This is a genomic window from Klebsiella sp. 2-CIP_Kleb. (assembly GCF_050378715.1).
Classification (GTDB): domain Bacteria; phylum Pseudomonadota; class Gammaproteobacteria; order Enterobacterales; family Enterobacteriaceae; genus Klebsiella; species Klebsiella quasipneumoniae.
Genome location: NZ_JBNRLG010000003.1, coordinates 111,766 through 169,268, shown reverse-complemented (window position 1 = coordinate 169,268; position 57,503 = coordinate 111,766). Strand labels below are relative to the sequence as shown.

General features: G+C 60.1%; 52 protein-coding genes, 1 pseudogene and 1 riboswitch (1 of these 54 running past the window's edge). Of the genes and pseudogenes, 29 read left to right on the top strand and 24 right to left on the bottom strand.

Translation table 11 applies throughout. From position 1 onward, the window contains the following. From cbiB to pduF, 4 genes are all read right to left on the bottom strand, one after another. Window positions 1–156, bottom strand: the start of a protein-coding gene (gene cbiB / locus ACQUTP_RS13755; protein WP_004205489.1) for an adenosylcobinamide-phosphate synthase CbiB. It extends 804 nt beyond the left edge of the window; the window shows 156 of its 960 coding nt (coding positions 1–156); it begins with the start codon at window positions 154–156; its stop codon lies off the left edge, out of view. Beyond that, window positions 153–1,529: a cobyrinate a,c-diamide synthase gene (locus tag ACQUTP_RS13750; protein ID WP_285756343.1), complete on the bottom strand. Its 1,377-nt coding sequence runs from the start codon at window positions 1,527–1,529 to the stop codon at window positions 153–155. Before ACQUTP_RS13750 ends, cbiB begins: the two co-directional genes overlap by 4 nt. A gap of 93 nt (window positions 1,530–1,622) precedes the next feature. Beyond that, window positions 1,623–1,800: riboswitch (cobalamin riboswitch) on the bottom strand. 279 nt (window positions 1,801–2,079) lie between these two features. Beyond that, window positions 2,080–2,991: a transcriptional regulator PocR gene (pocR, locus tag ACQUTP_RS13745; protein ID WP_004205486.1), complete on the bottom strand. Its 912-nt coding sequence runs from the start codon at window positions 2,989–2,991 to the stop codon at window positions 2,080–2,082. Window positions 2,992–3,179: 188 nt separating this feature from the next. Continuing rightward, window positions 3,180–3,980 carry a propanediol diffusion facilitator PduF gene (gene pduF, locus ACQUTP_RS13740; protein WP_004105118.1) on the bottom strand — a complete coding sequence of 267 codons (801 nt, stop codon included), beginning with the start codon at window positions 3,978–3,980 and terminating at the stop codon, window positions 3,180–3,182. Between the two features lie 525 nt (window positions 3,981–4,505). On the opposite strand from pduF, the gene pduA reads away from it, so the two are divergent. The 21 genes from pduA to ACQUTP_RS13635 all read left to right on the top strand — a co-directional run bounded on the left by pduA (window position 4,506) and on the right by ACQUTP_RS13635 (window position 21,280). Then, window positions 4,506–4,790: a propanediol utilization microcompartment protein PduA gene (gene pduA, locus ACQUTP_RS13735; protein ID WP_001183618.1), complete on the top strand. Its 285-nt coding sequence runs from the start codon at window positions 4,506–4,508 to the stop codon at window positions 4,788–4,790. Continuing rightward, the gene (pduB, locus tag ACQUTP_RS13730; RefSeq protein ID WP_004205485.1) at window positions 4,787–5,599 is read left to right on the top strand and encodes a propanediol utilization microcompartment protein PduB; all 813 of its coding nucleotides are present in this window, start codon (window positions 4,787–4,789) and stop codon (window positions 5,597–5,599) included. Before pduA ends, pduB begins: the two co-directional genes overlap by 4 nt. Window positions 5,600–5,617: 18 nt before the next feature. Continuing rightward, window positions 5,618–7,282 carry a propanediol dehydratase large subunit PduC gene (gene pduC / locus ACQUTP_RS13725; protein WP_004105132.1) on the top strand — a complete coding sequence of 555 codons (1,665 nt, stop codon included), beginning with the start codon at window positions 5,618–5,620 and terminating at the stop codon, window positions 7,280–7,282. A 10-nt stretch (window positions 7,283–7,292) separates the two neighbouring features. Further along, window positions 7,293–7,967, top strand: coding sequence for a propanediol dehydratase medium subunit PduD (pduD, locus tag ACQUTP_RS13720; RefSeq protein ID WP_017899216.1), 675 nt, complete (start codon window positions 7,293–7,295; stop codon window positions 7,965–7,967). A 14-nt stretch (window positions 7,968–7,981) separates the two neighbouring features. After that, window positions 7,982–8,503 (top strand): propanediol dehydratase small subunit PduE, encoded by a 522-nt coding sequence (gene pduE, locus ACQUTP_RS13715; protein ID WP_004205482.1) that lies wholly within the window; start codon window positions 7,982–7,984, stop codon window positions 8,501–8,503. A gap of 15 nt (window positions 8,504–8,518) precedes the next feature. Then, window positions 8,519–10,351: a propanediol dehydratase reactivase alpha subunit PduG gene (pduG, locus tag ACQUTP_RS13710; RefSeq protein WP_285756340.1), complete on the top strand. Its 1,833-nt coding sequence runs from the start codon at window positions 8,519–8,521 to the stop codon at window positions 10,349–10,351. After that, entirely contained in the window at window positions 10,341–10,691 is a 351-nt protein-coding gene (pduH, locus tag ACQUTP_RS13705) for a propanediol dehydratase reactivase beta subunit PduH (protein ID WP_048295506.1), read from the top strand. The genes pduG and pduH overlap by 11 nt, the downstream gene beginning before the upstream one ends. 19 nt (window positions 10,692–10,710) lie before the next feature. Further along, entirely contained in the window at window positions 10,711–10,986 is a 276-nt protein-coding gene (gene pduJ / locus ACQUTP_RS13700) for a propanediol utilization microcompartment protein PduJ (protein ID WP_001057755.1), read from the top strand. Between the two features lie 3 nt (window positions 10,987–10,989). Continuing rightward, entirely contained in the window at window positions 10,990–11,472 is a 483-nt protein-coding gene (locus ACQUTP_RS13695) for a BMC domain-containing protein (RefSeq protein WP_100098422.1), read from the top strand. Further along, window positions 11,472–12,104: a phosphate propanoyltransferase gene (locus ACQUTP_RS13690; protein ID WP_285756337.1), complete on the top strand. Its 633-nt coding sequence runs from the start codon at window positions 11,472–11,474 to the stop codon at window positions 12,102–12,104. Before ACQUTP_RS13695 ends, ACQUTP_RS13690 begins: the two co-directional genes overlap by 1 nt. Then, window positions 12,101–12,592, top strand: coding sequence for a microcompartment protein PduM (pduM, locus tag ACQUTP_RS13685; RefSeq protein ID WP_065878766.1), 492 nt, complete (start codon window positions 12,101–12,103; stop codon window positions 12,590–12,592). Before ACQUTP_RS13690 ends, pduM begins: the two co-directional genes overlap by 4 nt. A 3-nt stretch (window positions 12,593–12,595) precedes the next feature. After that, a complete protein-coding gene (gene pduN, locus ACQUTP_RS13680; protein ID WP_000549823.1) occupies window positions 12,596–12,871 on the top strand; it encodes a propanediol utilization microcompartment protein PduN in 276 nt (91 codons plus the stop codon). A gap of 9 nt (window positions 12,872–12,880) precedes the next feature. Further along, entirely contained in the window at window positions 12,881–13,891 is a 1,011-nt protein-coding gene (gene pduO / locus ACQUTP_RS13675; RefSeq protein WP_285756334.1) for a two-domain cob(I)yrinic acid a,c-diamide adenosyltransferase PduO, read from the top strand. Next, window positions 13,888–15,282, top strand: a complete 1,395-nt coding sequence (pduP, locus tag ACQUTP_RS13670) for a CoA-acylating propionaldehyde dehydrogenase PduP (RefSeq protein WP_285756332.1) — start codon at window positions 13,888–13,890, stop codon at window positions 15,280–15,282. Before pduO ends, pduP begins: the two co-directional genes overlap by 4 nt. A gap of 11 nt (window positions 15,283–15,293) precedes the next feature. Further along, window positions 15,294–16,406 (top strand): 1-propanol dehydrogenase PduQ, encoded by a 1,113-nt coding sequence (pduQ, locus tag ACQUTP_RS13665; protein ID WP_057213082.1) that lies wholly within the window; start codon window positions 15,294–15,296, stop codon window positions 16,404–16,406. Beyond that, window positions 16,403–17,758: a cobalamin reductase PduS gene (pduS, locus tag ACQUTP_RS13660; RefSeq protein WP_285756329.1), complete on the top strand. Its 1,356-nt coding sequence runs from the start codon at window positions 16,403–16,405 to the stop codon at window positions 17,756–17,758. The genes pduQ and pduS overlap by 4 nt, the downstream gene beginning before the upstream one ends. Before the next feature lie 2 nt (window positions 17,759–17,760). Then, window positions 17,761–18,315, top strand: a complete 555-nt coding sequence (pduT, locus tag ACQUTP_RS13655) for a propanediol utilization microcompartment protein PduT (protein WP_017899223.1) — start codon at window positions 17,761–17,763, stop codon at window positions 18,313–18,315. Beyond that, window positions 18,315–18,665: a propanediol utilization microcompartment protein PduU gene (gene pduU / locus ACQUTP_RS13650; protein ID WP_004205469.1), complete on the top strand. Its 351-nt coding sequence runs from the start codon at window positions 18,315–18,317 to the stop codon at window positions 18,663–18,665. Before pduT ends, pduU begins: the two co-directional genes overlap by 1 nt. 4 nt (window positions 18,666–18,669) lie before the next feature. Then, window positions 18,670–19,152 carry a propanediol utilization protein PduV gene (gene pduV / locus ACQUTP_RS13645; RefSeq protein ID WP_064189505.1) on the top strand — a complete coding sequence of 161 codons (483 nt, stop codon included), beginning with the start codon at window positions 18,670–18,672 and terminating at the stop codon, window positions 19,150–19,152. After that, window positions 19,107–20,321: an acetate/propionate family kinase gene (locus ACQUTP_RS13640; RefSeq protein WP_428902397.1), complete on the top strand. Its 1,215-nt coding sequence runs from the start codon at window positions 19,107–19,109 to the stop codon at window positions 20,319–20,321. The genes pduV and ACQUTP_RS13640 overlap by 46 nt, the downstream gene beginning before the upstream one ends. A gap of 92 nt (window positions 20,322–20,413) precedes the next feature. Next, window positions 20,414–21,280: an L-threonine kinase gene (locus ACQUTP_RS13635; protein ID WP_065696839.1), complete on the top strand. Its 867-nt coding sequence runs from the start codon at window positions 20,414–20,416 to the stop codon at window positions 21,278–21,280. Window positions 21,281–21,283: 3 nt separating this feature from the next. On the opposite strand, the gene cobD is transcribed toward ACQUTP_RS13635, so the two are convergent. Next, the gene (gene cobD / locus ACQUTP_RS13630; RefSeq protein WP_004205464.1) at window positions 21,284–22,360 is read right to left on the bottom strand and encodes a threonine-phosphate decarboxylase CobD; all 1,077 of its coding nucleotides are present in this window, start codon (window positions 22,358–22,360) and stop codon (window positions 21,284–21,286) included. A gap of 17 nt (window positions 22,361–22,377) precedes the next feature. Further along, the gene (gene amiC / locus ACQUTP_RS13625; protein WP_017899228.1) at window positions 22,378–23,631 is read right to left on the bottom strand and encodes an N-acetylmuramoyl-L-alanine amidase AmiC; all 1,254 of its coding nucleotides are present in this window, start codon (window positions 23,629–23,631) and stop codon (window positions 22,378–22,380) included. A gap of 227 nt (window positions 23,632–23,858) precedes the next feature. Here amiC and argA point away from each other — a divergent pair, with 227 nt between their 5' ends. Then, window positions 23,859–25,190, top strand: a complete 1,332-nt coding sequence (gene argA, locus ACQUTP_RS13620) for an amino-acid N-acetyltransferase (RefSeq protein WP_004149616.1) — start codon at window positions 23,859–23,861, stop codon at window positions 25,188–25,190. 227 nt (window positions 25,191–25,417) lie between these two features. Then, window positions 25,418–25,738 carry a hypothetical protein gene (locus tag ACQUTP_RS13615; protein WP_080847521.1) on the top strand — a complete coding sequence of 107 codons (321 nt, stop codon included), beginning with the start codon at window positions 25,418–25,420 and terminating at the stop codon, window positions 25,736–25,738. Between the two features lie 57 nt (window positions 25,739–25,795). On the opposite strand, the gene recD is transcribed toward ACQUTP_RS13615, so the two are convergent. From recD to rppH, 12 genes are all read right to left on the bottom strand, one after another. After that, complete coding sequence (recD, locus tag ACQUTP_RS13610) at window positions 25,796–27,640, bottom strand: exodeoxyribonuclease V subunit alpha (protein WP_202678018.1); 1,845 nt, start codon at window positions 27,638–27,640, stop codon at window positions 25,796–25,798. Next, window positions 27,637–31,173 carry an exodeoxyribonuclease V subunit beta gene (gene recB / locus ACQUTP_RS13605; protein ID WP_285756324.1) on the bottom strand — a complete coding sequence of 1,179 codons (3,537 nt, stop codon included), beginning with the start codon at window positions 31,171–31,173 and terminating at the stop codon, window positions 27,637–27,639. Before recB ends, recD begins: the two co-directional genes overlap by 4 nt. After that, a complete protein-coding gene (gene ptrA, locus ACQUTP_RS13600) occupies window positions 31,170–34,055 on the bottom strand; it encodes a pitrilysin (protein WP_048295526.1) in 2,886 nt (961 codons plus the stop codon). Before ptrA ends, recB begins: the two co-directional genes overlap by 4 nt. Window positions 34,056–34,175: 120 nt before the next feature. Next, window positions 34,176–37,553 (bottom strand): exodeoxyribonuclease V subunit gamma, encoded by a 3,378-nt coding sequence (recC, locus tag ACQUTP_RS13595; RefSeq protein WP_285756322.1) that lies wholly within the window; start codon window positions 37,551–37,553, stop codon window positions 34,176–34,178. Between the two features lie 12 nt (window positions 37,554–37,565). Continuing rightward, window positions 37,566–37,889, bottom strand: a complete 324-nt coding sequence (locus ACQUTP_RS13590; RefSeq protein WP_004205450.1) for a prepilin-type N-terminal cleavage/methylation domain-containing protein — start codon at window positions 37,887–37,889, stop codon at window positions 37,566–37,568. Beyond that, the gene (locus ACQUTP_RS13585) at window positions 37,874–38,281 is read right to left on the bottom strand and encodes a DUF2509 family protein (protein ID WP_135683223.1); all 408 of its coding nucleotides are present in this window, start codon (window positions 38,279–38,281) and stop codon (window positions 37,874–37,876) included. The genes ACQUTP_RS13590 and ACQUTP_RS13585 overlap by 16 nt, the downstream gene beginning before the upstream one ends. Continuing rightward, window positions 38,278–38,835 carry a prepilin peptidase-dependent protein gene (locus ACQUTP_RS13580; protein WP_072140377.1) on the bottom strand — a complete coding sequence of 186 codons (558 nt, stop codon included), beginning with the start codon at window positions 38,833–38,835 and terminating at the stop codon, window positions 38,278–38,280. The genes ACQUTP_RS13585 and ACQUTP_RS13580 overlap by 4 nt, the downstream gene beginning before the upstream one ends. Beyond that, window positions 38,832–39,383, bottom strand: a complete 552-nt coding sequence (locus tag ACQUTP_RS13575) for a prepilin peptidase-dependent protein (protein WP_004205447.1) — start codon at window positions 39,381–39,383, stop codon at window positions 38,832–38,834. The genes ACQUTP_RS13580 and ACQUTP_RS13575 overlap by 4 nt, the downstream gene beginning before the upstream one ends. Before the next feature lie 190 nt (window positions 39,384–39,573). Continuing rightward, window positions 39,574–40,368 carry a thymidylate synthase gene (gene thyA / locus ACQUTP_RS13570; protein WP_023319077.1) on the bottom strand — a complete coding sequence of 265 codons (795 nt, stop codon included), beginning with the start codon at window positions 40,366–40,368 and terminating at the stop codon, window positions 39,574–39,576. A gap of 6 nt (window positions 40,369–40,374) precedes the next feature. Further along, window positions 40,375–41,250: a prolipoprotein diacylglyceryl transferase gene (gene lgt / locus ACQUTP_RS13565; protein ID WP_004205445.1), complete on the bottom strand. Its 876-nt coding sequence runs from the start codon at window positions 41,248–41,250 to the stop codon at window positions 40,375–40,377. A 243-nt stretch (window positions 41,251–41,493) separates the two neighbouring features. After that, complete coding sequence (gene ptsP, locus ACQUTP_RS13560; protein WP_004205444.1) at window positions 41,494–43,740, bottom strand: phosphoenolpyruvate--protein phosphotransferase; 2,247 nt, start codon at window positions 43,738–43,740, stop codon at window positions 41,494–41,496. 12 nt (window positions 43,741–43,752) lie between these two features. Then, window positions 43,753–44,283 carry an RNA pyrophosphohydrolase gene (gene rppH, locus ACQUTP_RS13555; RefSeq protein WP_004205443.1) on the bottom strand — a complete coding sequence of 177 codons (531 nt, stop codon included), beginning with the start codon at window positions 44,281–44,283 and terminating at the stop codon, window positions 43,753–43,755. Window positions 44,284–44,736: 453 nt separating this feature from the next. On the opposite strand from rppH, the pseudogene ACQUTP_RS13550 reads away from it, so the two are divergent. The 5 genes and pseudogenes from ACQUTP_RS13550 to ACQUTP_RS13530 form a co-directional block, all read left to right on the top strand. Beyond that, a pseudogene (locus tag ACQUTP_RS13550) lies at window positions 44,737–44,877 on the top strand (hypothetical protein); the annotation flags it as partial. Between the two features lie 88 nt (window positions 44,878–44,965). Beyond that, window positions 44,966–45,661, top strand: coding sequence for a DNA mismatch repair endonuclease MutH (gene mutH / locus ACQUTP_RS13545; protein WP_023319078.1), 696 nt, complete (start codon window positions 44,966–44,968; stop codon window positions 45,659–45,661). Between the two features lie 63 nt (window positions 45,662–45,724). Next, a complete protein-coding gene (locus ACQUTP_RS13540) occupies window positions 45,725–46,438 on the top strand; it encodes a TerC family protein (RefSeq protein ID WP_004205441.1) in 714 nt (237 codons plus the stop codon). A 123-nt stretch (window positions 46,439–46,561) separates the two neighbouring features. Then, a complete protein-coding gene (locus ACQUTP_RS13535; protein WP_002915974.1) occupies window positions 46,562–46,780 on the top strand; it encodes a YgdI/YgdR family lipoprotein in 219 nt (72 codons plus the stop codon). 219 nt (window positions 46,781–46,999) lie between these two features. Next, window positions 47,000–48,040: an NADP(H)-dependent aldo-keto reductase gene (locus ACQUTP_RS13530; RefSeq protein ID WP_043520875.1), complete on the top strand. Its 1,041-nt coding sequence runs from the start codon at window positions 47,000–47,002 to the stop codon at window positions 48,038–48,040. A gap of 198 nt (window positions 48,041–48,238) precedes the next feature. On the opposite strand, the gene lplT is transcribed toward ACQUTP_RS13530, so the two are convergent. Further along, window positions 48,239–49,432: a lysophospholipid transporter LplT gene (lplT, locus tag ACQUTP_RS13525; RefSeq protein WP_043520877.1), complete on the bottom strand. Its 1,194-nt coding sequence runs from the start codon at window positions 49,430–49,432 to the stop codon at window positions 48,239–48,241. Next, complete coding sequence (gene aas, locus ACQUTP_RS13520; protein ID WP_428902396.1) at window positions 49,425–51,584, bottom strand: bifunctional acyl-ACP--phospholipid O-acyltransferase/long-chain-fatty-acid--ACP ligase; 2,160 nt, start codon at window positions 51,582–51,584, stop codon at window positions 49,425–49,427. The genes lplT and aas overlap by 8 nt, the downstream gene beginning before the upstream one ends. Before the next feature lie 620 nt (window positions 51,585–52,204). Between aas and galR the strand changes: the two genes are divergently transcribed. After that, entirely contained in the window at window positions 52,205–53,221 is a 1,017-nt protein-coding gene (gene galR, locus ACQUTP_RS13515; RefSeq protein ID WP_002915981.1) for an HTH-type transcriptional regulator GalR, read from the top strand. Here galR and ACQUTP_RS13510 read toward each other — a convergent pair. From ACQUTP_RS13510 to ACQUTP_RS13495, 4 genes are all read right to left on the bottom strand, one after another. Beyond that, entirely contained in the window at window positions 53,182–53,661 is a 480-nt protein-coding gene (locus ACQUTP_RS13510) for a GNAT family N-acetyltransferase (protein WP_043520882.1), read from the bottom strand. The two genes, galR and ACQUTP_RS13510, sit on opposite strands and share 40 nt — an antisense overlap. Next, window positions 53,658–54,431, bottom strand: coding sequence for a GntR family transcriptional regulator (locus tag ACQUTP_RS13505; protein WP_004205433.1), 774 nt, complete (start codon window positions 54,429–54,431; stop codon window positions 53,658–53,660). Before ACQUTP_RS13505 ends, ACQUTP_RS13510 begins: the two co-directional genes overlap by 4 nt. A 67-nt stretch (window positions 54,432–54,498) precedes the next feature. After that, complete coding sequence (locus ACQUTP_RS13500) at window positions 54,499–55,926, bottom strand: glycoside hydrolase family 1 protein (RefSeq protein ID WP_428902395.1); 1,428 nt, start codon at window positions 55,924–55,926, stop codon at window positions 54,499–54,501. Between the two features lie 7 nt (window positions 55,927–55,933). Then, complete coding sequence (locus ACQUTP_RS13495; protein ID WP_004205429.1) at window positions 55,934–57,271, bottom strand: PTS sugar transporter subunit IIC; 1,338 nt, start codon at window positions 57,269–57,271, stop codon at window positions 55,934–55,936. Window positions 57,272–57,503: the final 232 nt, after the last annotated feature.

Genomic DNA, 57,503 nt, shown 5'->3' with positions numbered 1-57,503 from the left:
GATGCGCAGCGTCCGCTCGCTATGGCAGACGCGCCGCACCACGCGCTGGCTGATGTTGATCAGACGGCCTATCCAGCGCACCGGATGCGGCCAGTGCGGCGGATCGCCAATGACGACATCGAGTATCCAGGCCACACACCAGGCGAGAAGAGTCATAGCGTCCTCCTTGCCGCCTGCAGCCAGTGGTTGAGCATGGTGGGTCGCTGGGCAAAATGGACATGGAGATAGCTGGCAAAGGCGCTGCCGGACTGCCATCCTCCCTGCCACTGCTGAAGCGTCTTGCCATCCCGCTGTTTACGGCAGGCCAGCACGGCGGCGGTGGCGGGAGTAAAATCGGAGTAATGAAATTCATGGCCGCGCAGCCACTCGCCGGGGGCGGCCAGCAGCGTCTGCTGCTGCGCCTGCGCTTCGCAGTAGCCGAACCGGGTCAGACGCGTCCCCATCCGGCTGTAGCCGGGAATGATATCCGCCATCGCATAGCGCTCGCCGCCGGTGACCTCCAGGGCGGAGCCCAGATACATCAGGCCGCCGCACTCGGCGTAGATCGCCACCCCGCGCCGGTGCGCCGCGCGGAGCTGCGCCAGCATCTCCTGGTTGGCTGACAGGCCGGCCGCGTGCAGCTCCGGGTAGCCGCCGCCAAGCCAGATCATCTGGCAGGCCGGCAGCTGGCGATCGCGCAGCGGGCTAAAGCGCACGATCTTCACGCCGCAGCGGACCAGCAGCGCCAGGTTATCGGGATAATAAAAATTGAAGGCCTCGTCGTCGGCGAGGGCCAGCGTCAGCCCTTCGCCGGCGTCGGCGGCAAGCTGCTCCCCCCACTCGCCGGCCGGCAGGTTCGCCAGTTCGCTGAGGGACAGCAGCCGGTCGATGTCGAGGGTGCGCCCCAACAGGCTGGCAAAATCCCGCCATGCCTGTTGATTAACCATCGACTCGCGGGCGGTCACCAGCCCCAGATGCCGCTCGGGCAGCGCCACGCCTTCCACGCGCGGCACATAACCGAGCACCGGCGCCTGGCAGTAGCGCTCAATGGCGCTTTTCAGCAGCTGGAAGTGAGTGTCGCTGTTGACGCGATTAACGATCACGCCGGCGATATTGAGGGCCGGATCAAAATGTTGAAAGCCCATCACCGTGGCGGCGATGGAGGTCGAGACCGCTTTGCCATCCACCAGCAAAATCACCGGGCAGCCAAGCTGTTTGGCCATCGCCGCGCTGCTGCAGTAGTTGGGGTCGGTGCCGTAGCCGTCATAGAGGCCCATCACCCCTTCAATGACTGCGATATCGGCCTGCTGCAGCTGGTCGGCAAACAGCGCGTTGAGTATCGGGGCGGGAAGCATAAAGCTGTCGAGATTGCGGGAGGCGACGCCGCTGATGGCGGTGTGCCAGGCGGTGTCTAAATAGTCTGGCCCCACTTTACAGGGTTGCACCCGCAAACCGCGCTGTTGGAGCAAGCTGAGCAGGCCGAGCGTCACGGTGGTTTTGCCACAACCGCTACCGGTACCCGCAAGAATGAACGCACGCCTGGTTGCCATACCCTGTCCTGTTCAGGTGGTCAGAGTATAGCTGCGCGCATGCCTGGTCCTGCGACCACGCACCGCTAAGCCACCCACTTCCCACCGAAGTTGTTGGTCTGTTACCGGCAGGCAGGTCTTCTGGCTTAGCTTCGTTCTCGCCCGCCCTTCCCAATCTTACGATCAGTGGTTTTTACGGGGTCGTCAGCATCACAGCAGCGGGGGCTGCGGGGGATTGACACCCCCTTCCCTGACACCAAACTGGTGTCGAACCTGTCGGTTTTATTCGCCGATGCGCCCTGCATCGGCGGTTAATGTTTCAAGCTTACTTTTACCGCCTTATCCCCGCCAGAATGACGCCTGCGGAGTGAAGCGGTTTTGAATAATCATCGGTCTCGTATTAACGGACACTCTATCCCATCACAAAAATAAAAACTGGTGTAGTTTATCCCTCGAATATCATTATTTTGTTGCGCTATGACAATTTATTGCTCTACTGTCGTTTTTTTCATTTTATAATGATGAAGATACTCCGGGATATCAAAAATCGGCAATAGCAAAATATTGTCATTTAAAATGACTCAGTTTGTGATCCGGCATTAATTTGCTGACGAAACGCCTGCGGCGTTACCTGATAGGTCTGGCGAAACACTTTACAAAAATAGCTGGTTTGCGAAAAACCTAAATTCCGCGCAATGCTGGCAATGCTCCAGTCGCTGTGGCAAAGCAGCTCTTTTGCGCTCGCCATCCGCTGCTGATTGACCCAGGCGTTAAAGCCGATCCCCTGATATTTTTTAAACAATTTGCTGAAGTAGTACGGGCTGAGATAGACGTGCGCCGCCACCTCCTCCAGACGCAGTTCATCAGAGAGATGCGCGTCGATATAGCGCAGCGCCTTCTTCATTTTGCCATCGTGCGGCGAGGCCGCCCGGCTGCTCTGCGCCGGGTCGTTCTGCGGCGGGTTATCCTTGATAACCACGAAGTTAAGCTGTTTTTTCAGGCAATTCTCGACGATCAGCTTGAGCAGATCCGCTGAGGCGATAACCCGCGAATAGTCCATCTCAGGCACATCGCGGAACGCCTGAACCAGCGCCGGATCGTCCTGCCAGCGGTCATCCACGTTAAGGATGTCCACCAGTTCGATATCGTTGCTCAGACGAACCTGACCGCAGAGCACAAAGCCCACAAGGTGCCCGGCGATAACCAGCGGAATGGAAAAATCGGTTAACCCGGCGTGGCAGCGGTAGATACAGAGCGCATCGGTTTTCGAGGCCTCGAGGCCGCCGCAGCGGTCGCTCATGCGACAGCGGGAGCTGTGCTGGGGGTGCTGGCGCATCAGCTGGCAGAAAGGGGTGAAGTTAAACAGTTCAGATATTTCATCACCGTGAATATTGACAACCACAACCGCCAGACTGGTGGCCTGCGCAAAATCCTGTGCGATTTTATTAATGAGTTCTGAGTTCAGTGTGCTCGCAGAAATCATGATAAAACCTCTCAGTTAATTTTTTGTTATAAATAAAACATTTCTTTAATATTCACTTCCTTTCATCATCATTTACCGCCAACGATAAAAGAATATTACGATAGCAAAAGTCTCCCATCCGTGGGAGACGTTTTTAGCCAGTTCGTGATACCGGTTCATGAAAATTTTTCGCTATTTCAGCGGATGCATTAATCCTCTAATTTACAGGTATTACACGGTAGATTATTACCAATCAGATAACGATAGATGGCCGCGCCGAGACAGGCGCCGATCAGTGGCGCAATAATCGGCACAATAAAGTACGGTATATCCCTTCCGCCGGTCATCGCGATATCGCCCCAACCCGCCATCCACGTAAACAGCTTCGGCCCAAAATCACGCGCCGGATTCATCGCAAAGCCGGTCAGCGGCCCGGTTGAAGCGCCAATGACCGCCACCAGCAGGCCGATCAGCAGCGGGGCCAGCGGCCCTTTCGGTACGCCGTTGCCGTCGTCGGTCAGCGCCATAATCATCCCCATCAGCATGGAGGTGATCACCACTTCAACCAGCGCCGCATGCCAGATGCTCAGCGATGCCGCCGGGTAGGTGCTGAAAATACTCGCCAGCTGCAGGCTCTCTACGCTGCCGCGCGCGATATGGTGGGCGGATTCAAACTCGGTAAACATCGTGCTGTACAGCACATAGGCCAGCACCGCGCCGCCAAAGGCGCCGGCAACCTGTGAAACGATATAGGGGAAAACTTTTCGTCCGGGAAAGCAGGCAAACAGCCATAACGCGACGGTCACCGCCGGGTTGAGATGGCCGCCGGAGATCCCCGAAGTCAGATACACGGCCAGCGAGATCCCCAGCCCCCAGATAATGCATATCTCCCACAGTCCGAGGCTGGCTCCCGCCACCTTTAACGCGCTCAGGCAGCCGATGCCGAAAAACAAAAATAGCCCGGTGCCCAAAAACTCGGCGGTACATTGCGCTTTTAACGAATCATTCATTATGACACCTTCTTAGCAGAGTTCGTGTCCTGACCAGCCAACATCCTGCTGGCAGTAGAGTACAACGGGCACCACTATATGAACTCCCGTCCGCAAATTGTTGGCAACCTGCTGACGGCAGCCTCCGGAAAATTCGGGCATCAATAACAAATTATTGTCATTAAATAACGCAGAATTGCATTGCTCACGCGCGGCTTTCGCCATTATGCCACCACCATGGCATGCAAAAATATTGCTAAAACCAGCTCATCGTTTTCCAACAAACATCACAAATCAGTTTCTCGCGCATAGCAGATAAAATTGAAATCGTCATGAACAAATTTGTAAATATGGAATATACAAAACAAGATAATCACATCAACACAAATAAAAATAATAATTAACATCAAGCACTTAAATAAATAAAAGACAATTTTATATTATCCAATACCCACTATTTTTTCACCATCACATTGAAGTCAGCCATTCTTTTTCCTCGCATCTTCTTATAGTCCCCACTATCGGAACACTCCATGCGAGGTCTTTATGCAACAAGAAGCACTAGGAATGGTAGAAACCAAAGGCTTAACCGCAGCCATAGAGGCCGCTGATGCAATGGTTAAGTCAGCCAATGTGATGTTAGTGGGCTATGAAAAGATTGGCTCCGGGCTGGTCACCGTCATCGTGCGCGGCGACGTTGGCGCGGTGAAAGCGGCCACCGATGCCGGTGCCGCCGCCGCACGTAACGTGGGAGAAGTGAAAGCCGTACACGTCATCCCACGCCCTCACACCGATGTAGAAAAAATCTTACCGAAGGGAATTAGCCAATGAGCAGCAATGAGCTGGTTGAACAGATCATGGCTCAAGTGATTGCCCGTGTGGCAACGCCGGAACAGCAGGCCATCCCTACTGAAAACCATCCAATACGAGAGACGGCTATGGCAGAAAAAAGCTGCAGTTTAACGGAATTTGTCGGGACCGCCATTGGCGACACCCTGGGCCTGGTGATCGCCAACGTCGATACCGCCCTGCTGGACGCGATGAAGCTTGAAAAACGCTATCGCTCCATCGGCATTCTCGGCGCCCGCACCGGCGCAGGCCCGCACATTATGGCAGCGGACGAAGCGGTGAAAGCCACCAACACCGAAGTGGTCAGCATTGAGCTTCCGCGCGATACCAAAGGCGGCGCGGGCCACGGTTCGCTGATTATTTTAGGCGGCAACGACGTTTCCGACGTTAAGCGCGGTATCGAAGTCGCCCTGAAAGAGCTCGACCGCACCTTTGGCGATGTTTACGGCAATGAAGCCGGACATATCGAGCTGCAGTACACCGCCCGCGCCAGCTACGCCCTGGAAAAAGCCTTCGGCGCGCCGATTGGCCGCGCCTGCGGCATTATCGTCGGCGCACCGGCCTCCGTTGGCGTGCTGATGGCCGATACCGCCCTGAAGTCAGCCAACGTAGAAGTCGTGGCGTATAGCTCTCCGGCGCACGGCACCAGCTTCAGTAACGAAGCCATCCTGGTGATTTCCGGCGACTCCGGCGCGGTCCGCCAGGCAGTCACCTCCGCGCGCGAAATCGGTAAAACCGTCCTTGCGACCCTCGGTGCTGAACCGAAAAACGATCGCCCCTCCTACATCTGATACCCGCGAGGCTGATTCATGAGATCGAAAAGATTTGAAGCACTGGCGAAACGCCCTGTGAATCAGGACGGCTTCGTTAAGGAGTGGATCGAAGAAGGCTTTATCGCGATGGAAAGCCCGAACGATCCGAAACCGTCGATAAAAATCGTTAACGGCGCGGTGACCGAGCTGGACGGGAAACCGGTGAGCGATTTTGACCTGATCGACCACTTTATCGCCCGCTACGGTATCAACCTGAATCGCGCCGAAGAAGTGATGGCGATGGATTCGGTCAAGCTGGCCAATATGCTCTGCGATCCGAACGTTAAACGCAGCGAAATCGTCCCGCTGACCACCGCGATGACGCCGGCAAAAATTGTCGAAGTGGTTTCGCATATGAACGTCGTTGAGATGATGATGGCGATGCAGAAAATGCGCGCCCGCCGCACCCCGTCCCAGCAGGCGCACGTCACCAACGTCAAAGATAACCCGGTACAGATTGCCGCCGACGCCGCCGAAGGCGCATGGCGCGGATTTGACGAACAGGAAACCACGGTTGCAGTCGCGCGCTATGCGCCGTTTAACGCCATCGCGCTGCTGGTCGGCTCGCAGGTAGGCCGCCCGGGCGTACTGACTCAGTGCTCGCTGGAAGAAGCCACCGAGCTCAAGCTCGGCATGCTGGGCCACACCTGCTACGCCGAAACCATCTCCGTCTACGGTACCGAACCGGTCTTTACCGACGGCGACGACACCCCGTGGTCGAAGGGCTTCCTCGCCTCCTCCTACGCCTCTCGCGGCCTGAAAATGCGCTTCACCTCCGGCTCCGGCTCCGAAGTGCAGATGGGCTACGCCGAAGGCAAATCCATGCTTTATCTGGAAGCGCGCTGCATCTACATCACCAAAGCCGCCGGCGTTCAGGGGCTGCAAAACGGCTCGGTAAGCTGCATCGGCGTACCGTCTGCGGTGCCGTCAGGCATTCGCGCGGTGCTGGCGGAAAACCTGATCTGTTCGTCGCTGGATCTGGAGTGCGCCTCCAGTAACGACCAGACCTTCACCCACTCCGATATGCGTCGTACCGCGCGCCTGCTGATGCAGTTCCTGCCGGGAACCGACTTCATCTCCTCCGGTTATTCCGCGGTGCCGAACTACGACAACATGTTCGCCGGTTCCAACGAAGATGCCGAAGACTTTGACGACTACAACGTTATCCAGCGCGACCTGAAGGTCGACGGCGGTCTGCGTCCGGTTCGCGAAGAAGATGTTATCGCCATCCGTAACAAAGCCGCCCGCGCGCTGCAGGCCGTGTTTGCCGGAATGGGGCTGCCGCCGATTACCGATGAAGAAGTGGAAGCCGCGACCTACGCCCACGGTTCGAAAGATATGCCGGAGCGCAATATCGTCGAGGACATCAAGTTCGCCCAGGAGATCATCAATAAAAACCGCAACGGCCTGGAAGTGGTGAAAGCGCTGGCGCAGGGCGGCTTCACCGACGTGGCCCAGGACATGCTCAACATCCAGAAAGCCAAGCTGACCGGGGACTATCTGCATACCTCCGCCATTATCGTCGGCGACGGACAGGTGCTATCAGCCGTCAACGACGTTAACGATTATGCCGGTCCGGCAACGGGCTATCGCCTGCAGGGCGAACGCTGGGAAGAGATTAAAAACATCCCTGGCGCTCTTGATCCCAACGAGATTGATTAAGGGGTGAGAAATGGAAATTAATGAAAAATTGCTGCGCCTGATAATTGAAGAAGTGCTTAGCGAAATGAAGAGCAGCGATAAACCGGTCTCGTTTAATGCGCCTGCGGCCTCCGCTGCGCCGCAGGCAACCGCGCCTGCTGGCGACGGCTTCCTGACGGAAGTCGGCGAAGCGCGTCAGGGCACGCAGCAGGATGAAGTGATTATCGCCGTCGGCCCGGCTTTCGGCCTGGCGCAGACCGTCAATATCGTCGGCATACCGCACAAGAGCATTCTGCGCGAAGTGATTGCCGGTATTGAAGAAGAAGGCATTAAGGCGCGCGTAATTCGCTGCTTTAAATCCTCCGACGTGGCCTTCGTCGCCGTTGAAGGCAATCGCCTGAGCGGTTCCGGCATCTCTATCGGCATCCAGTCAAAAGGCACCACCGTTATCCACCAGCAGGGCCTGCCGCCGCTCTCTAACCTGGAGCTGTTCCCCCAGGCGCCGCTGCTGACCCTGGAAACCTACCGCCAGATTGGTAAAAACGCCGCCCGCTATGCGAAACGCGAATCGCCGCAGCCGGTCCCGACGCTGAACGACCAGATGGCGCGGCCAAAATACCAGGCGAAATCGGCCATTTTGCACATTAAAGAGACCAAGTACGTGGTGACGGGCAAAAACCCGCAGGAACTGCGCGTGGCGCTTTGATAAAGGATAACTCCATGAATACCGACGCAATTGAATCGATGGTGCGCGACGTATTAAGCCGTATGAACAGCCTGCAGGGCGAGGCGCCAGCGGCGGCTCCGGCGGCTGGCGGCGCGCCCCGTAGCGCAAAGGTCAGCGACTACCCGCTGGCGAATAAGCACCCGGAATGGGTGAAAACCGCCACCAATAAAACGCTGGACGACTTTACGCTGGAAAACGTGCTGAGCAATAAAGTCACCGCTCAGGATATGCGTATTACCCCGGAAACCCTGCGCTTACAGGCTTCTATCGCCAGGGACGCGGGCCGCGACCGGTTGGCGATGAACTTCGAACGCGCCGCCGAACTGACCGCGGTACCGGACGATCGCATTCTTGAAATCTACAACGCCCTCCGCCCCTATCGCTCGACGAAAGAGGAGCTGCTGACGATCGCCGACGATCTCGAAAGCCGCTACCAGGCGAAGATCTGCGCCGCTTTCGTTCGCGAAGCGGCAACGCTGTACGTCGAGCGTAAAAAACTCAAGGGCGACGATTAATTACAGGGGCATGTGATGCGATATATAGCTGGCATTGATATCGGCAACTCATCGACGGAAGTCGCCCTGGCGACCCTGAATGAGGCTGGCACGCTGACGATTACGCACAGCGCGCTGGCGGAAACCACCGGGATCAAAGGCACGTTGCGTAACGTGTTCGGCATTCAGGAGGCCCTCGCGCTGGTCGCAAAGCGCGCGGGGATCAGTGTCAGCGATATTTCGCTCATCCGCATTAACGAAGCGACGCCGGTGATTGGCGATGTGGCGATGGAAACCATTACCGAAACCATCATCACCGAATCAACCATGATCGGCCATAACCCGAAAACGCCCGGCGGCGCGGGGCTTGGCGTGGGCATCACCATTACGCCGCAGGAGCTGTTAACCCGCCCGGCGGACGCGCCCTATATCCTGGTGGTGTCGTCGGCGTTTGACTTTGCCGATATCGCCAGCGTGATTAACGCTTCCCTGCGCGCCGGATATCAGATTACCGGCGTCATTTTGCAACGTGACGATGGCGTGCTGGTCAGCAACCGGCTGGAAAAATCGCTGCCGATCGTTGACGAAGTGCTCTACATCGACCGCATACCGCTGGGGATGCTGGCGGCGATAGAAGTCGCCGTACCGGGAAAGGTCATTGAAACCCTTTCTAACCCTTACGGCATCGCCACCGTATTTAACCTCAACGCCGATGAAACCAAAAACATCGTGCCGATGGCTCGCGCGCTGATTGGCAACCGTTCCGCCGTGGTCGTTAAAACGCCATCCGGCGACGTCAAAGCGCGCGCAATACCTGCCGGTAACCTGGAACTGCAGGCGCAGGGACGTACCGTACGCGTGGATGTCGCCGCCGGTGCCGAAGCCATCATGAAAGCGGTCGACGGCTGCGGCAAACTCGATAACGTCACCGGCGAGTCGGGGACCAATATCGGCGGCATGCTGGAACACGTGCGCCAGACCATGGCCGAGCTGACCAACAAGCCCAGCAGCGAGATTTTTATTCAGGATCTGCTGGCCGTTGACACCTCGGTTCCGGTGAGCGTCACCGGCGGTCTTGCCGGGGAGTTCTCGCTGGAGCAGGCCGTGGGCATCGCCTCCATGGTGAAATCTGACCGTTTGCAGATGGCGATGATTGCCCGCGAGATCGAGCAGAAGCTCAATATCGACGTACAGATCGGCGGCGCAGAGGCCGAAGCCGCCATTCTCGGCGCGCTGACCACCCCCGGCACCACGCGTCCGCTGGCGATCCTCGACCTCGGCGCAGGCTCCACCGATGCCTCCATCATCAACCCCAAAGGTGAAATCATCGCCACTCACCTCGCCGGAGCTGGCGATATGGTGACGATGATCATTGCCCGCGAGCTGGGGCTGGAGGATCGCTACCTGGCGGAAGAGATCAAAAAATATTCACTGGCGAAAGTCGAAAGTCTGTTCCATCTGCGCCACGAGGACGGCAGCGTGCAGTTCTTCTCCACGCCGCTGCCCCCCGCCGTATTCGCCCGCGTCTGCGTGGTGAAACCGGACGAACTGGTGCCGCTACCCGGCGACTTAGCGCTGGAAAAAGTGCGCGCTATTCGCCGCAGCGCCAAAGAGCGGGTCTTTGTCACCAACGCCCTGCGCGCGCTGCGTCAGGTCAGCCCGACCGGCAACATTCGCGATATCCCCTTCGTGGTGCTGGTGGGCGGCTCGTCCCTCGATTTTGAGATCCCGCAGCTGGTCACCGATGCGCTGGCGCACTACCGGCTGGTGGCCGGGCGAGGAAATATTCGCGGCAGCGAAGGCCCAAGAAACGCGGTGGCCACCGGTCTGATTCTCTCCTGGCATAAGGAGTTCGCGCATGGACAGTAATCACACCGCCCCGGCTATTGTGATCGCCGCCATCGACGGCTGCGACGGCTTGTGGCGCGAAGTGCTGCTGGGTATCGAAGAGGAAGGCATTCCTTTCCTGCTCCAGCATCATCCGGCCGGGGATGTCGTGGACAGCGCCTGGCAGGCGGCGCGCAGCTCGCCGCTGCTGGTGGGCATCGCCTGCGATCGCCATACGCTGGTCGTGCACTACAAGAATTTACCCGCATCGGCGCCGCTTTTTACGCTGATGCATCATCAGGACAGTCAGGCCCACCGCAACACCGGTAATAACGCGGCACGGCTGGTCAAAGGGATCCCTTTCCGGGATCTGAATAGCTAAGCAACAGGAGAACAGCAGTATGAATAACGCACTGGGACTGGTTGAAACAAAAGGGTTAGTAGGCGCCATTGAAGCCGCCGATGCCATGGTGAAATCGGCCAACGTGCAGCTGGTCGGCTACGAAAAAATTGGCTCGGGTCTGGTGACCGTCATGGTTCGCGGCGATGTCGGCGCGGTCAAAGCGGCGGTGGATGCGGGCAGCGCGGCGGCAAGCGTGGTGGGTGAAGTGAAATCCTGCCACGTGATCCCGCGTCCGCACAGCGACGTTGAGGCCATTTTACCGAAATCAGCCTGATTGTTGGCGAATAAGGAGCACCGCGTGAAGCAATCACTGGGATTACTTGAAGTTTGTGGTCTGGCACTGGCTATTAGCTGCGCCGATATCATGGCGAAATCCGCTTCTATCACGCTGGTCGCCCTCGAAAAGACCAATGGTTCAGGCTGGATGGTCATTAAAATTACCGGTGATGTGGCCTCAGTACAGGCGGCCATCACCACCGGTGTACAGTTTGCCGAACAGCGAAACGGTCTGGTGGCTCATAAAGTCATCGCCAGACCCGGAGAAGGGATCCTGCCAGCAGAGGCTCCCCCACCCTCCGTCATGGAACCTGAGCCTGAAGAGTCAGAGACGGCTAATGTCGTTTCTGAAGCGCCAGCAGAAGAGCCCCTCCAGCAACAAGGCGTGGTGAGCTGCAACCTGTGCCTGGATCCAAAATGTCCGCGCCAGAAGGGCGAGCCGCGCTCCCTTTGCATTCATCCCGGCAAGCGAGGTGAAGCGTAATGGATAAACAGCTTCTCGAATCAACGGTCAGTAAAGTCCTCGACGAGATGCGCCTGCGGCCCATTCCGCTGGGGGTTTCAAATCGTCATATCCACCTGTCGGCGTCGGATTATGAACGCCTGTTTCCCGATCATCCCATCAGCGAGAAAAAAGCGCTGCTGCAGCCGGGACAATACGCCGCGGAGCAAACCGTCACCCTGGTAGGACCGAAAGGGCAACTTAAAAATGTGCGCCTGCTCGGCCCACTGCGTTCGGTAAGCCAGGTGGAAATATCGCGTACCGATGCCAGAACCCTGGGGGTTGCGGCGCCGCTGAGAATGTCCGGCAATCTGAAGGGGACGCCGGGCATTCGCCTGGTCAGCCCTTTTGGCGAACTGGAGCTACCTTCCGGGGTTATCGTCGCGCAGCGGCATATCCATATGTCGCCGCTCGATGCGCTTATCCTGCGGGTTTCCCATGGCGACAGGGTCTCCGTGGCCATTGAAGGCGACGAGCGCGGGCTGATTTTCGACAACGTGGCGATTCGCGTTTCACCAGACATGCGCCTCGAAATGCACATTGATACCGATGAAGCCAACGCCGCCGGTGCAGATAACCCGCAGGCCTTTGCCCGGCTGGTAGGCCCGCGATGAACGGCGCAGTTTTGCAGCGCATTGTGGAGGAAATCGTCTCCAGGCTGCAGCGTCGCGCCCAAAGCACGGCGACGCTGAGCGTTGCGCAACTGCGCAATGCCGACTGCCCCGGGCTGTTCAGCCAGCACGCCTCGCTGCGCATCCAGCTCGTCGACCTGCCGCTGCTGGCTCAGCTTGCGGATACGGAAACCGACGATCCCGCGGCGCGGAAAATTCACGAGGCGCTGGCTTTCGGCATCCGCGTGCAGCTCACCCTGCACAGCCAGCTGCTGCCGGTTATCCCGCTCAAAAAACTGGCGCGCCTGCCGGTGATATTCACCGACGAGCGCGGACGGCCGCTGATCCTGCATGCAGGTTCAGTGCTGAGCTATCGCGACGTCGCGCAGCTGGGCCAGGGGCGTCTGGTTATCCACCGCAAATGCATCGTGACCGCGCTGGCGCGCGAAGCCGCAAATGCGCGGAATATTCAATTCATTAAGCAGGAGTAAATCATGCATCTGGCACGAGTCACGGGCGCGGTTGTCTCCACGCAAAAATCGCCTTCCCTGATCGGCAAAAAGCTGCTGCTGGTGCGGCGGGTCAGCGCCGATGGCGAACTCCCCGCCTCCCCCACCTCCGGCGATGAAGTCGCCGTGGATTCCGTCGGCGCAGGGATCGGCGAGCTGGTTCTGCTTAGCGGCGGCTCCAGCGCCAGGCACGTTTTTTCCGGGCCAAACGAGGCCATCGACCTCGCCGTTGTCGGCATTGTCGATACGCTTTCACGTTAAGGAGCGAATATGGCGATTTATACCCGAACGGGCGACGCTGGCACCACCTCACTCTTTACCGGCCAGCGGGTGAGCAAAACGCACCCGCGGGTTGAAGCCTACGGCACGCTGGACGAACTGAACGCCGCGCTGAGCCTGTGCGCCTGCGCCGCCGCGGATAAAAAACACCGCACCTTACTCGAGGCCATCCAGCAGCAAATATTTTGGTTTAGCGCAGAACTGGCCAGTGACAGCGAACAGCCGTCGCCCAAACAGCGCTATATCAGCAGCGAAGAGATTTCCGCCCTGGAAGCCGCCATCGATCGGGCCATGGCCCGCGTCGAACCGCTGCATAGCTTTATTTTACCCGGCCGCTGCGAAGCCGCGAGCCGCCTGCATTTTGCCCGCACGCTGGCCCGCCGCGCCGAACGCCGTCTGGTTGAGCTGGCGGCGGAAGTTAACGTGCGCCAGGTGCTGATGCGCTACATCAACCGCTTATCAGACTGCCTGTACGCCCTGGCCCGCGCGGAAGATAGCGATGCGCACCAGAACAATATTATTCGTGAGGTTAGCAGGCGCTATCTGGCCGCCAGCCAGCCGAGCCACAGCAAGGAGACGACGCCCGTGGCGCTCTCATTCCACGATCTGCACCAGCTCACCCGCGCCGCGGTTGAGCGCGCGCAGCAGCTTCAGGTGCCGGTGGTGATTAGCATCGTTGATGCCCACGGTACGGAAACCGTCACCTGGCGGATGCCGGACGCCCTGCTGGTCAGCAGCGAACTGGCGCCGAAAAAGGCCTGGACCGCGGTGGCAATGAAAACGGCGACCCATGAGCTGAGCGATGTCGTTCAGCCAGGCGCCGCGCTTTATGGCCTCGAAACGCATTTACAGGGAAAAGTCGTCACCTTTGGCGGCGGTTACGCCCTGTGGCGCGACGGCTCATTAATTGGGGGTCTTGGCATCAGCGGCGGCAGCGTTGAACAGGACATGGACATAGCACAGACCGCCATTGCGGCCATTAACGTGGGAACACATCAATGAATACTTCTGAACTCGAAACCCTGATTCGCACCATTCTTAGCGAGCAATTAACCACGCCAGCGCAAACGCCGGTCCAGCCGCAGGGCAAAGGGATTTTCCAGTCCGTCAGCGAGGCCATCGACGCCGCGCACCAGGCGTTCTTACGTTATCAGCAGTGCCCGTTAAAAACCCGCAGCGCCATCATCAGCGCAATACGTCAGGAGCTGACGCCGCTGCTGGCGACTCTGGCGGAAGAGAGCGCCAATGAAACGGGGATGGGCAACAAAGAAGATAAATTCCTGAAAAACAAAGCCGCGCTCGACAACACGCCGGGCGTGGAAGACCTCACCACCACCGCGCTGACCGGCGACGGCGGCATGGTGCTCTTTGAATACTCACCGTTTGGCGTTATCGGTTCGGTCGCGCCGAGCACCAACCCGACGGAAACCATCATCAACAACAGTATCAGCATGCTGGCGGCGGGCAACAGCGTTTACTTCAGCCCGCATCCGGGGGCGAAAAAGGTCTCTCTGAAGCTCATCAGCCTGATAGAAGAGATTGCCTTCAGCTGCTGCGGCATCCGCAACCTGGTGGTCACCGTGGCTGAGCCGACTTTCGAAGCAACCCAGCAGATGATGGCCCACCCGCGCATCGCGGTGCTGGCTATCACCGGCGGCCCGGGTATTGTGGCAATGGGCATGAAGAGCGGTAAAAAAGTGATTGGCGCAGGCGCAGGCAACCCGCCCTGTATCGTTGATGAGACCGCTGATTTGGTGAAGGCGGCGGAAGATATCATCAACGGTGCCTCGTTCGATTACAACCTGCCGTGCATCGCCGAGAAGAGCCTGATTGTGGTGGAGAGCGTAGCTGAACGTCTGGTGCAGCAAATGCAATCCTTCGGCGCGCTGCTGCTGAGCCCCGCCGATACCGACAAACTCCGCGCCGCCTGCCTGCCTGAAGGCCAGGCGAATAAAAAACTGGTCGGCAAAAGCCCTTCAGCCATGCTGGAAGCGGCCGGGATTGCCGTGCCGGCGAAAGCGCCGCGTCTGCTGATTGCTATCGTCAACGCCGATGACCCGTGGGTCACCAGCGAACAGCTGATGCCGATGCTGCCGGTAGTGAAAGTCCGCGATTTCGATAGCGCGCTGGCGCTGGCCCTCAAGGTTGAAGAGGGGCTGCATCATACCGCCATTATGCACTCGCAGAACGTGTCGCGCCTGAACCTCGCGGCCCGCACCCTGCAAACCTCGATATTCGTCAAGAACGGCCCCTCCTATGCCGGGATCGGCGTCGGCGGCGAAGGTTTTACCACCTTTACCATTGCCACGCCAACCGGTGAAGGGACAACCTCGGCGCGCACCTTTGCCCGCTCCCGGCGCTGCGTGCTGACCAACGGCTTTTCCATCCGCTAACCGAGGTCGCGATGAATACTTTCTCACTACAAACGCGGTTGTACAGCGGTCAGGGCAGTCTGGCGGTGCTCAAGCGCTTTACCAATAAGCACATCTGGATAATCTGCGATGGCTTTCTGGCGCGTTCGCCGCTGCTGGATACCCTGCGTAACGCGTTGCCCGCAGATAACCGCATTAGCGTCTTTAGCGAGATAACGCCGGACCCTACTATCCATACCGTGGTGCAGGGGATTGCGCAAATGCAGGCCCTGCGTCCGCAGGTGGTCATCGGCTTCGGCGGCGGTTCGGCAATGGACGCGGCGAAAGCTATCGTCTGGTTCAGCCAGCAGAGCGGCATCAACATCGAAACCTGCGTGGCCATACCAACCACCAGCGGCACCGGCTCGGAAGTGACCAGCGCCTGCGTGATTAGCGACCCGGATAAAGGCATTAAGTACCCGCTGTTCAACAATGCGCTGTATCCGGATATGGCGATCCTTGACCCGGAGCTGGTGGTCAGCGTGCCGCCGCAGATTACGGCCAACACCGGCATGGACGTGCTGACCCATGCGCTGGAGGCGTGGGTTTCGCCGCACGCCAGCGACTTTACCGACGCGCTGGCGGAAAAAGCCGCCAAACTGGTGTTCCAGTATCTGCCCACGGCGGTGGAAAAAGGCGACTGCGTGGCGACGCGCGGGAAAATGCATAACGCCTCAACCCTCGCCGGGATGGCCTTCAGCCAGGCGGGACTGGGGCTTAATCACGCTATTGCCCACCAGCTTGGCGGACAGTTTCATCTGCCGCACGGCCTGGCTAACGCGCTGCTGTTAACCAAGGTTATCCGCTTTAACGCCGCTGTTCCCCGCGCTGGCAAACGCTATGCGCGGCTGGCCAAAGCCTGCGGCTTTTGCCCGGCAGAGGCCAACGACGTCACAGCGATCAATGCGCTGATTCAGCAGATCGAACGACTCAAGCAGAGCTGCGCGCTGCCGTCACTGGCCGTTGCGCTTAAAGAAGGAAGATCCGACTTTTCCGCGCGTATTCCGGCAATGGTGCAGGCCGCGCTGGCGGACGTCACGCTACGCACCAACCCGCGCCCGGCCAGCGCCGAGGAAATTCGCGAACTGCTGGAGGAACTGCTATGAGCGCCGCCATCAACAGCGTTGAAATCTCCCATAGCGCCGATGAAATCCGCGAGCGCGTGCGCGCAGCAGGCGTCGTCGGCGCGGGCGGCGCGGGGTTTCCCGCCCACGTTAAGCTACAGGCGCAGGTAGAGATTTTTCTGGTCAACGCCGCCGAGTGCGAACCGATGCTCAAGGTCGACCAACAGCTGATGTGGCAGCAGGCTGCGCGCCTTGTGCGCGGCGTGCAGTACGCGATGACGGCAACCGGCGCGCGCGAAGGGGTCATTGCCCTGAAAGAAAAATACCGCCGGGCTATCGACGCCCTTACCCCGCTGCTGCCTGCCGGTATCCGTCTGCATATTCTGCCGGATGTCTATCCCGCGGGCGATGAAGTGCTGACCATCTGGCTGGCAACCGGTCGCCGGGTCGCGCCCGCCGCGCTGCCGGCCAGCGTCGGCGTGGTGGTCAATAACGTGCAAACGGTCCTCAATATTGCCCGTGCGGTTGAGCAGCAGTTTGCGGTGACCCGCCGCACGCTGACCGTTAACGGCGCGGTCGCCCGACCGCTGACCGTCACGGTCCCCATCGGCATGCCGCTGCGCGAAGTACTGGCGCTGGCGGGCGGCGCGACGGTCGATGACCCCGGTTTTATTAACGGCGGTCCGATGATGGGCGGCCTGATCACCTCTCTCGATAACCCGGTGACCAAAACCACCGGCGGCCTGCTGGTGCTGCCGAAAAGCCATCCGCTTATTCAGCGGAGAATGCAGGACGAACGCACGGTGCTTTCCGTGGCTCGCACCGTCTGCGAGCAGTGCCGGCTGTGTACCGATCTCTGCCCACGGCATCTGATCGGCCACGAACTCTCTCCGCACCTGCTGGTGCGGGCAGTGAACTTTCATCAGGCCGCTACGCCGCAGCTGCTGCTTAGCGCCCTCACCTGCTCGGAGTGCAACGTCTGCGAAAGCGTGGCCTGCCCGGTCGGCATTTCGCCGATGCGCATCAACCGCATGCTGAAACGCGAGCTGCGCGCGCAAAACCGGCGCTATGAAGGGCCGCTGTATCCTGCCGACGAAATGGCGAAATACCGCCTCGTACCGGTGAAGCGATTGATCGCCAAACTGGGATTAAGCCCCTGGTACCAGGAGGCGCCGCTGGTTGAAGACCAACCATCAGTAGAAAAAGTGACTTTGCAGCTGCGCCAGCATATCGGCGCCGGCGCGGTGCCCAACGTTGCGGTTGGGGAGCGCGTAACGCGCGGACAATGCGTTGCCGATATTCCGGCAGGTGCATTAGGCGCGCCGGTTCACGCCAGCATTGATGGCGTTGTTACGACCATCAGCGAACAGGCCATCACGGTGGTAAGAGGTTAACCATGTCTCAGGCTATAGGAATTTTAGAACTCACCAGCATTGCCAAAGGGATGGAACTCGGCGATGCGATGCTGAAAAGCGCCAACGTCAATCTGCTGGTCAGTAAGACCATCTGTCCGGGGAAGTTTTTGCTGATGCTCGGCGGCGATATCGGCGCTGTCCAGCAGGCCATTGAAACCGGCACTTCGCAGGCCGGCGAAATGCTCGTCGACAGCCTGGTTCTGGCGAATATTCATCCCAGCGTCCTTCCGGCCATCAGCGGCCTGAACAGCGTAGACCGACGCCAGGCGGTCGGCATCGTTGAAACCTGGAGCGTGGCGGCCTGCATCAGCGCCGCTGACCGGGCGGTGAAAGGCTCAAACGTCACCCTGGTGCGGGTGCATATGGCCTTCGGCATCGGCGGTAAATGCTACATGGTGGTGGCGGGCGACGTTTCTGATGTCAACAACGCGGTGACGGTTGCCAGCGAAAGCGCGGGCGAAAAAGGGTTGCTGGTTTACCGCTCGGTGATCCCGCGCCCGCATGAAGCGATGTGGCGACAGATGGTGGAGGGATGATGGAAAGGCAGCCAACAACGGATCGCATGATTCAGGAATATGTTCCCGGAAAACAGGTGACCCTCGCGCACCTGATTGCCAATCCAGGGAAAGATCTCTTTAAGAAGCTGGGCCTGCAGGATGCGGTATCCGCCATTGGCATCCTCACCATTACGCCCAGCGAGGCGTCGATTATCGCCTGCGATATCGCCACCAAATCCGGCGCGGTAGAGATTGGTTTTCTTGACCGCTTTACCGGCGCCGTGGTGCTGACCGGCGACGTTTCCGCCGTCGAGTATGCCCTCAAGCAGGTGACGCGCACGCTGGGCGAAATGATGCAGTTCACTACCTGCACGATCACCCGGACGTAGCGCAATGAAACGTCTGATGCTTATCGGCCCCAGCCAGTGCGGGAAAACCTCGCTTACCCAGGGTCTACGCGGCGAAGCGCTCCATTACAAGAAAACTCAGGCGATTGAATGGTCGCCGATGGCCATCGACACGCCGGGCGAATATCTGGAGAACCGCTGCCTTTATAGCGCCCTGCTGACCAGCGCCTGCGAGGCCGACGTTATCGCGCTGGTGCTGAATGCCGACGCCCAGTGGTCGCCGTTTTCTCCGGGTTTTACCGTCCCGATGAACCGTCCGACGATTGGCCTGGTCACCAAAGCTGACCTCGCCGACCCGCAGCGGATATCGCTGATCGGCGAGTGGCTCAGGCAGGCTGGTGCCCGGCAAATTTTTATCACCAGCGCGCTGAATAATTCGGGTCTTGATGCCGTGCTGAATTTTCTGAATTCGAAGGAACCTTTATGTCTTACAAAATCATGGCCATTAACGCCGGCAGTTCATCGTTAAAATTCCAGCTGCTGGAGATGCCGCAGGGCGACATGCTCTGCCAGGGATTAATCGAACGTATCGGCATGGCAAACGCCCAGGTGACTCTCAAAACGCCGGAGCAGAAATGGCAGGAGACGGCGCCGATCGCCGATCACCGTGAAGCCGTCACCCTGCTGCTTGAAAAGCTCCTCAACCATCGGATTATCCAGAGCTTGCAGGATATCGATGGCGTCGGCCACCGCGTGGCGCACGGCGGGGAGCGCTTTAAGGATTCGACGCCGGTCACCGATGACACCTTAGCGGAAATCGAGCGCCTGGCAGAGCTGGCCCCGCTGCATAACCCGGTAAATGCCTTAGGCATCACAGTGTTCCGCCAGCTGCTGCCCGACGCGCCGTCGGTGGCGGTGTTTGATACCGCTTTTCACCAGACGCTGGATGAGCGCGCGTTTATCTATCCGCTGCCGTGGCGCTACTACAGCGAGCTGGGCATTCGCCGTTACGGCTTCCACGGCACCAGCCACAAGTACGTTAGCGCGACGCTGGCGGAAAAGCTGGGCGTACCGTTGAGCGCTCTGCGCGTAGTGTGCTGCCATCTCGGCAACGGCAGCAGCGTTTGCGCCATCAAAGGCGGGCGTTCGGTTAACACTTCAATGGGCTTTACGCCGCAGTCCGGGGTGATGATGGGCACCCGCAGCGGCGATATCGATCCGTCGATTCTACCGTGGCTGGCGCTGCATGAGGGTAAAACGCCGGAGCAGTTGAATCAGCTGCTGAATAACGAGTCCGGCCTGCTGGGGGTTTCCGGCATCTCGCACGATTACCGCGATGTCGAGCAGGCGGCGGACAGCGGCAATCGTCAGGCGGCCCTGGCGCTCTCGCTGTTTGCCGAGCGCATTCGCGCCACTATCGGCAGCTATATTATGCAGATGGGCGGCCTGGACGCGCTGATCTTTACCGGCGGCATCGGCGAAAACTCCGCCCGAGCCAGGAGCGCCATCTGCCATAACCTGAATTTCCTCGGGCTCTCGGTCGATGAAGAGAAAAACCAGCACAACGCCACCTTTATTCAGGCCGAAAATGCGATGGTCAAAGTGGCGGTGATCAAAACTAATGAAGAGCTGATGATCGCCCGCGATGTGATGCGCCTGGCGCTGCCGCAGGCGCGCGAGCTGGCGGTACCAGCCTAAACGACGCCTCTCCCCTTTGCGGAGAATCATGGTAACCGGCGTGTCGCCGTGCCACTATGCGCCCTGGCGAAGGTAAGCGGAAAGGTGAAAACGTGGCCGTTGCACAATGTCCCGCCTCATGCGGAGAACTTATCCAGGGCTGGATCCTCGGCAGCGAGAAGCTGGTCTCCTGCCCGGTGGACTGGTACAGCACCGTCGAGGTCGAGACCGGCAAACCGCGCAACGATGAGCGGCCGCTGTCGCGGGCGATGGTCGACCAACTGCTGGCCCACTGGGGCTACCCGGCGGCGCTGAGTCAGCAGATCCGCATCACCCTGCACTCGACGATCCCGGTAGCCAAAGGGATGGCCAGCAGCACCGCCGATATCGCCGCCACCGCGGTGGCCACCGCCCATCATCTGGGCCACGCGCTGGATGAGCCGACGCTGGCGCGCCTGTGCGTCGCGCTGGAGCCCACCGACAGCACCCTGTTCCACCAACTGACGCTGTTCGATCATAATACCGCCGCTACCCAAATCGCCTGCCCTGCGCCACCGGCGCTCGACCTGTTAGTGCTGGAGAGCCCGCTGACGCTGCGTACCACCGACTACCATCAGCTGCCGCGCGAGGCGGGTCTGCTGGCTAACGCCTCCCGACTGCAGCTGGCGTGGGAGAAAGTGCAGCAGGCCTGCCAGCATGGCAGCCCGCAGCTGCTGGGCGAAGCGGCCACTATTAGCGCCATCGCCAGCCAGCAGCTGTTGCCCAAGCCGGGGTTTGACGCGCTGCTGGAGCTGGTGGAAAGCGCAGGATTGTATGGCCTCAACGTGGCGCACAGCGGCAGCGTCGTCGGCCTGCTGCTGGACCGCCGTCGTCATGACGTGGATTTTTTGCAATGGCGGCTGGCAGAGCGCGGCATCGCCGCCCACTGGCCGCAACAGCATCTGCTGGCGATGGTGCCGGGGGGCGTCACCCTGCAGTAGGGCTCAGGCCAGCGCCCGGCGCAGCGCCGCCAGCAGCTGGTCGTTTTCGCCGGCGCTGCGGATCGCCACCCGGAAATAGCGGCTATCCAGCCCCGGGTAGTTGGCGCAGCTGCGGATCAACACGTGCTGGCGCAGCAGGGCGTATTGCAGGTCAAGATCGGGTCTGTCACAGCGCAAGAACAGGTAGTTGGCGCGCCCGGGCCACACGGTCAGCCCGGCCATCTCCTGAAGCTGCGCGTAGAAACGCGCTCCCTCCTCCTGCAGCCACTGCCAGGTGGCCCGCTGATACGCCCGGTCCTGAAGAATGATCTCCCCTGCCAGAGCGGCATAGGCATTGATTGACCATGGCATTTGTCGCTCGCGCAGCCGGGCCACCGCCCGGGCGTCAGCGTTGAGCAGGTAGCCTAGACGCAGCCCCGGAATAGCATAAAATTTGGTCAGCGAGCGCAGAACCCAGACGTGCGGATACTGCGCCAACAGGGGAATAAACCCCGGCTGATCGGGAATAAAGTCGAGGAAGGCTTCATCGAGGATCAGGCTGATATTCAGCGCCCGACAGCGTTGCGCAATGGCTTCCAGCAGGCCACGCTCCGGCAGCAGACCAGTGGGGTTGTTCGGGGTGCAGAGAAACAGGCAGTCCAGCGCCGGCGTGAGAGCATTGAGGATCCCGTCGGTCAGCTGCCAGCCATCGCGCTCCTGCAGGGCATACTCCACCACCTCGCAGTCCACAGTCTGCAGCGCGCGCCGGTACTCTGCGAATCCGGGAATGACGATCATCGCCCGCCGCGGCTTAAGGCCGTGGACAAGGGTGAAGATCGATTCAGTTTCGCCGTTGCCGGCGAGGATATGCGCCGCCGGCAGCCGATGGTGTGCCGCCAGCGCCTGATGCAGCTGTTGATACTCAACGTCAGGGTAGCGCTCGGCGCAGCCGGGATTGTCGACGATCGCCTGCCTGAGCGAGGCGGGCATTCCCAGCGGATTGATGTTGGCGCTAAAGTCCAGCAGTTCGCCGGGCGCAATGCCCAGCAGGGCGGCGGCCTCGCGGATATTGCCGCCATGGGTGCTTTTCAGTAAGGCCATGTCCCTTTCCTGTGTGGTTATCCGCGGCGGGCCAGCGTCGCGCCGTCGGCGAAGTAGGCTTTAATCCCGGCGAGGATCGACTCGGCTACCTGCTGCTGGAATTTGGCCGTTTTCAGCTTCCGCTCCTCTTCCACGTTACTGATAAACGCCGTCTCCACCAGAATGGAGGGGATATCCGGCGCCTTCAGCACCGCAAAGCCCGCCTGCTCTACCCGGTTCTTGTGCAGGTTATTGATATTGCCCATTTTCTCCAGCACTGCCTTACCAAATTTGAGGCTGTCGGCGATGGTGAGGGACTGCACCATATCGAACATGGTGTGGTCGACATAGCGATCGCCGCTCTTGCTGACCCCACCGATCAGATCCGAGGCGTTCTGCGTCTGGGCGAGATATTTTGCCGCGGTACTGGTGGCCCCCTTGGTGGAGAGCGCAAACACCGAGGAGCCGCTGGGCTGGCGGCTGGTAAAGGCGTCGGCGTGAATCGAAACGAACAGGTCGGCGCGCTGCTTCTGCGCCTTGGCGACACGCACCTTCAACGGGATAAACACGTCTTCGTTGCGGGTCATATAGGCCTTCATATTGCCTTCTTTGTCGATTAGCGCCCGCAGGCGGCGGGCAATTTGCAGCACCACGTCTTTCTCGCGGGTGCGATACTTGCCCACGGCGCCAGAGTCTTCGCCACCGTGGCCGGGATCGAGCATGATGACAATCGGCCGGTCGCGCCCGGCTTTGCCCGGCTGCGGCCCGCTTTGCGCCGGCGGCACCTGTCGCTCCAGATCGCCTTTGTTGTAATCCTCGAGCAGCGCCAGTAGCGGATCCTGAACATCGGTGGCGTTGGCGGGGTAGAGATCCATCACCAGACGCTCTTTAAAGCCAGCTACCGGCGCGAGGGCAAACAGCTGCGGCTTAACGTTCTGCTTGAGCTCGAAGACCATGCGCACGGTTTGCGGATCAAACTGGCCCACGCGGGCGGACTTAATAAAGGGATCGTCATCGCGGATCTGCCCCCCCATGCCTTTCAGCACCGAGTTGAGATTAACCCCTTCCAGATCCACCACCACCCGTTCCGGATTACTGAGGGCAAACTGCCGGTATTTCAGCACATGATTCGATTCCACCGTGACGCGCGTGTAGGTCGATGCTGGCCAGACGCGAACAGCGACCACCCGCGCGGCGGCGGCCAGCCCAACGGGGCTCACGCTCATTAACCACATGGCGCCCGCGCCCTGCAGCAGACGGCGACGGCTTAATCCAGAGTTGTTTCCCGACATGCCACTCCCAAGCAATAAAAACGCATTTATACCCAAAACAAACAGATTGACCAGAAACTTTAACGAAAGGCATATAACCTGTCATCTATAAAAGGGTAAACATTCATTGACACCCTGCGCCGGGTCACATGTTTTTCGTGGCTTAGCCTCAAATTGGGGCTTGCGTTTAACGGCAAAACAGAATAAAAATACAATAATTACGAATAATCATGCATTGAGGGTTTGTCATGGTGAAGGAACGTCGCACTGAACTGGTAGAAGGATTCCGCCATTCTGTTCCCTATATAAATGCCCATCGGGGAAAAACGTTTGTCATCATGCTGGGCGGTGAAGCCATTGAGCATGAAAATTTCTCAAATATTGTCAATGACATAGGACTATTGCATAGCCTGGGCATTCGCCTGGTGGTGGTCTATGGCGCCCGCCCGCAGATTGACGCTAATCTCGCCGAGCACCACCACGAGCCGGTCTATCACAAGCAGACGCGAGTGACTGACGCCAAAACGCTGGAGCTGGTTAAGCAGGCGGCGGGGATGCTGCAGCTGGAGATCACCGCCCGCCTGTCGATGAGCCTCAACAACACCCCGCTGCAGGGGGCCCATATCAATGTCGTCAGCGGCAACTTTATCATCGCCCAGCCGCTGGGCGTCGATGACGGCGTCGATTATTGCCACAGCGGGCGCATTCGCCGCATTGACGAAGAGGCGATTCATCGCCAGCTCGACAGCGGCGCCATTGTCCTGATGGGGCCGGTCGCGGTGTCGGTCACCGGCGAGAGCTTTAACCTGACTTCGGAGGAGATCGCCACCCAGCTGGCCATCAAGCTGAAGGCGGAGAAAATGATCGGCTTCTGTTCTTCGCAAGGGGTTTACAACCAGGCCGGGGAAATTGTCTCTGAACTGTTCCCCAATGAAGCGCAGGCCCGCGTCGAAGAGCTGGAAGCGGACGAAGATTATAACTCTGGCACCGTACGCTTCCTGCGCGGGGCGGTGAAGGCCTGCCGCAGCGGCGTGCGGCGCTGCCACCTGATCAGCTATCAGGAAAATGGCGCGCTGCTGCAGGAGCTGTTCTCACGCGACGGCATCGGCACCCAGATCGTCATGGAGAGCGCGGAGCAGATCCGTCGGGCGACCATCAACGATATCGGCGGTATTCTTGAGCTGATAAGCCCGCTGGAGCAGCAGGGCATCCTGGTGCGCCGCTCCCGCGAACAGCTGGAGATGGAGATCGACAAGTTCACCATTATTCAGCGCGATAACACCACCATCGCCTGCGCCGCCCTCTATCCTTTCCCGGAAGAGAAGATCGGCGAAATGGCCTGCGTGGCGGTGCATCCGGATTACCGGAGCTCGTCGCGGGGAGAGGTGCTGCTGGAGCGTATTGCCGCCCAGGCCAGACAGATGGGCCTGAGCAAGCTGTTCGTGTTAACCACCCGCAGCATCCACTGGTTCCAGGAGCGCGGCTTCACGCCGGTGGATATCGACCTGCTGCCGGAGAGTAAAAAGCAGATGTATAACTATCAGCGCCGGTCGAAGGTGCTGATGGCCGACCTCGCTTAGCTCCTTCTCCCCCCTTTCTAACGGCCGAGGATAGCGCGACGCTCATCACGTTAACCCCGGCCGGTATCCCCCTCTTCGCGCCGACCTGACGTGCGGCACGCGGGCTAAATTCCTGGTTTCCGCGCAGACCATATCTTTCTCGCTGGCTCACCGATATGCTACTGGCTGTCGACAGGATATCGACTGGCGCCACGGCCACCACCCGCCTTGCAAGGATCGCTTAACGAATGGAAACCCAACCGAACTGGCTGGTCAGACATATCAACCTCATTACCGCCGCGGTCGCCCTCTATCCGTGGTTGCTGTTGATTTTGTTGCTCTGGGACAACCAGCGCCATCATCAGAATGGCTATGCCGCGCTTGGCGCCGCCGTGGCGATATTATTTCTGCTGGCCCTGACGTCCGGCATGAATCTTCTCATCTCCTCGCTGGTGATTTTTTGTGCCCGCTGTTCCACCCTACCGCTGGCCGGCGGCGCAGCAGTCCGCTTTTTCGCCATGAACTCGATCTCGGCGCTCTGGCTTATCCCTCTGTTCTTCAGTTACTGATTTTTCCGCCAGCCCGGGCAACGGCTGCAGCATTTTCCATCGCCCGGACCCGGCGTCTCAGGGGGCTTCACGCCCGGCGAAAATCTCCGCCAGGCCGCTGCGCCGCTCGGTGCGGGTCACAATGGCCTGGGAGAGCACCTGCTCGTCGGCATAGAGCGACAATCGCCGTTTTGCGCGGGTGATCGCGGTATAGACCAGTTCGCGTGTCACCAGAGGAACGCTGCGCGCCGGCAGGATCAGCGCCGCATGGTCGAACTCGGAGCCCTGCGATTTATGCACGGTCATCGCCCAGGCGGTGTCATGCTCCGGCAGGCGGCTCGGCTGCACCGACTTGATGGCGCCGTCGGGCATCAGGAACCATACCCGCAGCTCGCCGTTGCGCTCCAGGGCGATGCCGATATCGCCGTTAAACAGCCCCAGCGCGCTGTCGTTGCGCGCGATCATAATCGGCCGGCCGTCATACCAGCGGGAGTGGCGCGGCAGGGCGATCGCCCGCTGGCGGTTGAGCCGCTGCTCCAGCCGCTCATTGACGCCGCTCACGCCGTACGGCCCTTCCCGCAGCGCGCACAGCAGCTGAAATTCGCTGAAGGCGGCCAGCATGGCCTGCGGTTCCACCCGCTCGCGGCGCAGCTGCAGGTAGTGCTCATAGCCCTGCTGGGCCGCGCCGAGCATGGCTTCGTACTCTTCGGTCGTACTGAGGGGATGAAGCGCGATATCGTCAAACGGCTGGCGCAGCGTGGCCTTCACCGCCGCGCGCGCGCCAGCGTTCACCGCCCGCGCCAGGCTCCCGATGCCGGAGTGACTGCCGAAGCGATAGCTCTTTTGCAGCAGGCACAAGCTGTCTCTCAGCGCGCCAGCGATAGCCCCCTCGCCCGCTGGTACCGGCGAACCGGTCAGCCGGGTCAGCTCCTGCGCCCGCGCGGCGGTGTAGCCCGAGCTCGCCCAGGCGCAGATATCCCCCAGCACCGCCCCCGCTTCTACCGAGGCCAGCTGGTCACGATCGCCGAGGAAGATCACCCGCCCGTGAGCCGGCAGCGCGTCGATGAGCCGCGACATCATCGGCAGGTCGATCATCGAGGCTTCATCCACCACCAGCACGTCGAGATGCAGCGGGTTGCCGGCGTGATAGCGCATGCGCTGGCTGCCTGGCTGGGCGCCCAGCAGACGATGCAGCGTGCTGGCCTCGGTGGGAATCAACGCTTTCTGCGCGTCGGTCAGCGGCAGTTTTCTCAGCGCCGCGCCCAGCGATTCGGTCAGGCGCGCCGCCGCTTTCCCCGTCGGCGCCGCCAGACGAATACGACAGCGCGGACTATCTTCAATCTGGATCAGCGCCGCCAGAAGTTTGGCCACGGTGGTGGTCTTCCCGGTCCCGGGACCGCCGGAGATCACCGAGATGCGGCGGGTCAGCGCCACCGCCGCGGCAACTTTTTGCCAGTCGGTTTCGCCGGTAGCAGGGAACAGGGCATTGAGGGTTGCCGCCAGCCGGGCCTCATCCATCTCCAGCACCCGGTTGGCTTCGTTGAAGAAGCGGGCGACGGTCAGCTCGTTGCGCCACATCCGGTTCAGATAGAGCCGGTCGCCGCATAAAATCATCGGCGCCGGGGCATCGCCGCAGCTCACCGCCGATGAAGCGAGCAGCAGCGCGGGCCAGTCCTCCGGCGCGCCGGCGTCGGCCAGCAGCCGATCGCGGATCTCCCCCGCTTTCCCGCTTAGCGCCTCGTCGCCGCTCAGCCGCGAGAGCGGCAGGCACACGTGCCCCTCTCCGGCATCACGGCTCAGCAAGGCCGCCGCCAGCTTGACCGCCGGCGGGTCGTTTTGCGCCACCATCAGGGCAAACTGGACGTCCAGCGGCCGCAGCAGACGCTGCTCCACCGCCGCCAGCAGTAGTTGATCAAAAGTCATGAGGCCTCCTCCTGAGTTTCTCCGGCAAAAAGCTGATCCAGACCGTCAATCAGCGGTCGCACCGGCCGGGTAGTGAAGATCCCCTGCCCCCCCTCCTGACCGTCCATGCCGCGCAGGAAGAGATAAATCACGCCGCCGAAGTGGCGGTCATAGTCGTAATCGGCCAGCCGGTGGCGCAGATAGCGGTGCAGCGCCAGGCTGTACAGCTGATACTGCAGATCGTAGCGGTGGGCCCGCATCGCCTGCTCCATCGCTGGCCGGGTATAGGCCTCGCGATCTTCCCCCAGCCAGTTGGATTTGTAATCCAGCAGGTAATAGCGGCCTTCGTGGCGGAAGACCAGATCGATAAAACCCTTCAGCATGCCGCGCACCTGGCGGAAATCCAGCGGCGGCGTGTCGGCGGAAAGGGGATCGTACTGGCGGATAAGCGCATCAAGGCGCTCCGCCGTCAGCAGCTGCGCGATGGGCAGGTAAAATGCCATTTCCACCTGTTTATCCCGCGCCGCAAGCTGATTGAGCGCGATATCCGGCCCCGGCAGGCGGGTCTTCAGCACGCCCCCCAGCCAGTCGGTCAGCACCGGCGCCCACTGTGCGTCAAACCCGCTCAGCTGCAGTTTCTCCGCCATCCATCCGTCCGGCACCGGCTGGGTAAAGTCCAGTTCCTCAAACAGACTGTGCAGGAAGGTCCCCGGCGCAGCGCCGCGCGGGAACTGGTGCGGGGTCAGCTGCGGCTCTTCCACCACCTCGCCGACGCCGACGGCATCGATATCCAGACGTGGCAGCAGATCCTGCCCGCTGCTGAAGCCATGCTGCTGCAGACCGGAATAGCTGGTTACCCGCCAGTCATCGGCGATACGGCGCTGCAGCTCGCGCGCCGACAGCGGGGGGATGCTCGCCGCCGGCGCCTGCCACGGGGTCAGATCCAGCTCGCCCGGCCTCTGCAATGCAATATCGCCATGGCAGAAGTCCGCTAAGCGCGCGGCCAGCCCGGCGGCATCCATGGCTTCGCCCGCCTGCAGCAGCCGCCCCAGGGCGCTCAGATGAAAATCGCTGTTGCCGGACTTTCGGCTGCTGAGGGGCGCTACGCCGAGGCTGCAGTGCCAGACCGCGCGGGTCAAGGCGACGTACAGCAGGCGCAGATCTTCCGCCAGCCGCTCCGCCTCCGCCAGTTCGAGGCTGGCCTCATCCTGGCCCAGATCCAGCACCGCCGCGAACGTCTCGCGATCGTGATAGAACGCCTGGTCCTGTTTGCGAAACCGGGCGATAAACGGCAGCCAGACCAGGGGATATTCCAGCCCTTTTGACTTATGAATAGTGACGATTTGCACCAGGTGCTTATCGCTTTCCAGACGCATCTGCTGGCTGGCAGCGTTGCTGTCCGGCTCGGCGATATGCTGCGTCAGCCAGCGTACCAGGGCATGCTCGCTTTCCAGCTGGCTGGCCGCCTCCTGAAGCAGTTCGCTGATGTGCAATATGTCGGTTAAGCGCCGCTCGCCGCCCCGGGTCGCCAGCAGGTTCTCGGCGATATGCCGGGCCGTCATCAGCGCCCGCAGCATCGGCATCACCCCGCGCTGACGCCAGATCTGGCGGTATTCACTGAACTCCTCCACCAGCGCGTCCCACGCCTGCTCATCCTGATTGAGATTTTCAATATCCCGCGCGGTCAGGCCAAACATCGAGGTCGCCAGCGCGCTGCGCAGGGTATTTTCCCGCTCCGGGGACAACACCGCCTGCAGCAGCCAGAGCAGCTCCTGGGCCTCCAGCGTCTCAAAAACGCTGTCGCGGTTGGAGAGGTAGACCGAAGGGATGCCCAGCGTCTGCAGCGCTTCACGCACCTGCGCCGCCTCCAGCCGGTTGCGCACCAGCACGGTAATATCCGAAGCCTGCACCGGGCGCGAGGTTTCCCCACGCCACAGCAGCGCGCGCCCCTGCTGGCCGGCGCTCAGCCAGTCGCGGATCTGCGTGGCGCAGAGCTGCGCCATAAACGTCTGATAATCGCCGGCGCCCACGGTCTCGCCGGACATCAACCAGACGTTCATCGCCGGTACGTCCGCCGCGTCAACGGTAAAGCGCAGCCCCTGGTTCTTCGCCGCCGCCTTCACCGGCAGGAACGGGATCTCGCGAAACATGAAGGGGTTATCGCTGAGGCTGAACAGCCGGTTGACGCTGCCCACCATGCCCGGCGAGGAGCGCCAGTTGGTGTCTAGCGTATAGTGCGCGGCAACGTCGCCGCGCGCTTTCATATAGGTAAAGATATCGGCGCCGCGAAAGGCGTAGATGGCCTGCTTCGGATCGCCGATCAGCAGCAGCGCCGTCTCCGGCTGCTGGCGCCAGATACGGCGGAAAATCCGGTACTGTTGGGGGTCGGTATCCTGAAATTCGTCGATCATCGCCACCGGAAAACGCTGGCGAATGGCGCTAGCCAGCGCCTCGCCGCTGTCGCCGCGCAGCGCCTCGTCAAGCCGGCTGAGCATATCGTCAAACCCCAGCTCGCCGCGGCGGCGCTTTTCGCGCGCGACCGCATCGCGGATCTCGACCATCGCTCTCGCCAGCACCAGATCGGTGAGCGTCAGCGACGAGGCCAGCAGCGATTCTACGGCGCTAAACAGAGGATGTACGGGCGGTTCGCCACCGGCTTTGGTACGCTCAAGCAGAAACGACTGGGCAAATTTTTCCAGCGCGTCGGGTAACTGATAGCTCAACGTCTCTTCCTGCGCCCAGGCGGTCACTTTCTCAAGCCATTTGCCCTGGTTGCCGCGATTGAACTTCCGCCGGTCAAGACCCGAATCTTCAAGCACGCCTTCGATCTCGCCCACCTGCTCGCGCCACTGCTGCTTGAGCGAGTCAATGCGGTCGATGATTTGCTGATGGCGTTCGGCCAGCGTCTCGTCGGCGGCTGGCGGCGACTTAAGCTGCGGCGCTTCGCCCTGCAGCCAGCGGTCAAGGGACTTCAGCAGATCGCGCGGCCCTTTCCAGACATCGTGGATCACCGCCGCGATATCGCGGGTCAGCGGATAACAGTGACGGCGCCAGAAGTCGGCGCAGGCCTGATAGCGCAGGCGGGATTCATCCTCTATTAGCTGCTGCTCGAACAGCATGCCCGATTCGAAGGCGTTAAGGCTCAGCATCCGCTGGCAAAAACCGTGGATGGTGAACACCGCCGCCTCGTCCATCTGCCGTTCAGCCAGCAGCAATGTCTTTACGGCGTCCTCTTTATCGACGATCTCCGCCAGCAGCGCGCTGTAGAGCGGGTTATCGGATTCACCGCGCATACAGGCGATGCGCAGTTCGTGGATGTTGCTGCGGATACGCCCGCGCAGCTCTTCAGTCGCCGCCTCGGTAAAGGTCACCACCAGCAGTTCTTCAACGCTGATGGCGCGGGGATAGGCGGCCTCGCCGCCCAGCCCCAGCAGCAGCCGCAGATACAGCGCGGCGATGGTAAAGGTTTTTCCGGTGCCCGCAGAGGCTTCTATCAGGCGCTCGCCCCTCAAGGGCAAGCGCAGGGGATCCAAAGACTCAGCGGTGTCGGTCATTCATTCTCTCGCATCAGGGGTAAGGATTGCTGCAATGCGCTGACGTTTTCCCACACTTTGCCGCCTGCCGGCTGGGCATAGTCCGCTTTGCCATTCTGGCTACCGGAAATCTGGGACAATATCGTCATGCCCTGCGGCTCCACCACCGTCTGATGGAAGAAGTCAGCAAGTTTTTGCGGCGTCAGCAGTTTAATCTGAGCCACTACTTTATCACGTGAATCAAAACGCATATTACCGCGATCGAAATCTTTGCTCAGTTTCGATGCCTCTTCGCCCAGCGTCTGCGGCGCCTGCATCATCTGGCTTATCACCGCCTGCTGGAGCTGGGCAAACTCTTCCGGCTTCATCGCCCGCAGCTTCGCCTCCGCGGTGGGGAAGAAGGCCTGGAACCGCTGCCAGAGGAAAGCCGGCTGCTTATCGCTACTTTGCAGCAGGAAGCCCATGCCCCACTGACGTCCCACGTTCATCGGGAAGGCAAAGACCGCGTAGCCGAGCTGCTCTTCGGTACGCAGCTGGTTATAGAACCACGGCTGAATAATCTGTCCCAGCAGGGTGCTGGCGGCGGTGCTGCTGAACTCATCCACGTTGGGCGGTGCGAACACCGCGGCCAGCGCAGAGTCGGTGCTGTTACCCGCTTTGTTGAAGATCGCCAGCTGCTGCCGGTTCACCACCACATCTTTATTGCGGCACCATTCGTTGCCGTCAGCGCCCAGCTGCTGCTGGATCTGGCGAGCCAGCGTCGTGGCGGCATCGGCGGACATATTGCCGATCACCATCAGTTCAGGGCGCCCCTTGGTTTTCAGGTTGGCGCGGTAGTCGAGCACCTCCTGCAAGGTGATGGAAGGCAGCAACGCCCGGCGTACTTCGCGCTGGAAATACGGTACCTGGGAGACCATCTGGATCGGCATTATCGCCTGATCGTAGGCTTTGCCCTTCTCAGCGGAGTCCATCATTTGCGCATACCACGATTTGGCCTGCTCCAGCTGCTCCTCGGTCGGCGTATAGCTGAAGTATCCCTGCAGCAGGTCGCTGAACAGCGCCGGCAGGTGCTGGGTATAGCCGTTGGCATTGACCATTAACCCGTTATTGGCGCCGGTGGAGAACGAAATGCCGCCGACCGCCGCCTGGTTACTGAGCTGATCGAGGGCGATGCCGGCGAGATAATCGTTGAGGGCAAACATCACCTGCCGGCGAGCGCTGTCCATCGCCTGGGGATTACGCAGCACCAGGGAGATATCCGCCTTCGGCTCGCTGGCGAAATACTGGCTCGGGGCATAAACCACCCGCAGCGTCGGTTCATCGAGGATCAGCTGCGGGTGCGGCCAGGCTTTATCGCTTTTGATGAGGGTGAAATCATCCGGAATATAGGGGTTGAGCACCGGCAGCTGCAGCTTGATGGCCTGCGCTTTTTGCTGCCAGTCAGCGAAGGTCTGCTCGCTAATCTTATCCACCTGATACGGCGCATCGACAAAATAGGCGGTCTTGTTATGCGGTTCCTGCGGGCTGATATACCAGATGCGCGCGTTCTGCGGGGTCATCATCGCCAGCCGGTCTTTAATCGCCTGCGGGTCGTACCGATCGGCAATGTTGACCACGTCCAGCGCATGCTCGACCGGCACCCGGATCATGGTATCCGCCAGCCATTCCACGTAATCCATATCACGGTTGATCGACGGATAGCGGAAATCCAGCGCCAGCACATGCGCCAGCTCGTCAAAGTAACGTTTGTCGACGCCCTGGGTACGCAGGAGGTCGAGGTAGCTGAATATGGCCGCCGTCACTTCGTCGCGGTGCGCCAGGCCTTTATCGGTGAGGGTGGCAGAGATCGCCAGCACGCCGCTGTTGCCGTTCACCACCGGGTCAGAATCCGCGCGGATGCCTTCCGCCAGTCCCTGCTTTTGCAGCCAGTCGGAGAGCGTGCCCGGGCTACGGTTGCCGATCAGGTAAGTGACCAGCTCATCGGTTTTGCTGCGGAAGCGATCGCTGTTGTTGTCGATGCGAAACTCGACGCGCAGCACTTTACGCGGCATCGCCGGCACATAGTGAATAATGATGCCTTTTTGCGCATCGGTTACCACCGGCACGCTTATTTCCGGCCTGCTGATTTGACGATTCGGCACGCGGCCAAAGGTGTCAGCGGCCATGCGCGCCAGCTCCGGCAACGGCTTGTTGCTGTAGATCACCGCCTTCATCAGATTGGCGGAGTACCAGCTATCGCGGAAGGTATGCAGCGCATCAAGTACCGGGCTGCCGGGCTTATCGCTGAGCGTCTCGAGGTTGCCGCCAGAGAAGTGGGCCGCCGGGTGAGCCGGGTTAATGGTTTCTGCGCTGACCTGGGCCATGCGCATCCCGTCTCGCGTCCGGGCCATGGTTAGCTCGGCGTTGACCGCGTTACGTTCGCGGTCGGCATATTTTTTATCCAGCAGCGGCGCGGCGATGGCATCCGCCAGGCGGTCTACGGCCCCGTCCAGCGCATTATTCTCCACTTCGAGATAGAACGCGGTGCGGTAGGGCGCGGTGCTGGCGTTATGGCTGCCGCCGTGCAGTTTAAGAAACTCTGCCAGACTGTCAGGCTGGGGATATTTTTGTGACCCCATCAGCGTCATATGTTCCAGAAAATGCGCCAGCCCCTGATGATCGGCCGGATCCTGCAGGGATCCCACCGGCACCACCAGCGCCGACAGCGATTTCACCGCCTGCGGATCGGAAACCAGCAGCACGACCATGTCGTTATCAAGACGGATCGCCTGATACTGACGCGTATCTTTTTCGCTTTTGCGGATCGTCTCCTGAACAGGCTGCCATCCGGTGTCGGCCTGACTAAACGGCGCCCAGAGGGCGGCCAGCACAACAAAAATCTTGAACCATAAACTGCGGGGCATTCACGAACCTCATCATTAACAAACTTGCGCTGCACAGCGTGCAGCCTTTTATGTCCATCAGTCCGTGATACGTTGCGCATAATAAATGAACCGCCATTCACTGCGCAATTTTTATACTATTTAAATTTGTGTGGACTGATGGTAACGATATAGCGGTAACAGATAACGCTGCGTCTGGGCAATGATTTCTTCGTAATGCGCCGGCTCCAGCGAACGCCACAGGCGTTGATACCAGATATCGGCCCCCTCCCCGCTGACCACCATGTTACCTTCGTAGGTCTGCAGGAATTTGCTCCGCGCTTTCTGCTGCGTCTCTTCGTCCATTAAAATGACATCCTTTTCGGCGTCATAACAGGCTTTCAGCCAGGCGCCACCGCTTTCCGGCAGCAGCAGCAGCGGCTGCGACATCCCCAGCAAATAGCCATCCACCAGCTCATTCAGGTACGCCTGCGCCTCGGCGGGCGCCAGCGGCGGAAAACGCCACTCTCCCTCTTTACGCACAAACAGCCGGCTCTCGCCGGTACCGCCGCTGGCACAGTAGACAAGGTGTTCCAGCCAAAGTTGCATCCCCTGGGAGACGCTCAGCAGCGAAGGCCGCCAGCGCAGCAGCCCGTCCGGCTGCACCTGCTGCAGCCAGCCGGTCAGATTTACGCCGCCGCACTGGAGATCGATCTCCATGCTCTGCGCCTGCTGGCGCTCGGCCATCACCCGCTCGGCCAGGGCCTGCATCTCCAGTCGCTGCGTCTCCCACACCAGTTCGCCAAAGGCGCCATACGGCAGCTCGCCGGCGGCGCGGAAGCGGCGGAACATGGCCGAGACGTCCTGCTCCTCGATAAGGGTATTAAGCAATTGCTGGTTCAGTTGATAACGGCTCAGCCCTTCCAGGATGAAGGGCTCGTCATCGGGAATATCATCCTCTTCCGCACGGAAATTGACCCGCAGACGCTGCTGAAAGAACGCGCGAACCGGGTGCTGCCAGAAGCGCAGGAGCTGCTCGAACGGCAGGCTGTCTATCGGCGGCGGGGTAAGCGGTTGAATGAAGTCGCTATGCGCCTCACCCTGCTGGCCGGCGGCAGCCAGCCATTCCCGGGCGTAGCTCTTATTCTCGTTATCCTGGAAATTGGCGACGTCGAACGGCATGCGGGTATGCAGATGGGTGATGTGGGCTTTAACCCGCGCCTCGCTGGCGTCGCAATCAAGCTCCTCATCGCCGGCGAGACAGTGGCTCTGGCCGACGTAATCCACCAGCTCCTGCACCAGCACCGAGGGAAAGCGCTCGCTGTTGTCCTGGATAGAACGGCCGATGTAGCTGATATACAGCGTCTGTTCGGCGGACATCAGCGCCTCCAGGAACAGGTAGCGGTCATCATCGCGCCGGCTGCGGTCGCCGCGCTGCGGCTTCTGGCTCATTAAATCAAAACCCAGCGGCGGCAGCGTTCGCGGATAAATCCCATCGTTCATCCCCAGCAGGCAAACCACTTTGAAAGGAATAGAGCGCATCGGCATCAGGGTGCAGATATTGACCGGGCCGGCGAGAAAGCGCTGGCTGATCCGTTGCTGATCGAGGCGCTGGGCCAGCTCATCGCGCAGCAGCGTCAACGGCACCTGGTCGCCATACTGCGCCTCCAGACCGCTATCAATCACCGCCAGCCACTGCTGCTCAATCAGCGCCAGCGCCGCTTCGGTCTCACTGTCCGGCAGGAAAAAGTCATTCAGCAGATCGCGACAGACCGGCAGCCACTCCGCCAGCGGCCGCTGTTGGGCGAGACCGCGTCGCCACAGGTTAAGCTGCATCAGCAGCGATGCGAGGTTACCTACCAGCTCGGCGATCAAACCGCTGGATTCGTCATAGGGCAGCACCGACTGCCATTCGCCCTCCCGGCTGTCCATCGCGTAGCCCAGCAGCATGCGGGTAAGGCCGAACCGCCAGGTGTGCTGGCCGGTCGCCGGCAGGTCCAGCTCACGGACGTTGTCGTCATCCATTCCCCAGCGGACCCCGGACTCGTTGACCCACTGGCGCAGGTAGCGCAGACCCTCTTCATTGATGTTAAAGCGCGCCGCCAGCACCGGCACGTCCAGCAGCGCCAGCACATCTTCGCTGGCGAAGCGGCTGTCGGGCAGCGAGAGCAAAGTGATAAACGCCTGCAGCACCGGGTGCGACTCGCGGGCGCGGCGATCGGAGATCGCCCACGGCAGCCAGCGGTCGCCGCTGGCGGCGCCAAACACCGCCTGTATATAGGGGCTGTAGCTGTCGATATCCGCCACCATGACGATGATATCCCGCGGCGTGAGCGTCGGATCCGCCTCCAGCATCGCCAGCAGCCGATCGTGCAGAACCTCCACTTCACGCTGCGGACTGTGGCAGACATGAATGCTCAGGCTGCGGTCATCCTGCGCCAGCGGACGTTTGTCGCGACTGTGGGCGAAAGCCTCCGCGCTCTGCCCGGCCACCGCCGCGTTGCGCAGTTCCAGGATATCCGACTGTAGATTATGCAACAGGTTATCGGGAACGATATCGACAAAGGCGTCCAGCTCCTCATAGCGCTCCAGCCCCGCCAGCAGGTAGATATAATCGCGCCCCAATTTACCCCAGGAGGCGAGCAACGGGTTGCCGACATCCTGCTCCCCGGCGTCATTAAACAACCCCGGCGCCTGCTCGGTGTCGCGAAACAGGGGTAGCGCGCGCGCCTCGCGGTGATGGCGCCGCTGACGCGATAGCAGCTTCGCCAGGAACGCCGGATCTTTAATATCACCCCAGTAATAGCGGCAGGGGTTGGTGAACAGCACATAGACATCGACATGCTTACCCAGCGCCTGCAGCGCCTGAAGATAGACCGGCGGCAGCGCGGAAATTCCACAGATAAAGACGCGCGACGGCAGCCCGGCGGGCGGTTCATCCGCCTTTTCCAGGGCGCTGATAAAGCGCTGATAGAGATTGGCGCGGTGCCACTGCGGCTGCCCCAGCTCGGCGGTATAGCGCACCAGCGCTTTCCACAGCGGCGCCTGCCACTGCTGGGCGTCGCCGAGGCCGTCAACCCGCTGGTCGGCCTCCCAGCTCATCAGCCATTCCGGGCGATAAACCAGATACTGGTCATAGAGATCCGCTACCCGGGCGGCCAGCTGAAACAGCTTGCGCTTGTCGCCGTCATCGCTCAGATACTGGCGCAGCAGGATAAAATCGTCCTCTTCCAGGTGCTGCGGCAGGAGAGTCATCAGCTTCCAGCTCATGCTCTGCTTGCTGAAGGCGCTTTCGCCAGGGATATCCTTCAGGACGCGCACGAACATATCCCAGATAAAGCTCGCCGGCAGCGGGAACTCGATGTTGGCGGCAATGCCGAAGCGCGAGGCCAGGGTCATCTGCAGCCACTGCGCCATACCGGTACTCTGCACCAGCACCATTTCAGCCTGAAAAGGGTCATCCAACCGCTGGCGCTCGACGATAAACTCCATCAACGCCTCGAGAACATCCAGCCGGTTTGAGTGGTAAACCCTTAACATAATTGCTCCTGACTACTGGCTGACCGGGCAATGCAGCCGGGTCATCTGCGCCCGCTTTGCAACGGGCATACTGATCGTTACCGTGATGCTGACACATCTTTGCGCCGATGTCTGCATACGGCTTACCTGTCCGCCTGCCGGCGGAGACGGCGCAGAGAGCTGACTATAGCGCCAGGCGTCGCGCCATAGCTGACGCGTCTTGTTCAGCTGGTGGACCCCTTGCGCCATTCCGCGCTGATAGCCGCCCAGCGCGGTGACCGTTAGCACCATCAGCGCCATCGCCAGAACGGTCTCCGGCAGGCTAAAACCCCGCTGGCGCTTCATGGCATTTGACATAGGCTCACCTCCCTGAGCGGGCAAAAATCGCTCCAGCCATGGGCGGAGAAATGCACTTGCCCGCCGCGCACCTCGCCGGACTGCCAGACCTGCACCTCGCCGCTGGCGCTGCTCAGCAGCAGCGAACCGTCGTCGAAGATGCGCAGACAGGCGCGCCAGCCCTGCTGCGCCTGCTCGCGGCAGGTCAGCGGCGCCTGCGCCGACCAGGCCTGCTGTTTTCCCCACTGTAGCGCCGAATGGGCCACCGCCGTATCGCGGATCGCCTGCGTTTCGCTGGTGGTTTGCGCCAGCAGCGCCCGCTGCTGCAGGTTAAGCCCCTCCAGGAGCAGGCTGCCGAGAGTCAGCAACAGGAGCACCATCAACAGCGACGACATTCCACGCTGGCGGATCACAGGTTATACCCCGTCACCCGCTGCTCCACCTCGGCCGCCAGACCCATCTGCCGGGCAGAGCGCGCTGTCAGCGTCACGCTCAGCTCCGGCGCGAAGCCCTCGGTCAGCCGACGCTGCACCGCAAAGCGCGTCACCACGATAGCGGCCGGATTGGTGATTTTCTCCCATCCGCTGCCGCGGCAGTCGCTGGCTCCGCGCAGAGTCTCCAGCGCGCCGTCGCGCAGGCGAAAGCCGGTGCTCTCCGCCGCTGCCGCGGGGGAGGTTTCCCATGTCCCATTGCTGTTCGCGTCCCAGCGCACAATCAGGCACTCGCCGTCGGCGGCGAGCTCCAGCCCGGCTCCGCCGCACACTCCCCGGCAGTATCCGGCGCGCTGCAGATGCTTCCCCACGGCATGCACCCGCTGCCACAATTCGTTCTCCAGGGCCAGCTGTTCGCCCTGACGCAGAATATGGCGCTGCAGAGCGGGTAGAAAGCGGCAGGCGCCGATCAGCAGCAGCGAGCCTATCGCCATGGCAATAAGCGCCTCCGCGAGGGAAAATCCGCGGCGGCTCACTGACATCCTCCTGCGCTGTCACTGCGGCATAAACGAATCCGCCCCCAGTGTGAAATCACAATGCTCCAGCTGCCGGCCTCGCTCTGCAGACGCAGATTCCCCGCCCAGGCGGTGCTGCGCAGGCCATAGAATCCCAGGCCAGGGGTGACGCCTGCCAGCGAGATCCCCGGCCAGCGCGGGCGCAGCGTTAAGGGCGACCCGGAGGCGCACGCCGGCCCCTCCCCCTGGGCACTCAGGCACCATCCCTCTTCATCCTGGCCGACGCGAAGCACGCGGTCCCGGTTGTAGGCGTTGGCGTCATCGCGCAGGAAAACCAGGAAATCCCGCACCTGAACGGCGGTTTGCCACAGTCGTTGCTGCTGCTGCCAGCGCTGCCAGCCGTACAGGCCGCCGACGCTGAGGATCATCATTAACGTCAGCGTCACCAGGGTTTCCATCAGGGTATAACCATGTTCTCTGTTCATGGCGCAGAGTATGCCGCTGCGGTTAGCCCTGGCGCGACGACGGAAAATGGCTTTCCCGGCCAGACACGCAAAAAAGGTTTGCATGACCAACAGCAGAACATTTTTTTGCGAGCCTCTTTCCAGCTTTCCCGCCCACCAACGCCTGCGGCCAGCGGGCGGGATGAAGCGTTCCTATCGTAATGGCAACGAGGGTAGCCCCCCCTATTCAGGTGGTGAAAACGGCATAAAAAAACCGGCGCCATCAGACGCCGGTTGGTCATATCTGCAGAGGGGGTTAAATCGCCACCGGCGCTTTGATTCCCGGGTGCGGATCGTAACCTTCAATCTCGAAGTCTTCAAAGCGGTAGTCGAATATCGACGCCGGCTTGCGTTTGATGACCAGCTTCGGCAGCGGACGCGGTTCGCGGCTCAGCTGCAGATTGGTCTGCTCGAGATGGTTGCTGTACAGATGAGTGTCGCCACCGGTCCAGACGAAATCGCCGACCTGCAGATCGCACTGCTGCGCCACCATATGCACCAGCAGCGCGTAGCTGGCGATGTTGAACGGCAGGCCGAGGAATACGTCGCAGGAGCGCTGATACAGCTGGCAGGAGAGCTTGCCGTCAGCGACGTAGAACTGGAAGAAGGCGTGGCACGGCGCCAGGGCCATTTTATCCAGCTCGCCGACGTTCCACGCCGAGACGATGATCCGGCGGGAGTCCGGGTCGTTTTTCAGCTGGTCCATCACTGTGCTGATCTGGTCGATATGACGACCGTCCGGCGCAGGCCAGGAACGCCACTGTTTGCCGTAGACCGGTCCCAGGTCGCCATTTTCATCTGCCCACTCGTCCCAGATGGTGACGTTGTTGTCGTGCAGATAGGCGATGTTGGTGTCGCCCTGCAGGAACCACAGCAGTTCATGGATGATGGAGCGTAAATGACAGCGCTTGGTGGTCACCAGCGGGAAGCCTTCCTGCAGGTTAAAACGCATCTGATGGCCGAAAATAGAGATCGTGCCAGTGCCGGTGCGGTCATTTTTTGGCGTGCCCTCGGCGAGCACTTTCTGCATCAAATCAAGATACTGTTTCATGGTTCCTCAAGAATTCAGTTGCTGCGGACGGTGGCGGTAAGCCCAAACCATCATGATGATACCCGCAAGCACCATCGGGATCGAAAGAATCTGCCCCATGCTGATGTACTGCACCCAGCCGCCGGTGAACTGGGCGTCGGGCTGGCGGAAGAATTCCACGATAATGCGGAACAGGCCGTAGCCAATCAGGAACAGGCCGGAAACGGAACCGGTCGGGCGCGGTTTACGGATAAACAGGTTCAGGATCAGAAACAGCACCACGCCTTCCAGAGCCAGTTCGTACAGCTGCGACGCGTGGCGCGGCAGCGCGCCGTAGGTATCAAACAGCGATTGCCATTCCGGATGGGTCGGCAGCAGCGCCAGATCTTCGGCACGGGAGCCCGGGAAAATCATCGTGTAATGGAAGCTCGGGTCCACGCGGCCCCACAGCTCGCCGTTGATAAAGTTGCCCAGACGCCCGGCGCCAAGGCCAAACGGGATCAGCGGCGCGATAAAATCGGAGACCTGGAAGAAGGTGCGTTTGGTGCGTCTGGCGAAGATAATCATCACCAGGATCACGCCGATCAGGCCGCCGTGGAACGACATGCCGCCGTCCCAGACGCGGAACAGATACAACGGATCGGCAAGAAATACCGGCAGGTTGTAGAACAGCACGTAACCGATACGGCCGCCCAGAAAGACGCCGAGGAAGCCCGCGTAAAGCAGGTTTTCCACTTCATTTTTCGTCCAGCCGCTGCCCGGACGATTGGCCCGACGGGTGGCCAGCCACATCGCAAAGACAAAGCCCACCAGGTACATCAAACCGTACCAGTGGAGGGAGACCGGGCCTAGAGAAAAAATGACCGGATCGAACTCCGGAAAATGCAGGTAGCCACTATTCATCTGTCACCATAAAGACTTGTTATTCCGCCGAAAGTGGACAGCGGTGATGATCCATGCCCGATTAAAACGGGCACGCCGAAGGAGGCGAATCATAGCATAAGCCAGGAGTGCGATCCGCGCCGGCGTGTAAAAGATATGTATACGGATGCTAACAGAAGCCGTTTCACCGGCTGTGATGTATTTTGCCGGATGGTGTGAACAGAGGATTCCCGGGTTACGGCTTACGCCTCACCCGGGCTATCGCTACCGCCCGCCGCGGATCAGGCCGCCGAGACCGCGACGCTCCATAAAGGCCGCCACCTGATGGCGCACCTCGGCGGTCATCTGGGCTTCGAGGCTGCGACGAGACAGCTCCTGCGCCTCTTCGATATCGATGCGGCGCAGCAGATATTTCACCCTCGCCACCGAGCGGCCGTTCATCGACAGGTGGCGATAACCGAGACCGACAAGGATCGTCACGCACATCGGGTCGCCTGCCATCTCGCCGCACAGTCGCAGATCGATGCCAAAGCGCTCCGCGTCATGAGCGATCATCGCCAGCGCCCGCAATACCGCAGGATGCAGGCTGTCATACATGCTGGCGACCCGGGTATTGTTACGGTCGACGGCCAGCAGGTACTGGGTCAGGTCGTTCGTTCCTACCGAGATAAAATCGATCCGGCTGGCCAGCTGCGGCAGCATAAAGACCATCGACGGCACCTCCAGCATCACCCCCAGACGCGGACGCGGGATGGCGTAGCCGATCATCTCTTCCACTTCCCGACTGGCGCGGTCGATCAGCCGACGTGCCTCATCGACCTCTTCCAGACTGGTCACCATCGGCAGCAAAATGCTGAGGTTGCCGGTGGCGGCGTTGGCGCGCAGCATCGCCCGCACCTGGATCAAAAAGATCTCCGGCTGATCGAGGGTGATGCGGATCCCGCGCCAGCCGAGGCATGGGTTCTCTTCACTGATCGGCATGTACGGCAGCTGTTTATCCGCGCCGATGTCCAGGGTACGCAGGGTCACCGGTTTGCTGTTAAACATCTGCAGCATGCCCTGATACTGAGCGACCTGCTCCTCTTCAGAGGGGAAGCCGCTCTGCAGCATAAAGGGAATTTCGGTACGGTACAGACCAATGCCGTCCACAAAACTGCCGAGCTTCTCTTCGTGCTCCGGGCTTAAGCCGGCGTTGAGCATGACTTTTACCCGCTCGCCGCTTTTCAACTCCGACGCACGCTGGAGATCGTCCTCCGCCAGGCGGCTGAGCTCGTTCTCTTCACTGATAAGGCGCTGATATTCCTGTAACAGAACAGGTTCAGGATCCACCAGCAGCTCACCGCGATAGCCATCGACAATCAGCGTATGGCCATGCAACAGCGAGGGCTGAATATCGGCGCCCATCACCGTTGGGATGCCAAGGGCCCGCACCATAATGGCGGCATGGGAGTTGGCGGCGCCATCGCGCACTACCACGCCGGCCAGGCGATCCTGCGGCACTTCGGCGAGGGTGGTGGCCGACAGCTCGTCCGCCACGAGGATAATGCGCGCCGGCCAGGTGTTGGGGCCCTGAATACTGTCGTCGAGATGGAACAGCAGACGCTGACCCAGCGTGCGCAGGTCGCCGGCCCGCTCTTTCAGATAGCCGTCGCTCAACGCGGCAAACTGTTCGGCGAACTTCTCAATGATCTTTTTGACCGCCCACTCGGCGACGGCGCCTTTGTCGACTTCGGCAAAGAGCTCGCGACGCAGGCGGGCGTCGGAGAGCAGGTGCGAATAGAGATCGAAGATCGCCGCCGTCTCTTTTTGCGCGCCGGCGGCGTAGCGTTTGCTGTAGCGACGAAACTCGTTGGCCGCTTCTTCCAGCGCGCCGGTCAGGCGTTCACGTTCCGAGGCGGTATCCAGCGTCGAGGCTTCATACACCTGTTCCATCAGCGGCAGGCTGACGTCCATCCAGCCCTCGGCGATCGCCACCCCGGAAGAGGCCGGCAGCGCGCGAATGCGCGTCTGACGATACTGGCCAAACAGGGCGTTCAGCTGGGACTGGGAGAGGATCGCCGCCATCTGGGTGGCGAGGGTGACGAGGAAAGACTCTTCGCTTTCATCAAACTGGCGCAGCTCACGCTGCTGGACCACCAGCACGCCCAACAGCTGGCGGCGCTGGATGATCGGCACGCCAAGGAAGGCGCGGAAGCGGTCCTCTTTGACGGCGGGGATATACTTGAAGCTGGGGTGTTTTTGCGCATCGGCGAGGTTGATGGGCTCCGCCAGGCGGCCAACCAGCCCCACCAGGCCTTCATCGAACGCCAGCGCAACGGTGCGCCCGCGAGGTTTTTTTAACCCGCGGGTGGCCATCAGGTAATAGCAGCGTCGGTCATTGTCAGCCAGGTAAACCGAGCAGACTTCCGTCTCCATCGCCTGGCAGACATCTGTCACCAGAATATCCAGCGCCTCGTTTAAACGCGGCGCACTCGCGACCTTCTCGACTATTTCTCGCAACCGAGTGAGCATAATGTGCGTGGCTTAACCTCTTTTACGTCGATAAGCAGGCGCGCTTTGCGGCTTAGGGGCGCTCTCCGCCAGCGACATGGTTACGCTGGCGAACTCTTTCATCACCCGGCGGTAGACGTCGCGTTTGAACGACACCACCTGACGAACCGGGTACCAGTAACTCACCCAGCGCCAGCCATCAAATTCAGGCGTGCTGCTGGTTTGCATATTGATGTCCGCGTCGTTACCGATCAACTGCAAAAGAAACCACTTTTGTTTCTGGCCGATACAAACCGGCTTTGTGTCCCAACGCACCAAACGTTTAGGCAACTTGTAACGCAGCCAGTTACGGGTTGAGGCCAGGATCCGCACATCTTTACGGCTTAACCCGACCTCTTCAAACAATTCCCGATACATCGCCTGCTCTGCGGATTCTCCTGGATTTATGCCCCCTTGCGGGAACTGCCACGAGTGCTGACCATAGCGTCGGGCCCACATGACCTGGCCCTGACGATTACAGATTACAATACCGACATTTGGGCGGTAGCCATCGTCATCAATCACCGGACTACCTCAAGATAAGCTTCAATGTGAATGATTGTTTCACACTCGTCGGAAACGGTAAACCACTCTGTTCGCACACTGAGAACGGATAACATTTGAATAACTCACAGTAATTGCCAGAGTTATAAACAGCGAAAGCGCCCGACGGCCGATTTTATTCACTTTTTCTGTGGATAGAGTTGTGAAGAAGTACGGAATTAACCCGGGAAAACCCGGAGTAATCTGAACATCGCACCGCTAACACCTTATAATAATGATAGCATATTCATTAAGTTAGAATATATCCCTTTCACTTATTACAGCATAACGTGACGATCATCACACATACGATCCGCCGACTGATGAAAGATCGAACAATGTCGATTTTATCCACAGATTACGCGCAGGTCGCGGGCAGATTTTCTCTAAAAATTCGATTTTCGTCGCACGTCAAGGCTGTAAATCGAACCAGTAGTGGGGCTTTTCCCCAGTTATCCCACTTTTCTGTGGATAACATGGTGTAAGATCCTGTTTATTGTCAGTGACCAGTTCTGGAAAACCTGTTTTCATGGTTTTCACCCGCAGCGCAATGACCTTAAAAAGGCATATAAATCATGGGATTGGTATAGTTACTCAGAAAACGGTAAACTCTATCCACAACGCGCAAAATTAGCGCTCATTTTTTAGCCAAAGGTGTCGCCCTATGCCCGCTATCGCTCCTCTCTCCTCTCCGCCGCAAAGTCAGGAACAGCTGTTGGCCCAGGCCCGACAGCTGGCCGGCTATACGCTGGGCGAGCTGGCGGCGCTGGCCGGGATCCCCATTCCCCGCGATCTGAAGCGTGATAAAGGCTGGACGGGCATCCTGCTGGAGCTGTGGCTGGGGGCCAGCGCGGGCAGTAAACCCGAACAGGATTTCGCCGCGCTGGGGGTGGAGCTCAAAACGATCCCTATCGACAGCCGGGGTCGTCCGCTGGAGACCACCTTTGTCTGCGTCGCTCCGTTAACCGGCAATAGCGGCGTCACCTGGGAGAGCAGCCATGTGCGGCATAAGCTGCAGCGCGTCCTGTGGATCCCGGTGGAAGGAGAGCGCACCATTCCTCTGGCGGCGCGGCGCGTCGGCGCACCGCTGCTGTGGAGTCCGAACGAAGAAGAGGAGCGCCAGCTGCGCATGGACTGGGAAGAGCTGATGGATCTTATTGTCCTCGGTGAGGTGGAGCGCATTACCGCCCGCCACGGCGAGGTGCTGCAGTTAAGACCGAAAGCGGCCAACAGCAAGGCGTTGACCGAAGCCATCGGCGCCCGCGGGGAGACGATCCTCACCCTGCCGCGCGGTTTCTACCTGAAAAAGAATTTCACCGCCGCCCTGCTCGCCCGCCATTTCTTGTTACAACACGATTAATTTTTTGTTCTGCGTTGGGGCGTGCATATAATTGCTGCTTTCTATTTTGCAGGACTTTGAACAATGTTATTTGCATGGATAACCGATCCTAACGCCTGGCTGGCGCTGGGCACCTTGACGCTGCTGGAGATCGTGCTCGGGATCGATAATATTATTTTTCTCTCTCTGGTCGTGGCCAAGCTCCCCACCGCCCAGCGCGCTCACGCGCGACGGATCGGTTTAATGGGGGCGATGGTCATGCGCCTGGCGCTGCTGGCCTCTATCGCCTGGGTCGTTAAGCTGACCAACCCGCTCTTCACCGTCCTCGGTCAGGAGATTTCGTTTCGCGATCTGATCTTGCTGTTAGGCGGACTGTTCCTTATCTGGAAAGCCAGTAAAGAGATCCATGAGTCTATCGAAGGTGAAGAGGAGGGGCTGAAAACTAACGTTCACTCCTTCCTCGGCGCCATCGTGCAGATCATGCTGCTGGACATCATCTTTAGCCTCGACTCGGTGATCACCGCCGTCGGTCTGTCGGACCATCTGTTTATTATGATGGCGGCGGTCGTGATTGCGGTGGGGGTAATGATGTTCGCCGCACGACCTATCGGTGATTTCGTTGACCGTCATCCGTCGGTGAAAATGCTGGCGCTGTCGTTCCTGATCCTCGTTGGCTTTACCCTAATGCTGGAAAGTTTCGACGTCCATGTGCCGAAGGGATACATCTACTTCGCCATGTTCTTCTCTATTGCCGTTGAGAGTCTTAACCTGCTGCGCAATAAGAAAAACCCGCTGTAAACCACAAAATTGCAGCCTGGTCACAGGCTGCAACCCTTTTTCAGACTTTACTGCTTTTTATGTCTCACAAATCAGGCTATTAATAGACGGGTATGGGGTGCAGCTACTCAAGAGGTGATGACGATGAAAAAATGGGCAGTATTGATTTCCGCCGTAGGACTGGCGTTCTCGGTTTCCGGTTGCAGCAGCGATTACGTCATGGCGACCAAAGATGGGCGCATGATCCTGACCGACGGTAAACCTACCGTGGATGACGATACCGGTCTTATCAGCTACGAAGATCAGCAGGGTAATAAAATGCAGATCAATCGTGACGACGTTTCGCAAATCATTAAGCGTTAATTTTCCCCGTCGGCCCCAGCCTCTGTTGACGCTGCGCTTACCGACAACCAGCCTTCTGAGAAGAGTCGGGACACACCAGGACACCGCGGGTTCCACCCACCGCCCCTCCTCGTCACCCGGCTTTTTTGATTTTTTACTTCCTCTTTTTCTCACCCTCTGCCATGTTGATACTCCTTTGTCGGGGAATGCCTGACCTTATAAATAAAAAGGAAGCTGGCTATGCAGTATCACCGTATCCCACACAGTTCACTTGAAATCAGCACCCTCGGGCTGGGAACTATGACCTTTGGCGAGCAAAACAGCGAAGCTGATGCCCATCAGCAGCTCGACTATGCGGTCGCCAACGGCATCAATCTGATCGATGTCGCCGAAATGTACCCTGTCCCGCCGCGCCCGGAGACCCAAGGGCTGACCGAAACCTACGTCGGCAACTGGCTGGCGAAACGCGGCAATCGCGAAAAGCTGGTGCTCGCCTCGAAGGTCAGCGGGCCCGCGCGCAATAACGACAGCAGTATTCGACCAAACCACGTCCTGGACCGGAAAAATATCCGCGAGGCGCTGCACGCCAGCCTGAAGCGTCTGCAGACCGATTATCTCGACCTGTACCAGGTACACTGGCCGCAGCGCCCCACCAACTGCTTTGGCAAACTGGGCTATACCTGGGCCGACGCCGCCCCTGCGGTGACGCTGCTGGATACCCTCGAAGCGCTGACCGAGTTCCAGCGCGCCGGCAAGATCCGCTACATCGGCGTATCGAATGAAACCGCCTTCGGCGTGATGCGTTATTTGCACCTGGCGGATAAGCACGACCTGCCGCGGATCGTGACCATTCAAAACCCCTACAGCCTGCTGAACCGCAGCTTTGAAGTCGGCCTCGCGGAAGTGAGCCAGTTCGAAGGCGTGGAGCTGCTGGCCTACTCCTGCCTGGCTTTCGGCACCCTGACCGGGAAGTACCTCAACGGCGCGAAGCCGGCGGGGGCGCGCAATACGCTGTTCAGCCGCTTTACGCGCTACAGCGGCGAGCAGTCGCAGAAAGCGGTGGCGGCCTATGTGGATATCGCCCAACGTCACGGCCTCGATCCGGCGCAAATGGCGCTGGCCTTTGTGCGTCGGCAGCCGTTTGTCGCCAGCACCCTGCTGGGGGCGACGACCATGGCGCAGCTGCAGGCCAACGTGGAAAGTTTGCAGCTTGAGCTGAGCGAAGAGGTATTAGCGGAGATTGAAGCGGTGCATCAGGTTTATACCTACCCGGCACCGTAGCACGACCTGTCGACGCCAGCTTCTGGCGTCGCGTTGTTGCCCGGTGGCGGCTACGCCTTACCGGGCCTACGCTACCCAGGGCGGGTAGCCGCCTCAGTAGCCGCGGTAGCCCGGGTCAGGCGCAAGCCGCAACCCGGGGGTTTCTCTCTGCCGCGCGCCTGGCAGGGGCGACGATTTCAAGTCAACCGCGACGAGAAGTTATTTACGCCGCCCCCAGACCCACAGCGCGGCGATGGCCACAGCAAACACCGCGCCAAAGCCTATTCCCACAGCGACCGGCGGCACGCCCACGCTCACCGCCAGAGAATAGAGCCCCAGCATCAGCAGCATCGCCACGTTTTCGCCCAGGTTCTGTACCGCAATGGCGTTACCCGCCCCGACCGAATGCTTCCCGCGCTCCTGCAGCAGCGCATTCAACGGCACGATAAAGAAGCCGCCGAACACCCCGAGCAGCAGCAACAGACCGAACGCCGGCAGCAGCGACTGCTGCACGGCAAAGGCTATCACCGCGATACCGATCAAAATCCCGGCCGGCATACAGCGCGACACTGTCTCCAGGGTCACCAGCTTCGCCGCCGCCCCGGCTCCCAGTACAATCCCCACCGCCACCATCGCATTAAGATAGGTAGGCATGGCGTTGCTGGTAATGCCCAGCGCCACCGGCACCCAGATCACCAGCAGGAAGCGCAGGGTCACGCCAGCGCCCCAGAACAGGCTGGTGCCCATCAGCGAAAAGCGGGTTTCGCCGTTGCGCCACAGCGTGCGGCAGGCGCTGAAGAAGCTGTGCGTCATCGGCTTGAAACGCCATGACTGCCCCGGACGCGCCGCCGGCAGCCTGGGTATCCACAGGTTAGCCACCACCGCCCCACCGTAGACCAGCGCGCAGACGATCAGCGCCGCCAGCACGTGCCAGTCGGCGAGGATCCCGCCGGCCATGGAGCCCAGCAGGATCGCCGCGATGGTCGAGGACTCCATCAGTCCGTTAGCCTTCACTAACTTATCGCCGGTGGTCAGTTCGCCGAGAATGCCATACTTGGCCGGCGAATAGGCGGCGGCGCCAATCCCCACCAGCGTATAGCCGAGAAACGGATTCACGCCGAAGCAGATACAGCCGGCGCCAAGCAGCTTCAGGCCGTTGGCCACCATCATTACCCGGCCTTTGGCAAAGCTGTCGGCGAACTGGCCGACAAAGGGGGCAAAAAGGATGTAAGCGCCCACAAACAACATCTGCAGGACCGGCTGGCTCCACTCCGGATAATAGAGCTGCTTCATCAGCGCCAGGGTGGCGAAGAGAAGCGCATTGTCGCCGAAGGCCGACAGGAACTGGGCGCAGATCACCGCCATCATCCCTTTCGAATACAGCGACGGGTTAGTATGCACTGACTCACTCATGGGTTGTTTCCGCCTCGTCGACCATATTTTTCAGGGTGACATAGTCTGGCTTGCCGCTGCCGAGCACCGGCAGCTGTTTCAGCCAGCGTATATCGCGCGGCACCGCCAGCTCCGGTACGCCGTGCTGGCGAGCGTAGCGCAGCAGGGCTTCGCGAGTCAGTTCATTATCGGTGGTAAACAGCACCAGCGCCTCGCCTTTGCTGGCGTCCTGTTTAATCGCCGTGGCGTGCATTTTGTCCGGCGACGCGCCGAGGGCCACCTGCTCCACCATCTCAAGAGAGATCATTTCGCCAGCGATTTTGGCGAAGCGCTTCGCACGGCCCTGGATGCGGACATAGCCCTGCTCATCGAAAGTCACGATATCGCCGGTGTCATACCAACCCGCTTCCTTTTCACCGTGCTGATTTTCCGCCGTCGGCGCTTCCAGCACCCCGGGATTTTCCACCCGCAGGTAGCCTTTCATAATGTTCGGCCCTTTCAGCTGCAGTCGTCCCCCCTGCTCAATGCCAGGCATCGCCAGCAGGCGGGCGTCCATCCCCGGCAGAATCCGCCCCACGGTGCCGACCTTCGCCGCCATGGGCACGTTGATCGAGACCACCGGGGCGCACTCGGTCACACCGTAGCCTTCGAGAATACGCAGGCCGAATTTATCCTGCCACAGCTGTTTGGTGCTCTCCTGCAGCTTCTCCGCCCCGGCGACCACGTAGCGGAGACGATAGAAATCATAGGGGTTAGCGAAGCGAGCATAGTTGGCGAGGAAGGTCGAGGTGCCGAACAGCACCGTGCAGTTGCGATCGTAGACCAGCTCCGGCACCACGCGATACTGCAGCGGACTGGGATAGAGAAACACCTCCGCGCCGGTAAGCAGCGGCGTCAGCAGGCCGACGGTGAGGCCAAAAGAGTGGAACAGCGGCAGCGCCGACATAAAGCGGTCGTTAGCGGTAAAGTCGGCGATGGTTTTGATCTGCTCGACGTTGGCCAGCAGGCTTTTATGGCTGTGCACCACCCCTTTCGGGTTGCCCTCCGAGCCGGAGGTGAAGAGGATCATCGCCGCGTCTTCCGGCTGCTGCTTAACCTGCGCCAGACGCGGCGCCAGCAGATGGCCGAAAATCCACAGTTTGTCTGCGGGGGTGATATCGCCTTTGAGATCTTCCAGGAACACCCAACGCACCTGGGTCAACTGCTCCGGCAGGTGCCAGAGCTTGCCTTTATCGAGGAAGGTGCGCGAGGTAAAAATGGTCTTGAGTTCCGCGGCGGCGATGGCGCTGCTGAGTCCTTTCACCCCGGCGGTATAGTTCATCATCGCCGGAATGCGCCCGCGGGCGATCGCGCCGAAAATCACCGCCGCGCTGATGCCGGCGTTGGGCAGCATCAGGCCTATCTTCTCACCCTGCTGGCTATATTTTTCCAAAATGCGGGCGACAAACAGGGTTTTGGTCAGCAGCTTGCGATAGGTATCCGGCTGGAAGTTGATATCCTCCACGCAGGGTTTGCGCGCGCCGAAGCGGTCTTGCGCCGCCAGCAGCGACTCATACAGGGTTTCCCGCGGGCGCACCGCCATCCGGGCCTCCATCATGATCTGATGCAGCATTTCCCCGGCGATTTTGCGCCGGTCGCGGGCGCGCGGCGCCTCGGGCATCGGCAGATGGGTAGGCGGCAGCAGGTGCAGCTGAATCCGCGGGAACAGGCGACGCTTTACCAGCCCCTTCAGCCGGCTGAAGGGCGTCAGTTCAGCGCCTTCAATGCGCAGCGGCACGATAGTCGCCTGCGATTTGGCGGCGACAAAGGCGGCGCCGTCATAAATTTTCATCAGCGAGCCGCTGACCGAGATTCGCCCTTCCGGGAAGATGACCACCGGCCGCCCCTGTTCGATCAGGCGCACCAGATGTTTGATCGACATCGGCTTGGTCGGGTCCAGCGGCACAAAATCGATAATCGGCGTCAGCGCGCGCATAAACCAGCGCTGGCTGATTGAGGTATAGACGGCAAAAACCGGTCGGACCGGCAAAAACAACGCCAGCAGAATGCCGTCGAGGAAAGAGACGTGGTTCGGGGTAATTAAGACTTTTTGCTGGTGCAAAGCCTGCGTATCGCCGGTCAGTCTGACCCGGTATAACCCCTTGAACAGCAGTCTGAAAAATCCCAATAGCATAACAACTCCATGTGACCGGTGATGAGTCAAAGCAGGTTACACGAGAAGGCGTGGGAAAGCAGTGCGGCGGGGGGATTTTCAGAATAAAAAAAACCTGCGCATCCGCGCAGGCTGGTGTAAGACGTCCAGTACGAAGAGCGTACCTGAGAAACTCACCTATCAATACCTCTGGGATCTCGATTGTCGCGTTTTTCGCCCGCTTCGGGCCAGCGGGAAAACGCAAGTGAGTGAGCCTAAGTGCAACCAGTTATTACGATTTTCGCTATCTGTAACAACGCCGGCGACGGGCAAAAAAAAACCTGCGCATCTGCGCAGGCTGGTGTAAGTAAAGTGGTCAACTTGACGTTGACTCCACCTATCAATACCTCTGGGAGAGCCAGAATATCAACCTGCTCGGCGGACAAACCAGCGAACATTCGCAACAGCGCATCGCAAAGTGTAAGCAAAGGTTTGTATTTCCCCGAGCCGGTTTCAATTACTGATAGCGTCAATGTAAACAGGTCACCGATAAGCCCGCTCTGAATCACATTTGCGCCATTCCTTCGCCGCCGCGCCTTGAATCTGCCGCTCTTTCCCGTAACATAGCAGTATGTAAACGCTTACCCTATAAAAGGCATGGTATGGCGACAATTAAGGATGTAGCCCGACTCGCAGGAGTCTCCGTCGCTACCGTCTCCCGCGTCATCAACAACTCTCCCAAAGCCAGCGAAGCCTCGCGTCAGTCCGTGGGCGCGGCGATGGAAACCCTCAACTATCACCCCAACGCGAACGCCCGGGCGCTGGCCCAGCAGTCCACGGAAACCGTCGGCCTGGTGGTGGGCGATGTCTCCGACCCCTTCTTCGGCGCGATGGTCAAAGCCGTCGAACAGGTGGCCTACCGCACCGGCAATTTTTTGCTGATTGGCAATGGCTACCACAACGTGCAAAAGGAGCGCCAGGCGATAGAGCAGCTGATCCGCCACCGCTGCGCGGCGCTGGTGGTGCACGCCAAAATGATCCCCGATGAGGAACTCGCCGGGCTGATGAAACAGATCCCCGGCATGGTGCTGATCAACCGCATCCTGCCCGGATATGAAACCCGCTGCGTGGCGCTGGACGATCGCTACGGCGCCTGGCTGGCGACCCGCCATCTGATCCAGCAGGGGCACACGCGTATCGGCTATCTGTGCTCAAACCACGATATCTCTGATGCGGAAGATCGCCTGCAGGGGTACTACGCGGCGCTGGAGGAGAGCGGCCTGCCGTGCAACGACCGGCTGGTCACGTTTGCCGAGCCGGATGAAAGCGGCGGCGAACAGGCGATGACCGAACTGCTTGGCCGCGGCCGCCACTTTAGCGCCGTCGCCTGCTATAACGACTCGATGGCCGCCGGCGCGATGGGGGTGCTCAACGACAACGGTATCGACGTCCCGCGGGAAATTTCGCTGATCGGCTTCGACGATGTCCTGATTTCGCGCTATGTCCGCCCGCGGCTGACCACTGTCCGTTACCCGATCGTCACAATGGCGACCCAGGCGGCCGAATTGGCCTTAGCCCTGGCGGAGCAGCGCCCGGCGCCGGAGATCACCCACCTGTTCAGCCCGACGCTGGTGCGCCGTCATTCGGTGGTGGCCCCGCAGGAAGGCGATAAGTCGTAGCGATAGAGATGCACGGCGGTGGCCGGGTAATCCAGCCCCTCGCCGATGTAGCGCCAGCCGAAGCGTTCATAAAAATCGCGGCAAGCGGAGTAGAGATAAAGCTCCTGATAGCCCGCGCGGCGGGCATAATCGATCACATGCCGCTGCAGCTGTCCGGCCAGCCCCTGACCGCGAGCGGCGGGCGCGACGTACAGCGCCGCCAGCCAGGGAAACAGATCCTGGCGGCTTATCAAATCGCAGCGCCAGAGGCCAATCGTTCCGAGCAGTTGCTCCCCTTCCACGGCAATAAAGGTCAGCGGTAGCGCCTCCGCCGTCTGGCTATGCTGCACAATGCTGGCGAAAAATTCCCGCGGCAGCGCCTCGCCGCCAAAGGCCTGCCACAGCCAGTCGGTCACCTGCCGGGCGAATTGCGGCGCGGCGTACAGCGGCAGGATCGTCATACCAGCTTCCCCTGAAAAATCGGCACCGAATCGAACAGATAGCCGTCAAAGTCCGGGGCGTCTTCATCGGACAGCTCCAGCAGACTGTTTTTGACGTTTTCCAGATGCTGCCACATCGCCTGCCAGGCGCCCATCACATCGCGACGCCGCAGCGCGGCGAGCAGCGTCTGCCGGTCGCCGAGCCACTTCAGCCGCCAGGCGCGGCTGGCAATATGCACATTGAACTGCTGCCACAGCGGGCTGCTGTCCATCTGCAGCCAGATCCGCTCCACCGTCGCCAACAGCATCTGGTTCTGCGTCGCCCCGGCCAGCACCAGATGGAACAGGCGGGCGTTATCCTGGGCGGTGTCGTTGAGGGCGATAGCCCGCTGCTCCTGCTCGATAATCCGCTTCAGATTGTCGATATCGGCGCGGGTGGCCATTTTCGCGGCAAAGGCGGCGATATTGCTCTCCAGCAGCTGGCGCGCCTGGAGAATTTCAAACGGACCGACGTCGCTGCTGAGCAACTGCTCTTCTTCGCTGTCGTTTTCATGCGGGATACGCATGACGTACACCCCGGATCCCTGACGGATATCCACCGTCCCCTGCAGCTCCAGCATCAGCAGCGCTTCGCGCACAATGGTCCGGCTGACGCCATAGGTTTCGGCAATATGGCGTTCCGGCGGCAAACGCGACCCGACCGGGTATCGCCCCTGCGCAATCTGGGCGCGCAGGTCATCACCAATCTCCTGATAGGGCTTCTTTTCCGGCGGAATTATCGCTTTTTCCACAAAATCACCTGTGCGTTACATGCCTGCGAGTCAAATACGCCGCTATCTTAGCAAAGATTGCTCCCGGCTAGCGGTATTCATCGTCGATATCCAGCACCAGCTCACGCCGTTCGCCGAGCTGACGAAACCAGTGCGCCGAAGCTTTGGGCCGCCGGGCGCGATGGTTTTGCAGATCGATTTCGATTAGCCCGTAGCGGTTTTTAAAGGCGTTCATCGGCGACACGTTGTCGGTAAACGCCCACAGCATATAGCCCTGGCAGTTGGCCCCTGCCTCGCGGGCGCGCAGGGTGTGCCAGAGATGTTCGCTGATAAAACGAATGCGGTAGCTGTCATCGATGACGCCTTCGCGGTTACGGAACTGGCCTTCGTTTTCCACCCCCATCCCGCTCTCGGCCACGAACCACGGGATGTTGCGATAGTCATTTTTGATCCGCATCGCCATATCAAAGATGATTTGCGGGTAGATTTCCCAGCCGCGGGAGGCGTTCATCCGCCGGCCGGGCAGCTCAAACGGCTCATAATACCAGGCTGGATGGAACGGGGTATGCGGATGCCAGGCCCGCGACGGGGCTTTGACCCGGTGCGGATAGTAAAGGTTAATCCCCAGCTCATCGACGGTGTGCTCGCGGATAATCGCCAGCTCCTCCGCGCTGGCCTCCCACGTCACCTGATGCTGCTCAAGCAGCGCGAGAAGCGCCGGCGGCCAGACCCCGTGCACCAGCGGGTCGAGAAACATACGGTTGTAGAACAGCTCGTAGATCTCCGCCGCGCGCAGGTCATGCGGGGCGCGGGAGCGTGGGTAGGTCACCTCCGGATTGAGGATGCAGCCAACGGTCCCGGGATAGCCGAGTTCGCGAAATCGCTTCACCACGCAGGCGGTCGCCAGCACCTTATGGTAGTTCCACTGCATCCAGGTGCTGGTGTTCTGCTCATAGGGCCAGCGCAGGGCATCCAGATAGACCCGGGTCTGCACCACGATCGGCTCATTAAAGGTAAACCAGCGGGTTACCTTCAGGTGGTAGCGGGCAAAGACCTGCTCCGCGTAGCGCACAAACAGCTCAACCACTTTTTTCGCCCCCCAGCCGCCATACTTTTCCAGCAGATAGCCCGGTAATTCGTAATGCTCAAGGCAGATCATCGGCGTAATGCCGTTGGCCAGTAGCGCATCGAACAGCTGGTCGTAATAGGCCGCATACTCCTCATCCACCGTGACGTTTTCATAGTCGATCAGAAAGCGCGACCAGTTGATCGAGGTGCGGTAGTGGGTCAGCCCGGCCAGCTTCATCAGCTGCACGTCTTCCTGAAAGCGGTTAATAAAATCGGTAGCCACCGCTGGGCCATAGCCGTTATGCCAGACGTGGCGGTCGTTTTTGTACCAGAGATCGGGCCAGGAGTCCTGCCCCGGTTTTTTCCCGCTCCAGCCCTCGGTCTGCCAGGCGGAAGCCGCCGCGCCAAGGATAAAATCATCGGGAATGGTCATCCGTACGGTAGTCATAGGCTCCTCAGACAGGGTTGGCGGTCTGTTGATTGTCGGCCTGACGCTGTGCGGCATCGGCACGGCGGGAGGCAATTTTGACGAAAGGCAGATAGATAAGCACCGCGACGACGATGCAGATAAGCTGGGTCACCACCGCTCCCATCGAGCCGGCGGTGGACAGCCAGGCGTTGATCAGCGGCGGCGTGGTCCAGGGCACCATCACCACCGCCTTGCCGGCGAAGCCGGTCAGGGTGGCGAAATAGCCGATGCTGCCGGTCACCAGCGGGGTGATGATAAACGGGATGGCGAGGATCGGGTTGAGCATGATCGGCATCCCGAAGATCACCGGCTCGTTAATATTGAACAGCCCCGGGCCTATCGACAGCTTGGCGATCTCTTTCATCTCTTTGCGCCTGGTGGCGATCATCACCGCAATCAGCAGGCCGATGGTCAGCCCCGAGCCGCCGATGCTCATGTAAACATCCCAGAAGGGCATCGTGATGATGTTCGGTACCTCTTTCCCCTGCTCAAAGGCGCTCATATTGACGGTGATCGCCCCCAGCAGCAGCGGCTCGCGGATCGGCTTGATCATCTGGTTGCCGTGAATACCGATCACCCAGAACAGCTGGGCGACGAACATCAGCAGTAGGATCCCCGGCAGGCTCTGCACCACCCGCTCCAGCGGCTGCTGCACCACCTGGTAGACCGCATCGTAGAGATACATTCCCGTCAGCTGGTGGAAGAGAAAACCAAAGGTGGCGATCGCAGTGGTGGTGATGATCGCCGGGATCAGCGCGGAAAAAGAGGCAGAAACGTTCGGCGGCACGGTATCCGGCATCTTGATCTTCAGCCCCTTGCGCCCCTCCAGCCAGCAGTAAATCTCGACCGACAGAATGGCGATGAACATTCCGAGGAACAGACTACGGGTATCGGAGAACTGACGCAGCAGGACATCTTTCACCACGTGCATCTGGCCATCGACCATCATCTCCACCGTGGTCGGCGTGACGCAGATAAAGCAGATCACCGCCAGCAGGCCGGGAAACAGGCTTTTGATGCCGTTGATCCGCCCCAGCTCAATACCGATCAGAAACACGGCGCCGATATTGAGGAAGTTGAGCGTGGCGTAGTTCAGCGCGCTGGTGATCGGCTTCAGCGCCGCGAGAAAGGAGAGTGAGGAAAAGCTGGCGAGCCCATTCTTCGGATCCAGCACCATATTGGAGATCAGCACCGAAAAGGCCCCGACGATGATCACCGGCATCAGGGTAATAAACGCCGATTTGATCGCCATAATGTAGCGATAGCTGTTGAATGTCGTCGCGAAACGCCCCAGCGCGTCGATCAGTTTGTCCTGTAATGCCATAAAAGAGTACCTCAGAGTAAAGGGCTTATTGCGGCCAGGTAGACAGCCAGAGACTTTTGGCATACCAAAACATAGTCGCCAGGCAAAAATTGTTCTGTGACAGCGCTCGCAACCCGCTTCGTGGTATCCCAAATATCGATAAAAACAACCATTGGCATACCAGATAGCGCCGGTTGGTCAGTTCCTGCTAAAAGCGTGATCGCGATGGTTTTTCCGCCCCGCCCCGTCGATA

Bases quoted from the DNA above. Each gene is read 5' to 3' on its own strand.
- ACQUTP_RS13750 (WP_285756343.1), bottom strand. From the start codon at position 1,529: ATGGCAACCAGGCGTGCGTTCATTCTTGCGGGTACCGGTAGCGGTTGT.
- pocR (WP_004205486.1), bottom strand. From the start codon at position 2,991: ATGATTTCTGCGAGCACACTGAACTCAGAACTCATTAATAAAATCGCA.
- pduF (WP_004105118.1), bottom strand. From the start codon at position 3,980: ATGAATGATTCGTTAAAAGCGCAATGTACCGCCGAGTTTTTGGGCACC.
- pduA (WP_001183618.1), top strand. From the start codon at position 4,506: ATGCAACAAGAAGCACTAGGAATGGTAGAAACCAAAGGCTTAACCGCA.
- pduB (WP_004205485.1), top strand. From the start codon at position 4,787: ATGAGCAGCAATGAGCTGGTTGAACAGATCATGGCTCAAGTGATTGCC.
- pduC (WP_004105132.1), top strand. From the start codon at position 5,618: ATGAGATCGAAAAGATTTGAAGCACTGGCGAAACGCCCTGTGAATCAG.
- pduD (WP_017899216.1), top strand. From the start codon at position 7,293: ATGGAAATTAATGAAAAATTGCTGCGCCTGATAATTGAAGAAGTGCTT.
- pduE (WP_004205482.1), top strand. From the start codon at position 7,982: ATGAATACCGACGCAATTGAATCGATGGTGCGCGACGTATTAAGCCGT.
- pduG (WP_285756340.1), top strand. From the start codon at position 8,519: ATGCGATATATAGCTGGCATTGATATCGGCAACTCATCGACGGAAGTC.
- pduH (WP_048295506.1), top strand. From the start codon at position 10,341: ATGGACAGTAATCACACCGCCCCGGCTATTGTGATCGCCGCCATCGAC.
- pduJ (WP_001057755.1), top strand. From the start codon at position 10,711: ATGAATAACGCACTGGGACTGGTTGAAACAAAAGGGTTAGTAGGCGCC.
- ACQUTP_RS13690 (WP_285756337.1), top strand. From the start codon at position 11,472: ATGGATAAACAGCTTCTCGAATCAACGGTCAGTAAAGTCCTCGACGAG.
- pduM (WP_065878766.1), top strand. From the start codon at position 12,101: ATGAACGGCGCAGTTTTGCAGCGCATTGTGGAGGAAATCGTCTCCAGG.
- pduN (WP_000549823.1), top strand. From the start codon at position 12,596: ATGCATCTGGCACGAGTCACGGGCGCGGTTGTCTCCACGCAAAAATCG.
- pduO (WP_285756334.1), top strand. From the start codon at position 12,881: ATGGCGATTTATACCCGAACGGGCGACGCTGGCACCACCTCACTCTTT.
- pduP (WP_285756332.1), top strand. From the start codon at position 13,888: ATGAATACTTCTGAACTCGAAACCCTGATTCGCACCATTCTTAGCGAG.
- pduQ (WP_057213082.1), top strand. From the start codon at position 15,294: ATGAATACTTTCTCACTACAAACGCGGTTGTACAGCGGTCAGGGCAGT.
- pduS (WP_285756329.1), top strand. From the start codon at position 16,403: ATGAGCGCCGCCATCAACAGCGTTGAAATCTCCCATAGCGCCGATGAA.
- pduT (WP_017899223.1), top strand. From the start codon at position 17,761: ATGTCTCAGGCTATAGGAATTTTAGAACTCACCAGCATTGCCAAAGGG.
- pduU (WP_004205469.1), top strand. From the start codon at position 18,315: ATGGAAAGGCAGCCAACAACGGATCGCATGATTCAGGAATATGTTCCC.
- pduV (WP_064189505.1), top strand. From the start codon at position 18,670: ATGAAACGTCTGATGCTTATCGGCCCCAGCCAGTGCGGGAAAACCTCG.
- ACQUTP_RS13640 (WP_428902397.1), top strand. From the start codon at position 19,107: ATGTCTTACAAAATCATGGCCATTAACGCCGGCAGTTCATCGTTAAAA.
- cobD (WP_004205464.1), bottom strand. From the start codon at position 22,360: ATGGCCTTACTGAAAAGCACCCATGGCGGCAATATCCGCGAGGCCGCC.
- amiC (WP_017899228.1), bottom strand. From the start codon at position 23,631: ATGTCGGGAAACAACTCTGGATTAAGCCGTCGCCGTCTGCTGCAGGGC.
- argA (WP_004149616.1), top strand. From the start codon at position 23,859: ATGGTGAAGGAACGTCGCACTGAACTGGTAGAAGGATTCCGCCATTCT.
- ACQUTP_RS13615 (WP_080847521.1), top strand. From the start codon at position 25,418: ATGGAAACCCAACCGAACTGGCTGGTCAGACATATCAACCTCATTACC.
- recD (WP_202678018.1), bottom strand. From the start codon at position 27,640: ATGACTTTTGATCAACTACTGCTGGCGGCGGTGGAGCAGCGTCTGCTG.
- recB (WP_285756324.1), bottom strand. From the start codon at position 31,173: ATGACCGACACCGCTGAGTCTTTGGATCCCCTGCGCTTGCCCTTGAGG.
- ptrA (WP_048295526.1), bottom strand. From the start codon at position 34,055: ATGCCCCGCAGTTTATGGTTCAAGATTTTTGTTGTGCTGGCCGCCCTC.
- recC (WP_285756322.1), bottom strand. From the start codon at position 37,553: ATGTTAAGGGTTTACCACTCAAACCGGCTGGATGTTCTCGAGGCGTTG.
- ACQUTP_RS13590 (WP_004205450.1), bottom strand. From the start codon at position 37,889: ATGTCAAATGCCATGAAGCGCCAGCGGGGTTTTAGCCTGCCGGAGACC.
- ACQUTP_RS13575 (WP_004205447.1), bottom strand. From the start codon at position 39,383: ATGCAAACCTTTTTTGCGTGTCTGGCCGGGAAAGCCATTTTCCGTCGT.
- thyA (WP_023319077.1), bottom strand. From the start codon at position 40,368: ATGAAACAGTATCTTGATTTGATGCAGAAAGTGCTCGCCGAGGGCACG.
- lgt (WP_004205445.1), bottom strand. From the start codon at position 41,250: ATGAATAGTGGCTACCTGCATTTTCCGGAGTTCGATCCGGTCATTTTT.
- ptsP (WP_004205444.1), bottom strand. From the start codon at position 43,740: ATGCTCACTCGGTTGCGAGAAATAGTCGAGAAGGTCGCGAGTGCGCCG.
- mutH (WP_023319078.1), top strand. From the start codon at position 44,966: ATGCCCGCTATCGCTCCTCTCTCCTCTCCGCCGCAAAGTCAGGAACAG.
- ACQUTP_RS13540 (WP_004205441.1), top strand. From the start codon at position 45,725: ATGTTATTTGCATGGATAACCGATCCTAACGCCTGGCTGGCGCTGGGC.
- ACQUTP_RS13535 (WP_002915974.1), top strand. From the start codon at position 46,562: ATGAAAAAATGGGCAGTATTGATTTCCGCCGTAGGACTGGCGTTCTCG.
- ACQUTP_RS13530 (WP_043520875.1), top strand. From the start codon at position 47,000: ATGCAGTATCACCGTATCCCACACAGTTCACTTGAAATCAGCACCCTC.
- lplT (WP_043520877.1), bottom strand. From the start codon at position 49,432: ATGAGTGAGTCAGTGCATACTAACCCGTCGCTGTATTCGAAAGGGATG.
- aas (WP_428902396.1), bottom strand. From the start codon at position 51,584: ATGCTATTGGGATTTTTCAGACTGCTGTTCAAGGGGTTATACCGGGTC.
- galR (WP_002915981.1), top strand. From the start codon at position 52,205: ATGGCGACAATTAAGGATGTAGCCCGACTCGCAGGAGTCTCCGTCGCT.
- ACQUTP_RS13510 (WP_043520882.1), bottom strand. From the start codon at position 53,661: ATGACGATCCTGCCGCTGTACGCCGCGCCGCAATTCGCCCGGCAGGTG.
- ACQUTP_RS13500 (WP_428902395.1), bottom strand. From the start codon at position 55,926: ATGACTACCGTACGGATGACCATTCCCGATGATTTTATCCTTGGCGCG.
- ACQUTP_RS13495 (WP_004205429.1), bottom strand. From the start codon at position 57,271: ATGGCATTACAGGACAAACTGATCGACGCGCTGGGGCGTTTCGCGACG.